Source organism: Mycobacterium sp., from assembly GCF_019247635.1.
Lineage (GTDB): Bacteria > Actinomycetota > Actinomycetes > Mycobacteriales > Mycobacteriaceae > Mycobacterium.
Genome location: NZ_JAFBAR010000070.1, coordinates 1 through 48,169, shown reverse-complemented (window position 1 = coordinate 48,169; position 48,169 = coordinate 1). Strand labels below are relative to the sequence as shown.

Genomic DNA, 48,169 nt, shown 5'->3' with positions numbered 1-48,169 from the left:
ACCTACTGGCCGCGGCGCTCAAGACCTGAGCAGCGCCGACCAGGGCATTTGATGGGCTTCCTAGCGGTCACCGTCTTCGTGGTGGCCTATGCACTGATCGCCAGCGACCGCGTAAACAAGACGAAGGTGGCGCTGGCCGGCGCGGCGATCGTGGTCGCGTTGCCCGTGATCGACTCCGACGACGTGTTCTACTCCCGCGCCACCGGAATCGACTGGGACGTCATCTTTTTGCTGCTGGGCATGATGATCATCGTCAGCGTGCTGCGGCAGACCGGCGTCTTCGAATACACCGCGATCTGGGCCGCCAAGCGTGCCCGCGGCTCCCCGCTGCGCATCATGATCTTGCTGGTGCTCGTCACCGCCTTCGCATCGGCCTTGCTGGACAACGTCACCACGGTGCTGCTGATCGCACCGGTGACGCTGCTGGTGTGCGACCGGCTGGAGATCGGGCCGGGGCCGTTCCTGATCGCCGAGGCGTTCGCATCGAACATCGGCGGCACGGCGACGTTGATCGGCGACCCGCCCAGCATCATCATCGGCAGCCGGGCGGGCCTGTCCTTCAACGACTTTCTGTTCAATCTGACGCCGATCGTGCTCATCATCGTCTTGGTCTTCGTCGCGCTGCTACCGCGCATGTTTCCGGGCGCCTTCGACGTCGATCCCGAGCGGGTCGCCGACGTTATGTCGCTGGAGGAGCGCGAGGCCATCCGCGACCCGCGGCTGTTGATCAAGTGCGGCGTCGTCATGGCGGCGGTGCTTGCGGGGTTCGTCGCTCACTCGGCGATTCACCTGGCACCGTCGTTGGTGGCGCTCGTCGGGTCCGGAATCCTCGTCTTGGTCTCCGGGCTCGAACACTCCGACTACCTCTCCGGCGTCGAATGGGAAACCCTGCTGTTCTTCGTTGGGCTGTTCGTCATGGTGGGAGCGCTGGTGAAGACCGGCGTCGTCAACCAGTTGGCGCACTGGGCGACGACGGCGACCGGTGGGGACGCTCTGTTGACGACGATGCTGATCCTGGGTGTGTCGTTCGTGTTGAGCGGCGTGATCAACAACGTGCCGTATGCGGCGACGATGGCACCCATTGTCGCACAACTGATTCCGTCGGTAGTCGGACACGTGCACCCGCAGGCGTTGTGGTGGGCCCTGGTGCTGGGCACCGACCTCGGCGGTAACCTCACCGCCGTCGGGGCCAGCGCCAACGTCGTCGTCCTCGGAATCGCCCGGCGCGCCGACAGTCCCATCTCGTTTTGGGAGTTCACCCGCAAAGGTGCCGTGCTCACCGTGATCTCCGTGGCGTTATCCGCGATCTACCTCTGGCTGCGCTATTTCGTGTGGGCCTGACCCTAACAGCTAAGTAGCGCAATGCATTCCACGTGATGGGTCAGCGGAAACGCGTCGAAGCCCTTCATGTCCTCGACGGTATACCCATGGCTTCGGTACAAGCCGATATCGCGAGCGAAAGACGCTGCCTCACAACCGATGTGAACCACGCGCGGAACGCCGGCGGCGGCCAGTAGGTCGATAACCTCACGCCCGGCACCCGCCCGCGGCGGATCCAACACCGCCACATCCGCTCTGGAGGCACCGGCGCTTAGGTCGGTCAACGCCCGCCGCACCGAATCGGTGACGACGTCGACCTGCGGCAGGTCGGTCAGCGCGGCCCGCGCGGCGCGCGAGGCCGCGCGGGAGGTGTCGACGGTAAGGACGCGTCCCCGCTCCCCCACCGCCTCGCCGAGTGACGCGGCGAACACGCCCGCGCCGCCGTACAGATCCCAGGCCGTCATGCCCGTACGCGGCTGCGCCCAGTCCAGAATGAGGCTGCTGTAAATTCGCGCCGCGTCGCGGTGCGCCTGCCAGAAGGACGTCACCGGAACCTTCCAGCTGCGCCGGCCCACCCGCTGCACGGACTCATAGTTACCCTCCTCCACCGTGGTAGCTGTGCGCTTGCCCCGGCGCAGAGTGCGCACCACGTGGCGCTCGCCGTCGTCATCGAGAACGACGTGCAGCTGGGCACCGGGCGGCCAGTCCGCCCCCGCGAGCCCGTCCAGCATTCCGGCGGACAGCTGTCCGCAACGCAGATCGGTAATGAGCTCGTCGCTGTGGTAGCGGTGAAAACCCGGCCGGCCGTCGGTCCCGACCGCGAGCCGGACCCGGGTGCGCCAACCCGTGGGACCGATGGTCGATACCTGTTCGGTCTCGCCCGACCAGCGATATCCACCCAGGCGTTCCAGCTGGTTTGACACCACCTGCGCCTTGAGCGCACTGACCGCCTGCGGAGTGACGAAGGCCAAGTCACAGCAACCCGCGCCGTCCACCCCGGCGATCGGGCACAGCGACGCGATTCGGTTGGGCGAGGGTACGAGCACCTCGACAACCTCTGCGTGCCAATAGGTCCCGCGGTCCGCGGTGATTCGAACCCGCACCTGTTCCCCGGGCAACGCGTAGCGGACGAACACCACCCGGCCTTCGTGATGCGCCACACAGCTGCCGCCGTTCGCGGGGGCACCGGTGACCACCGTCAGCTCTCCCCCGACGGATGCGGGGTTCAATCGAAGATTCCCCGGCGAGCGTCGCCCGGAGCCGCGTGCGGTTGCAACGTCTTGACCCTCTCCGACGAAGTCAGTTGCCAGGGTACAGAAGTCACCATAACTCCGGGCATGAACAGCAGTCGGCCCTTGAGCCGCAGCGCGCTCTGGTTGTGCAGCACCTGTTCCCACCAGTGCCCCACCACATACTCCGGGATGAACACCGTCACCACCGTGCGCGTCGACTCCTTGCTGACCCGTTTGACGTAATCCAATACCGGACGGGTGATCTCGCGATACGGCGAAGAGATCACCTTGAGCGGAACGCTGATATCGCTGTCCTGCCACGCCCGCACCAACGCACGGGTTTCCGCGTCGTCCACACTGACCGTGATCGCCTCGAGCACATCGGACCGGGTGGCCCGCGCGTAAGCCAGGGCGCGCAGCGTCGGTAGGTGCAGCTTCGAAACCAGCAGTATGGCGTGATTCCGGCTGGGCAACACGACGTCGTCTTGGGCGGCGGCCTGTTCCGCCAATTCCCGGTTGACGGTGTCGTAGTGCTTGCGGATCAACTTCATGATGAGGAACAGCAAACTCATGGCGAAAAGCGCGATCCATGCACCGGCGAGAAACTTCGTCACCAAAACGACCAGCAGAACCGTCCCGGTGGAAAGGAACCCGACCGTGTTGACCACTCGCGAGCGCATCATCTTGCGTCGTATCGACGGATCGGTCTCGGTACGCAGCAACCGCGTCCAGTGTCGCACCATGCCAATCTGGCTCAGCGTGAACGAAATGAACACGCCGACGATGTACAGCTGGATCAGCGCACTTAGCTCCGCACGGAACGCAATGATCGCGAGCAGAGCCGCCGCCGACAGAAACAGGATTCCGTTGGAGAACGCCAGCCGGTCTCCGCGGGTGTGCAGCTGGCGGGGAAGGTAACTGTGCTGAGCCAGTATCGAGCCGAGTACGGGAAATCCGTTGAAAGCGGTATTGGCCGCCAGGACCAGGATGAGTGCGGTCACCGCCGTGATCAGCAGAAAGCCGATGTGAAAGCTGCCAAACACCGTCTCTGCCAGCTGCGTTACCAACGTCTTCTGGTAGTAGTTCGACGGGGCACCGGATAGTTGGGTCTTGGGATCCTCGACCAGCTGCACCCCGATCTTCTTGGACAGCAAGATAATCCCCATCAACAGGGTCACCGCGATCGCGCCCAGCATCAGCAGTGTCGTCGCCGCGTTGCGCGATTTCGGTTTCTGAAATGCGGGCACCCCGTTACTGATCGCCTCCACACCGGTCAGTGCCGCGCATCCCGAGGAGAACGACCGGGCGACCAGAAAGGCCAGCGCGAATCCGACGATCTTTCCGTGTTCGGAATGCATCTGGAAACCGGCGGATTCGGCCCGTAATGGATTGCCCAGCACGAAGATCCGGACGAGCCCCCAGCCGATCATGCAGGCCACGCCGACGATGAAAGCGTAGGTGGGGATCGCGAAGGCCAAACCGGATTCGCGCACCCCGCGCAGATTCATGGCCATCACCAACACGATCGCGGCGACGCAGAACCACACCTTGTTTTCGGCCACGATCGGGACCGCCGAGCCGATGTTCGACATCGCCGACGCCGTCGAAACCGCAACGGTAAGAACGTAATCCACCATCAATGCGCTGGCCACAACGAGGCCGGCGGTAGCACCGAGATTGGTGGTGACCACTTCATAGTCGCCGCCGCCCGACGGGTAGGCATGCACGTTCTGCCGGTAGCTGGCCACGACCACCAGCATCACCGCGGCCACCGCCAGACCGATCCACGGCGACAACGAGTACGCCGCAAGGCCGCCAACCGAGAGCATCAGAAAGATTTCTTCGGGAGCGTAGGCCACCGAGGACAGCGCGTCTGATGCGAACACCGGCAGGGCGATCCGCTTGGGCAACAGCGTGTGACTCAGCCGATCGCTGCGAAACGGCCGACCGATCAGCAGCCGGCGCGCAGCGGTTGAAAGTTTGGCCACGAGAGCCAAGAGTAAGCCCACCCGGGCTTGGTAGCGTGCCGTAGGCGAGAATGATCCGGACCGAAACCGGCTGGCCAAATGGGTGGCCGACGAGAGGATCGCCAGTGCGGATTGTTGTGATGGGGTGCGGCCGAGTCGGGTCTTCATTGGCCGACGGGTTGTCGCGGATCGGCCACGACGTCGCGGTCATCGATCGCGAAAGCGCGGCCTTCAACCGGCTCAGCCCCGAGTTCGCCGGCGAGCGCGTGCTTGGCCAGGGATTCGACCGAGATGTGCTGCTGAGGGCCGGAATCGAGGAGGCCGACGCGTTCGCCGCCGTGTCATCCGGAGACAACTCCAACATCATCTCCGCGCGGCTCGCCCGGGAAACTTTCGGGGTGAAGCGTGTCGTTGCGCGCATCTACGACGCCAAGCGCGCCGAAGTCTACGAACGGCTCGGCATCCCGACGATCGCCACTGTGCCCTGGACCACCGACCGCCTGCTCAACGCACTGACCCGGGAGAGTGAGACCGCCAAGTGGCGGGATCCGACTGGCACCGTCGCGGTCGCCGAAGTCGTCCTGCACGAGGACTGGGTGGGCCGCAAGGCCACCGAACTGGAGCAGGCCACCGGCGCGCGGGTGGCGTTTCTCATCCGGTTCGGCACCGGGGTGCTGCCCGAACCCAAGACCGTCATTCAGTCCGGTGATCAGGTGTACGTCGCCGCGATATCCGGTCGGGCCGCCGAGGCCGTGGCCATCGCGGCACTGCCCCCGAGTGAGGATCTAGATAAATGAAAAGCGGCGAAAAATGAAGGTAGCTGTGGCCGGGGCCGGCGCGGTGGGCCGTTCGGTCACCCGCGAGCTCGTGGCCAACGGCCACGACATCACGCTCATCGAGCGCAACCCCGACCATGTGGACGTCGACGCCATTCCGGCCGCGCACTGGCGGCTCGGCGACGCCTGCGAGCTGAGCCTGCTCGAGTCGGTGCATCTCGAGGAATTCGACGTCGTCGTCGCCGCTACCGGCGACGACAAAGCCAACGTGGTGCTCAGCCTGTTGGCCAAGACCGAATTCGCGGTGCCGCGGGTGGTGGCCCGAGTGAACGATCCCCGCAACGAGTGGTTGTTCACTGATGCCTGGGGCGTGGACGTCGCGGTGTCGACTCCCCGCATGCTGGCCTCATTGATCGAGGAGGCGGTGGCCGTCGGTGACCTTGTGCGGCTGATGGAGTTCCGCAAGGGCCAGGCCAACCTGGTCGAGATCACCCTGCCCGACGACACCCCGTGGGGCGGCAAACCGGTGCGCAAGCTGCAACTGCCGCGGGATGCCGCATTGGTGACCATCCTGCGCGGACCGCGGGTGATCGTGCCGGAGGCCGACGAGCCGCTGGAAGGCGGCGACGAATTGCTCTTCGTCGCGGGCACCGAGGTCGAGGAGGACCTGAGCAAACTGCTGCTCCCGGCGGCTGATACGCCCGACTAGTCGCCGCCGGCCTCGGCTTCGACCGCTTCTGCTGGGTCTTCGGGGGCTATGGCGCGCTGAGCGGCCTTGATTGCCGCGTATGTCGCCAGGGCCGCCAGCGCGGTCAGCGGCCAACCCATTGCGATGCGTGCCACGCCCAGCCAACCGGTCTTGTCGGCGTCGTAGAGCAGTCGCTGCACGATGAACCGGGCGGCAAATACCAGCGTCCAGCCCAGCGTGGCGATGTCGAAGGCGTGGACGGCACGGGGCACCCGGCGCCAGCCCCGATCACGCCCCGTGGCCCAGCTCCACAGATAGCCCACCGCGGGCCGGCGGATCAGCATCGACAGCGCGAAGGCGATCGCCCACACCAACGACATCCAAATGCCCAGTAGGAAGTAGCCCTTAGACTGCCCCACCAGGTAGGCGATCAACGCACAGACGGCGACCCCGAAAAACCCGGACACCGCCGGTTGCAAGGAGTCGCGCCGAATCAGCCGCCAGAGCAAGACCAAGCCGGCGACACCCAGCGCACACCCGATTGCGGACAGCAGGCCTGCAGCGCTGGAAACCACGACGAACGTCAGGACCGGCAGCGTCGAATAGATGAGCCCGCTCACGCCCCCGGCCTGCGCCAAAAGACGCTCGTGGTTGGTGCGATCAGCGGTCACGGGCACCCGGGCAGTCTAAGCCCAGCCGAAACCCGGCGGGTCAGTCAGCGCTGGATTTCGTAGTGCGGGTTGTAGATAGCCTTGCCACCGCTCTCCAACTGGCCCATCCGGCCGCGCACCCGCAGTGTTCGGCCGGAGTCGATGCCGGGGATCCGGCGTTGGCCCAGCCAAACCAGTGTGACGGTGTCACTGCCGTCGAACAGTTCGGCCCGGACCCCGCTGGCCCCACCCTTGCCGCAGGTTTCGACGCTGCGCAGGGTGCCCACCATCGTGACCTCTTGGCCGCGCTGACAGTCGATGGCTCGCTGCGCGCCGGTACTGGTGACCTCGTCGGACAGCTCCGCGGCGTCACGCTGCTCCGGATCCTCCGTCAACCGACGAGTGAGCCGGCGCAGATAACCTTGGGCCCTCATGGCCACTCCTGACACTTCATATTCGCTATTCGAAGCTCGTCCAGCTATCGGCGCTTCCACCTATGCCAACGGACACCGTAGACCTCTTGGTTCCCCGGCGCCACACGGGCCAAACCCGCAATGTTGGAGCCCCGGCGAGCGCCGGGCACTATCGAGGGATGGCTGTCGACTTGCGCGGTGTCGCAGCCGTTTTGTTGCCCGGAACCGGCTCCGACGACGACTACATCACTCGGGCATTTTCCGGTCCGTTGGGCGCGGTCGGTGCGACCGTTGTGGCTCCGCCGCCGCAACCGGACCGCTTGATCGACGGCTACCTGGCGGCCTTGGACGACGCCGCGCGAGCCGGCCCGATCGCCGTCGGCGGTGTGTCGATCGGTGCCGCGGTGGCCGTCGCCTGGGCGTTGGCCCATCCTGATCTGACCGTCGCCGTCCTGGCCGCGCTGCCCGCCTGGACAGGGGCGCCCGGCTCGGCGCCGGCCGCCGCGGCCGCCCGGTATTCGGCAGCCCAGCTGCGGCGCGAGGGGCTGCAGGCAACGACGTCGCAGATGCAAGCATCCAGTCCACCCTGGTTGGCAGCGGAGCTGACGCGTTCGTGGCGTGCGCAGTGGCCGCAACTACCGGACTCGATGGAGGCAGCGGCGGCATACGTCGCGCCCAGCCGCGCCGACCTATGCCGATTGAGCGCACCGTTGGGCGTGGCCGCCGCCGTCGACGATCCGATACATCCGCTGCGAGTCGCTGTCGAATGGGCCGCCGCGGCGCCGCGGGCGGCGTTGCGGACGGTGACGCTGGATCAATTTGGCGCTGACACCGCCGCGCTCGGTGCCGCCTGCCTGGAGGCTCTCGCTGATCTCTAACCGCGTTGTAGCCGCGTGCTAGCCGCCACTGCTGCGCAGTTGCTGCATCGCCGATCCCCCAGCGCCGCGGCGCGCGGCCTGCTCGCCGGGTTGCTGCTGCGCGTCGGGTTGTTCCGAGGCTTGTTGCGCCTGCGCGGCCGCCGCCTCCCGAAGCTGTTCCACCATGGGCTCGGGCAGCTGCACCGGAAGCGGCGTGCGCACCGGCAGCGGGGTGTCCCCGCGGCGAACTACGGTGTCCGCCAACGCCGTACGCGCCTCTTCGGCCAGCGCGTCGATCGTCTCGTGCGGGCCGTTGACGACGCAGCGGACCATCCACCGGTAGCCGTCGACCCCGATGAAACGCACCGCGCCCGAGGCCGTTCCGATCACTTCCCGGCCCCACGGGCCGTCCTTGATGGAGACGCTGGCGGAGTCCTTGCGAAGCGAGTCGGCAAGCTCGCCGGCCACCTCGCGCCATAGGCCCCCGGTCTTCGGTGCCGCATATGCGGCAATCGTGAAGCGGCCGTTGGCGGTGACGACCCAGACCGCGCTGGGAACCCCGGTCTCGGTCAGCTCGACCTGCACCTGCGCCGCCTCGGGCATCGGAATCAGTACCGAGCCCAGGTCCAGTCGGGCCAGCTCAGCGGCCTTGGGGTCGTCGAAGTCTTCGATGTCGAACGGGCCCTCCAGCTCCTCGGAGTCCTGGGCCTCGACGGTGTCCGGCACTGCGGACTCCGAGCGCTCCTCCGCCGGTTCCGGCGCACTGCTGGAAGCGTTCTCGCCGTCGTCTGTGCCTTTGCGCCTACCGAAAGCCGCCATAAGCGCCGCTCCTCCTCATCGCATCGTCCCCCGCAAGCGGGCGGTGCCCCCACTGCATCGTCGCCGGGGCTGTCATAAACTCGCGTGTCCACCGGAGGACCCGTGGCCACCATCGCCACGGGATGTGTCGGCCAACCCTGCCTCGTCGAACGACGAAACCTCGACCAGCGGGACTAACTCGACCCGCTGCACCAGCAGCTGGGCGATACGGTCGCCGCGATGCACGACGATCGGCGTCTCCGGGTCGAGGTTGATCAGCGCGACCTTGATCTCACCCCGGTAGCCCGCGTCGATGGTGCCCGGACTGTTGACGATCGAAAGTCCCACGCGCGAAGCCAATCCCGAGCGCGGGTGGACCAGCCCGACCATTCCGTGTGGCACGGCGACCGCGATGCCCGTGCGCACCAGGGCACGATGCCCGGGCGACAGCGTGACGTCTTCCGCGCTGTAAAGATCGACACCCGCGTCGCCGTCATGTGCGCGGCTGGGCATGGGGAGCCCGGGGTCGAGACGGACAACGGCCAGACTGATCGACACGGGGCCACAGATTACCCTTGACCGCGTGTCAGGTACGCGCGTCGCGCCGCACAGCGTGCGATATCGCGAGCGACTGTGGGTCCCATGGTGGTGGTGGCCGCTGGCCTTTGGCCTGGCGGCGCTCATCGCGGTCGAAATCAACCTCGGTGTCAAAGCCCTGCCGGATTGGCTGCCGTTCGCAACGTTGTTCACGGTCGCGACCGGTGCACTGTTGTGGCTGGGACGAGTGGAGATTCGGGTGACCGTCGGTGACAAAGGTGACCAAGGCCCCGTTGAAGGCCCCGGTGAACTGGTCGAACTGTGGGCGGCGGATGCGCACTTACCCGTCACCGTGATCGCCCGCTCCGCAGAAGTCCCGCACACCGCCAAGTCCGCGGCGCTGGGGCGCCAACTCGACCCCGCGGCGTTTGTCCTGCATCGGCCATGGATAGGCCCAATGATTCTGCTGGTCCTCGATGATCCCGAGGATCCGACGCCGTATTGGCTGGTGAGTTGCCGTCACCCCGAGCGGGTGCTGTCGGCGCTGACAAGCTGAGTGCAGCGATCAGGCTGCGCAGTCGGTACAGATCATCACGCCGTTCTTCTCGCTGGCCAGCCGGCTGCGGTGCTGTACCAGGAAGCAACTCGAGCAGGTGAACTCGTCAGCTTGTTTCGGGACGACGCGAACGGACAATTCCTCGCCGGACAGGTCGGCCCCGGGCAGTTCGAAAGATTCAGCGGACTCGGATTCGTCCACGTCGACGACGGCCGAAGCCGCCTCGTTGCGCCGTGCCTTGAGCTCCTCTAACGAGTCCTCCGAGACATCGTCGGTCTCGGTGCGTCGTGGAGCGTCGTAGTCGGTGGGCATCGTCGTTTCCCCGTCCTGTCCCCTCGAACCCTCATAACCTCAAGCAACGCTTTGTACCAGCGTCGAACGCATCCACCAAACGATTCGTGCCCGTATCCCCTCCCATTCGGTTGTGATTTACGTCACACCACCACCGCGGCCCCTGCGCCCGGCTTTGAGCAGTGCTTTTCTGGTGCCGCTAAAGTGCCACGTGTGGTCGCACAAATCACCGAGGGCACCGCTTTCGACAAGCACGGTCGGCCCTTTCGGCGCCGCAACCCCCGGCCGGCGATTTTTGTAGTGGTGTTCCTCGTCCTGGTCACGGGCGTGGTGTGGACCATCGCGCTGACGCGGCCGGCCAAGGTGCACGAAGCGGCGGTGTGCAACCCGCCCCCGCAGGCGGCCGGGTCGACATCGCCCCCGCAGCTCGGCGAATCGGTGTCACGGACCGAGATGACCGACGTCGCGCCCGCCAAACTCGCCGACACCAAAGTCCACGTCCTCAACGCCAGCGGGCGCGGTGGTCAAGCCGCTGACGTCGCCGGCGCATTGAAGGACCTGGGCTTCGCGCAGCCGACGGCCGCCAACGACCCGCTCTACGCCGGCACCCGGCTGAACTGCCAGGGCCAGATCCGCTTCGGAACCGCCGGACAATCCACCGCGGCGGCGCTGTGGCTGGTGGCGCCGTGCACCGAGCTCTATCACGACACCCGTGCCGACGACTCCGTCGACCTGGCGCTGGGCACCGACTTCAGTTCGCTGGCACACGACGACGACATCGACGCCGTGCTCGCGAGTCTGAAGCCCGGCGCCACCGAGCCGTCAGATCCAGCGCTGCTGACCAAGATTCACTCCAGCGGCTGCTGACCGCGCGCCCGCTCAGTCCAGGATGGGGTCCAGGCCGTTGAATTGGTCCAGGGCCGCCAGCAGCTGATCGGCAATCCCCGGCGCGGCCGCCACCACCAACCCGGCGCCGGCCTCCGGGCGGTGGTCCGGCGGCAGCACTATGCGCGCCCCCGCTTCGGCGGCGATCAACGCGCCCGCCGCGCAGTCCCAGACCTGCAGCCCGTGTTCGTAGTAGGCGTCCAACCGGCCCGCGGCGACCATGCACAGGTCCAACGCCGCCGAGCCGATGCGGCGCACGTCGCGGACTACCGGCAGCATGTGCGCCAACAGGGTCGCTTGCCTGGCGCGCCGCCGCGTCGAATACCCAAATCCGGTGCCCAGCAACGCCATTGACAGATCCTCGACGCTGGTGCAGCGCAACGGGTGGGTCCCCTTCCCGTCGCGGACATGGGCACCGAGGCCGCTGGCCGCCGAATACACCTGGGCGCCGACGACGTCGGCGACGGCGCCGGCCACCGAGACACCGGCGACCTGGGCCCCCACCGAAATCGCGTAGGCCGGGATTCCGTAGACGAAATTCACCGTGCCATCGATGGGGTCGAGCACCCACGTGACGGTGTCGGTACCGGCGGCGGTGGCTCCCTGGGTGGGCCCGCCGCCCTCCTCCCCCAAAATCGGGTCACCAGGCCGCAATTCGGCCAGCCGGCCACGCAACAGCCGTTCGGTCTCGGTGTCGACAACGGTCACCGGGTCGGTTGGCGTGGTCTTAGCGCGCACGGCACCGCTGTCGACGGGACCGGGGGCGGGGCCAAAAACCTCGGCGCGGCGAGACCGCACAAACGCGGCCGCCTCGATGGCCAATGTCTCGGCCACCGAGCGCAGCAGGGCGGGCTCGTTGTCGGATCGCGTCACGCGCCTATCGCATCACAGGCGGCGATGGACCGCGCTGGCTCCGGTCTCAACCGCGCCCCCCGCGGGCTAAGGTGAGCCTGCATCGCAAGTGTCGTATGTCTCACCAAGGAGCTTCGATGACCAGCACCGACCCCGGCCCCGACAGCACCGGTGCCACGCCGCAGCGTCGCGGGTTCGGCATCGACGTCGGCGGCAGCGGCATCAAGGGTGCCATCGTCGATCTGGACACCGGACAGCTGATCGGCGATCGGATCAAACTGTTGACCCCGCAACCGGCCACCCCGTCGGCAGTTGCCAAGACCATCGCCGAGGTCGTCAACGGCTTCGGCTGGACCGGCCCGCTCGGGGTGACTTACCCAGGCGTGGTGACCCACGGCATCGTCCAGACCGCGGCCAACGTCGACAGGTCCTGGATCGGCACCAACGCACGCGACATCATCAGCGGCGAGCTGAACGGTCAGAGGGTCACGATTCTCAACGACGCGGATGCCGCCGGACTTGCCGAGGAACGCTACGGGGCCGGCAAAGGCAACTCGGGCCTGGTGGTGCTGCTGACCTTCGGTACCGGCATCGGATCCGCCGTCATCCACAACGGGACGTTGATACCTAACACCGAATTCGGCCATCTCGAGGTCGGCGGCAAAGAAGCAGAGCACCGGGCGGCGTCGTCGGTCAGGGACAAGAACGACTGGAGCTTCGAGAAGTGGGCCAAGCAGGTGACAAAGGTGCTGGTCGCGATCGAGAACGCGATCTGGCCGGACCTGTTCATCGCCGGTGGCGGGATCAGTCGCAAAGCCGAAAAATGGGTGCCGCTGTTGGAAAACCGCACGCCGGTGGTGCCCGCCGCGTTGCAGAACACCGCCGGGATCGTCGGCGCGGCGATGGCTTCCACCACCGATGTCACGCACTGAATTTTGCCCGCTCGGCCGGTGCGAGGGCACAGTGAAGTTACAATGGTCGTCGGCGGCCGCCCAACCGATAGCCCGCGAGTATTCACGCTGATATCAACGCCGACATTCGACATAGCAGAAACTTTCGGTTAACCATGCCCAGATCCGCCGGAAGTGAGCCCGACCGAAGGGGTGTATGTGGCAGCGACCAAGACCAGCCCGGCAACTGATGAGCCGGTGAAACGCACCGCCAGCAAACGGGCGCCCGCCAAGGCCGCCAACGGCGCCGCCCCCGCCAAACGAGCCACCAAAACAGCGTCCCGCGCCAAGTCCACCCCCCCAGCCGACGAGGCAGCCGACACCCCGAAGAAGGGCCGCGGCGCAGCCAAGATCGCCGACGCAAAAGCCACGTCATCGCGCGGAGCAAAAGCCAAAGCCGCGCTGGAGGACGCATCGGCGAATCCCGAGACCACGCCAGACACCGTCGACGCCGACGCCATCGCCGAGGACCTGGACATCGAACCGGACCTCGACGTCGAGCCCGGCGAAGAGATCGACATCGACGCCGCCGACCTCAGCCTGCAAGACCTCGAGGACGTCACGCCCGAAGTCGAAGACACCGACCTTGACACGGCCGACACCGAAGACGCCGAGGCCGCGCCCGCAACGGTGGAGATAGCCGCCGCCGCCGAGGAGGACGAGGAAATCGCCGAGCCGTCCGAAAAGGACAAAGCCTCCGGCGATTTCGTCTGGGACGAAGACGAATCCGAGGCATTGCGGCAGGCCCGCAAGGATGCCGAACTGACCGCTTCCGCGGACTCGGTCCGCGCGTATCTCAAGCAGATCGGCAAGGTGGCGCTGCTTAACGCCGAGGAAGAAGTGGAGCTGGCCAAGCGGATCGAAGCCGGTCTCTACGCCACCCAGCTGATGACCGAGCTGACCGAGCGCGGCGACAAACTGCCGGCCGCCCAGCGCCGAGACATGGTGTGGATCTGCCGCGACGGCGACCGCGCGAAAAACCATCTGCTGGAAGCCAACCTGCGACTGGTCGTATCGCTGGCCAAGCGCTACACGGGCCGGGGGATGGCATTCCTCGACCTGATCCAGGAAGGCAACCTGGGCCTGATCCGCGCGGTCGAAAAGTTCGACTACACCAAGGGTTACAAGTTCTCCACGTACGCGACGTGGTGGATCCGCCAGGCCATCACCCGCGCCATGGCCGACCAGGCGCGCACCATCCGCATCCCGGTGCACATGGTCGAGGTGATCAACAAACTGGGCCGCATTCAGCGCGAGCTGCTGCAGGATCTGGGCCGCGAGCCCACTCCTGAGGAACTGGCCAAGGAAATGGACATCACGCCCGAAAAGGTGCTCGAGATCCAGCAATACGCCCGCGAGCCGATCTCGTTGGACCAGACCATCGGCGACGAGGGCGACAGCCAGCTCGGCGACTTCATCGAGGACAGCGAGGCCGTGGTTGCCGTCGACGCGGTGTCGTTCACTTTGCTGCAGGACCAGTTGCAGTCGGTGTTGGAGACGCTCTCGGAACGCGAGGCCGGCGTAGTGCGGCTGCGCTTCGGTCTCACCGATGGCCAGCCGCGGACGCTCGACGAGATCGGCCAGGTCTACGGCGTGACCCGCGAACGCATCCGCCAAATTGAGTCCAAGACGATGTCAAAGTTGCGCCACCCCAGCCGATCTCAGGTCCTGCGCGACTACCTGGACTGAGATCTCGTTTTCGTCCGCGCGGCCGGTCGGCGGACCACTCTGTGCCCGAGAGTGTTGGTGTGACGGCGTTTGGATGCGCGGAATGGGGAGCAATTGGGCGGGCCACTCCTCCCGAACAGACGCTCACCGCCGTGAAAGCACCGTCACCGTTGCTCCCTCGGAATATTGCGACTCGTGTACCTCGACGGCGGCAGGAAGTGCGCCCTTTGACACGTCGAACGCACACGTGAACCGAACCTGGTTGCCGGGAGCGATGTTAATCAGATCGTCGCGGTCGCCGACGTCCACGGCGTCGTCGTACGTCCTGCCCGACAGGTCTTTGAGCTTTTGGTCTTGGCAGTAGACAGACCGCGGGTCGCCGCCGATATTTTTGACCATGATGTCGACCAAAATGAAATCCCCCTGCGCCGTTAGGTATCCGAGGTTGCGTTCGCCGAAAGCGACCTTCGTCACGGTGAACGCGAACGTGCCGACATTGACCGCTTCGTTCAGGGACACCGTCGGTGACAAGCCGCGCACCGAGCGATCGCAGCCGGTGACCGCTATTAACACCAAGAGGGTCGCGACAGCGGCTGAGCGCGTGATTGCCAGCGGTTTGGCCACATAGCACCACTACCACCAGCCGCTACTCAGGTAAAGGAGCTTACCCACCGAAGCTGAATATCGCTGTGGCACAGAAAGATTAGCCGCGCGCCGAGAAGACAGTGCTCCGACCTGACCACATGAGCAGCCGGACGCGCCAGCGCGAGTCAAGGCGGAAATCGGGCGCGGCATCATTCTTGACGCGTTGCCAGCTCCGCCTCTACCAATACTTGCTGCGTCTCAGCTGAATCCGTCGCATTGAGTCGAACTTCGTCTGCACCCGGATGGACGTAAAATTCGAGTTGCATATTGTCAGGATCCCGAAAGACTACTGTCGCCCCGAACCCGATGTCGATGACTCCGCTGTGGGTTACGCCGTGCGCATCCAGGTGCCTCACCCATCGTTCCAGTTCGTCCCGATCCGCCACCCTGAACGCGAGATGATCAAGGCCGACGCGGCGCTCGTCGAACGCACCGTCGGCGGGGGCGTCGTGAGTCATGACCGACACGGTTGCGCCGGTGGGATGAATCAGACTCTTGACGTCCCAGCTCTCGCCGCGAAAATGGTTTACAAGCGTAAAGCCCATAACGTCCTGCCACCATACGGCCGCGCGTTCGCAATCCGAGACTGTTAAGTCAATATGCGAGATTCCCATGTGTTCGGGCATAGCTGCTTTCGTCCTCCCGGAACTACTGTCGCGCATTGCTGGAAGATACGTCTCGGCTGGGTTGACCATACCTATTCCAGGCAGCCGACCGAATCCTCTTTCGCGCGACCAGGTGGACCATCCAAGGGGGGTGTCGTTACGCGGCAGGCCAAGCCGGGCCTAGCGTAACCGCATGTCAACCAGCCGCACCGTTGTCTCGTCGGGATCCGAATTCGAATCGATCGTCGGCTACTCACGGGCCGTGCGCATCGGCCCGCACGTGGCAGTGGCCGGTACGACGGGTACCGGCCACGACGTGGCCGCGCAGACGCGAGATGCTTTGCACCGCATAGAAATTGCGCTCGCGCAAGCCGGCGCGACGCTCGCCGATGTGGTGCGCACCCGCATTTACGTGACGGACATTGCGCGCTGGCGCGAAGTCGGCGACGTGCACGCTGAGGTCTTCGGTGAAATACGCCCGGTCGCCACCATGGTCGAGGTCTCCCGGCTGATCGCACCCGGGCTGCTGGTGGAGATCGAGGCGGATGCCTACGTGGAGTCCTGAATCCCCGCGTCCGGCGCGAACGTGCCGTCACGCGCCGGCCGGTAGTCAGTGACGCGGACCACGGCGCGCACCGGCAGCGGGCCGTACAGATGCGGGAAGAGCATCGTTTCCGGGTCCGTCGGCACACCCGCCTCCCAGCGCAACGGTGAGTCCAGCAGCGTCGGGTCGATGTGCAGCAGCACCAGGTCGGAGCGGCCGTAGAAGAGCCGGTTCGCCGGCAGATGCACCTGCTCGGGCGTCGACAAATGGATGAATCCGACGCTGGGGTCGGGTTGTAGACCGCCACGGGCGCGCGCGTCCGTCCAGTCCTGCGCGCCGCACAAGTGCACCAATGCCAGGGCGGGCGTCATACAGCCACCCTGCCCGACGGGGCGACCGCAAAATCCGTGAGAAACGACACACCCGAGAACGATCGGGGAACAACGCGAAAACCGTGAACGTCTGAGAGAGTTGAACACACGCCAGAAACGGAGACGCCAATGACCGCAACTCTGACCAGTCCCGAGCTGACTAGAGCCGATCGTTGCGACCGTTGCGGCGCTGCTGCCCGTGTCCGTGCCAAGCTGCCTTCCGGTGCCGAGCTTCTCTTCTGCCAACATCACGCCAACGAGCACGAGGCAAAGTTGATCGAACTGGCCGCTGTGCTGGAGGTCAGCGCAAGCTAGATAAGCCGAACTCGCCTCCCGGTAATGTGCTGGTAATGCGAGGTCGTCGGTAATGCTGGACTGGTATGAGCGACCAAGTCGCTAAACCGACCCGCCACCACGTGTGGCGAATCAGTCTGCGGGCCCTATCCAAAAGCTGGGATGACTCGATTTTCTCGGAGTCGGCGCAGGCTGGATTCTGGTCCTGTCTGTCGCTGCCACCACTCCTGTTAGGGATGTTGGGCAGCTTGGCGTACGTGGCCCCGTTGTTCGGTGCGGACACCTTGTCATCGATTGAAAAAAGCGTGATCTCCACGGCACACAGCTTCTTTTCACCCAGCGTGGTCAACGAAATCATCGAGCCGACCATTCGCGACATCGCCAGCAACGCCCGCGGTGAGGTGGTGTCACTGGGCTTTTTGATCTCGTTGTGGGCGGGTTCGTCGGCCATCTCGGCATTTGTCGATTCCGTGGTCGAGGCGCACGACCAGACGCCGTTGCGCCATCCGGTGCGCCAGCGTTTCTTCGCGTTGTTTCTCTACGTGGTGATGCTCGTAGTCGTGGTGGTGGCCGCACCGGTGGCGGTGGTGGGGCCGCGCACGGTGAGCGAACACATCCCGCCCAGCTGGGCCTATGTGCTGCATTACGGCTACTACCCGGCGCTGGTGCTGGGCCTGATGTTGGGGGTGATGGTCCTGTACCGGGTGGCCCTGCCGGTGCCGCTGCCGTCCCATCGGCTGATTCTCGGCGCGATCCTGGCCACCGTGGTGTTCCTGACCGCCACGCTGGGCCTGCGGTTCTATCTGAGGTGGATCACCAGCACGGGCTACACCTATGGCGCGTTGTCGACGCCGATCGCTTTCCTGTTGTTCGCGTTCTTCGGCGGTTTTGCGATCATGATCGGCGCGGAGCTCAACGCCGCCATCCAAGAGGAGTTCCCCGCACCCACGACGCATGCCCACCGGCTCGGGAACTGGTTGAAGTCGCGGCTGCGCCGCGGACCGGCAGCGACGCGTTCCGACTCGCGACAGCCCGAAATCGTGACGGCAGAACCTCCGACGTGAGGGGTGGGTGGATCAGCCCTGCTTGAGCCTGTCGTAGATCTGCTTGCAGTCCGGGCAGACCGGTGACCCCGGCTTGGGCGACCGGGTGACGGGAAAAACCTCGCCGCACAAGGCGACCACGTGACTTCCCATGACCGCGCTCTCGGCGATCTTGTCCTTCTTGACGTAATGGAAGTATTTGGGCGTATCGCTGCCGGTCCCGTCGTCGACGCGTTCTTCGGCATCAGTGCGCTCGACCGTCTGGGTATCCATGCCTGACATTGTGCCTCCTTGCCCGCCTCGGCCGGAACCGTTCGGGTGTGGGCGCAGTCATGCAGGTGTGGGAGAGTGGAGAAATGAAGCGCGGCTCCCAGCTGGGTTTCGACGACGACGGCCGGCCGGTGCTGATCACCGCCGCGGCACCTTCGTATGAGGTGCAGCATCGGGCGCGGGTGCGCAAGTACCTCACACTGATGGCTTTCCGTATTCCGGCGCTGCTCCTGGCCGCAGTCGCGTACGGCGCCTGGCACAACGGTCTGATCTCGCTGCTGATTGTGGCCGCTTCCATTCCGCTGCCATGGATGGCCGTGTTGATCGCCAACGATCGGCCGCCTCGAAGCGCCGACGAGCCCCGCCGTTTCGACAATGCGCGGCGGCGCACGCCGTTGTTCCCGACGGCCGAGCGGCCCGCACTCGAGTCGAGGCGAGACCCCGGACCGCAGCCGGACTGGACCACGGGCCCAGAGGACAGGGCTTAGACCCACCGGAGTTCCGGCTGGCCCACACCCGGCCGCACTTCTTAAGACATTCTCAGGTCATCGGCACATCTCTGCACGTCAGCGGGTGTGAGATCGCAGCGGGCCGGGAACTCTGCGTTTGGGTGTGTCGTTAAACGACATGAAAGAACAAAGCCGCAAGCGGATCGGGGAGGGCGTAATGGCCGAAGCCACCAAGAGGGCCACCACAGGCCGGGTTGACAGCGATCTGGATGCTCAAAGCCCCGCCGCGGATCTGGTGCGCGTATATCTGAATGGCATCGGTAAGACTGCGTTGCTCAACGCCGCCGACGAAGTCGAACTTGCCAAGCGCATCGAGACCGGCCTGTATGCCGAACATCTGCTGGAAACCCGCAAGCGCCTCGGGGAGAACCGCAAGCGCGACCTGGCGGCCGTCGTGCGCGATGGCGAGGCTGCTCGCCGTCACTTGCTGGAAGCCAACCTGCGCCTGGTGGTTTCGCTGGCCAAGCGCTACACGGGTCGCGGGATGCCGCTGCTGGACCTTATCCAGGAAGGCAACCTCGGGCTAATCCGCGCCATGGAGAAGTTCGACTACTCAAAGGGATTCAAGTTCTCCACCTATGCGACTTGGTGGATTCGCCAGGCCATCACCCGCGGTATGGCTGACCAGAGCCGCACCATCCGGTTGCCGGTTCATCTCGTCGAACAGGTCAACAAGCTGGCCCGGATCAAGCGGGAGATGCACCAGAACCTGGGCCGCGAGGCCACCGATGAGGAACTCGCCGCCGAATCCGGCATCCCGGTTGAAAAGATCAACGATCTGCTCGAGCACAGCCGCGACCCGGTAAGCCTCGACATGCCCGTCGGTTCTGAAGAAGAGGCCCCGTTGGGTGACTTCATCGAGGATGCCGAAGCGATGTCCGCGGAAAACGCCGTCATTGCCGAGCTGCTGCACACCGACATCCGAAGCGTGCTGGCCACTCTCGACGAGCGTGAGCACCAGGTGATCCGGCTGCGTTTCGGTCTCGACGACGGCCAGCCGCGCACCCTGGATCAGATCGGTAAGTTGTTCGGCCTGTCGCGCGAGCGCGTTCGCCAGATCGAGCGCGACGTGATGTGCAAGCTGCGCAACGGCGACAGGGCTGACCGGCTGCGTTCGTACGCGAGTTGACACATCAGTTGGGGCCGCCAATTAGAGCCAGGTAGCAGCCAGTATGCCCGCCGCGCTTGCGGCGGGCATACTGCTGCATGGAGCGTTTTGGAGAACCATTCAGCCAGCTGGCCAAGTAGACTCAGCGGCAATGGAAGGTGCTGAATGAACGACCTGGTTGATACCACCGAGATGTACCTGCGGACGATCTACGACCTCGAGGAAGAGGGTGTGACTCCGCTGCGCGCCCGGATCGCCGAGCGCCTTGACCAAAGCGGGCCGACCGTCAGCCAGACCGTATCCCGGATGGAGCGCGACGGACTGCTCCATGTGGCCGGCGACCGCCACCTTGAGCTGACCGATAAGGGCAGGACATTAGCCGTCGCCGTGATGCGCAAGCACCGCCTTGCCGAGCGGCTGCTGGTCGACGTCATCGGATTGCCGTGGGAGGAAGTGCATGCCGAGGCATGCCGGTGGGAGCACGTGATGAGTGAGGACGTCGAGCGCCGGCTGGTGCAGGTGCTCAACAACCCCACCACGTCCCCGTTCGGCAACCCGATCCCAGGCCTGCTGGACCTGGGCGTGGGACCCGAGTCTGGCGCCGACGGCGCGAACCTGGTCAGGTTGACCGAGTTGCCCGCCGGCTCGCCCGTGGCGGTCGTTGTCCGCCAGCTCACCGAGCATGTGCAGGGCGACATCGACCTGATAACCCGGCTCAAGGACGCCGGCGTGGTGCCCAACGCGCGCGTGACTGTCGAGACCAACCCGGCCGGTGGGGTCACGATCGTCATACCCGGTCACGAGAACGTCACGCTGCCACACGAAATGGCGCACGCGGTGAAAGTCGAGAAGGTCTGACGCCTCACGGCTAGCCGGCCCGTCGGCCGAACTGTCGTCGCGGCGGGAGCCGCACGCCGATCCGCTCCGCCAGCCGGTAGCCGGTAAGCGCCAACTTCCGGATCTCCTCGGGCCGCAAACCGGACTGCAGCGCGGTGTCCAGCATGCCCGCCATGCGATGGCCCGGCGCGCAGCGCAGGGCGGCCTCCAGCGACACTCCGGCCAGCGGCCCGTCGCCGCGGGCATACGCACTGAATGCGAGCAACACCAGCGCCTCGACGCGCCACGGCTGGGGCAGGATGCGCGCCAACACCGCCCACAACGACTCGGCCGCTCCGGCGGTTTCGCCCACCGCCAGGGCATAGAGCGTGTCGCGCACCTGCACGTCGCTTAGCGCGCAGCCCAGCTCCACCAGATCCGCGTCGCAAAGCGGTAAGCCCTCGGCCACCCGTGCGGCCGCGGCCATCGCGCGCTCCACGTCGCGCCGACAGCAGCCGGCGGAGTCCGCGCCGTGTGCGATCTCGCGCACGCTCGCCTGACGCGCGAGCGGTGCGGCCAACTCGGCGCTGCGCGCCGCGTCGTCGACGGCGATGACAGCCTGCAGGTCGGCGCGTCGCGGGTACAGCCGACGGCCGTCCAGCACCGCCGCGGCGGCCAATGGGGACGCCGTCGGGTCATCGACCTCACCACCCGCGCCGCAGCCGTCGACACAATGCCAGCGCCCGCCCAGTGCCACCCGGTCCACCACATGCGCTGCGTACAGGGAGATTTCGTGCTGCGCCAGCGCATCGGTGAGCGCTTCACATAGCTGTCGATATTCCTCGCCGCACGACGGGCATTGCGCGCCTTCGGCATCGACGATCACCGCGATCGCCGCATCGGGTTGCGCTGTGGCGGTTATCTCGGCGAGGTGGTCAATGCGGTCGACGAGTTCGTCGGAGAGGTCGACTCGCATCACCGACCCCAGCGAGCCGCCCTCCAACGACACCAGAACCAACGATTTTTCTGGCACGAAACCCAGGACGGCCGGTAGCGCGGCGATCAGTGCGCCGGGACGATTCAACTCAAAGTCAGGTCGATGTTTGGTCATGAGCATCACGCTGACAAGCCGCACCGTCAGTCGGCCCGCGGGCGACCCGGCACGGCCACTCTCCTGTGGACGAAATCGGCACTGTGCGTTCTACTGTCATCTCATGGGGTCGATGCGTCAGTACGACATGGTGGTTATCGGTTCAGGGCCCGGGGGGCAGAAAGCCGCCATCGCTTCGGCCAAGCTCGGCAAGTCCGTCGCGATCATCGAACGCGGGAGAATGCTGGGTGGCGTGTGCGTCAACACGGGCACAATTCCGTCCAAAACGTTGCGCGAGGCGGTGCTTTACCTCACCGGGATGAGTCAGCGCGAGCTGTACGGGGCGAGCTACCGCGTCAAAGACCGGATCACGCCTGCGGATCTGCTGGCCCGGACGCAGCATGTGATCGGCAAGGAAGTCGACGTGGTGCGCAGCCAGTTGATGCGCAACCGGGTCGACCTGCTGATCGGTCACGGCCGGTTCGTCGACGCGCACACGGTCGAGGTCGAAGAGCCCGGCGGCCGCGAAAAGACCACCATCACAGGCGATTACATCGTCATCGCCACCGGCACCAGGCCGGCGCGTCCGTCCGGGGTCGAGTTCGACGAGGAGAGGGTGCTGGACTCCGACGGCATCCTCGACCTCAAGTCACTGCCCGCGTCAATGGTGGTGGTGGGCGCCGGTGTGGTCGGCATCGAGTACGCCTCGATGTTCGCCGCGTTGGGCACCAAGGTGACCGTCGTGGAAAAGCGGAACGACATGCTGGATTTCTGCGACCCCGAGGTCGTCGAGGCGCTGAAGTTTCACCTGCGCGACCTGGCGGTGACCTTCCGGTTCGGTGAGGAGGTGACCGCGGTCGACGTCGGCGCCGCCGGCACCGTCACCACGCTGGCCAGCGGCAAGCAGATTCCCGCCGAAACGGTGATGTACTCCGCCGGGCGGCAGGGTCAGACCGACCGCCTCGACCTCGAGAACGCGGGACTGGAGACCGAGGGCCGCGGGCGGATTTTCGTCGACGACAAGTTCCAGACCAAAGTCCCCCATATCTATGCCGTCGGCGACGTCATCGGTTTCCCCGCACTGGCCGCGACGTCGATGGAACAAGGCCGACTGGCCGCCTACCACGCGTTCGGGGAGGCGTGCGACAGCATCACCGACCTGCAGCCGATCGGCATCTACTCGATACCCGAGGTCTCCTATGTGGGCGCGACCGAGGTGGAGCTGACCAGGGATTCGATCCCCTACGAGGTCGGCGTGGCGCGCTACCGGGAGCTGGCTCGCGGCCAGATCGCCGGCGACTCGTACGGCATGCTCAAACTGTTGGTGTCCACTGACGACCTCAAGCTGCTCGGCGTGCATATCTTCGGCACCAGTGCCACCGAGATGGTCCACATTGGGCAGGCCGTGATGGGGTGCGGCGGCACCGTCGGGTATCTGGTCGATGCGGTGTTCAACTACCCGACGTTCTCTGAGGCCTACAAGGTGGCTGCGCTGGACGTGATGAACAAGGTGCGGGCGCTGCACCAGTTCCGCCGCTGAGCCAGTGACGATTCGGTCCGTGCAACGGACCGATGAGGAATGACGATTCCGTCGGCTAGCAGGTGTCGTCGAAATCGCGCGGCGCCGCGTCGCCTGGACCGCCAGCTTCAGCACGGGCCAGCAGCGCCGCGGTGTGGTCGTCGAACGGCGGCGAATACGACATGCTTTCCGCGCATCCGCCGCCCTCAATGCCGCCGATCACGCCCGTAATGGTTGAACCCATTACCCATGGTGCGCCGCTGGTGCCGCCGACCAGGCCGTCACATGCCAACGAGGGAAACCCCGTCGTGGTGACTCCAGTGCTGGCCTGGCAACCGATCGGCTGCCCGCCTACGCCGGCCGCATACCCCGTCACGGTGACACGGCTTCCCGCAGCCGGGGCCGTGCCCAGCGACAGCGCTGAGCCCGCACGCGCCTCCACCGATCCGCCGTCGGCCCTACTCACCCGGGCGATTGCATAGTCCGCACGCGGCTCCCTATTCGCCAGCCAGCGGCCATCGAAGTACACCTCACCAACCGTCCACATATCGCCCGGCGTGGCATCGCCGGAGAAACCCGGCACAAAGCTTGCCCGGAGAGTTCCGAGCAAGCAGTGCGCAGCGGTCAGCACCAGGTCGCCGTCCTTGGAATGCACCACCGAGGCGGTACAAGAGTGCATCTTGCCGCTGTCCGGGAAGATCGCGCCTACACGGGGATCCGGATTGACCGGCCTGGCTACCGGCCCGTACTCGGGTTGGCTGAGCTGCTCGACGGACCCATGGCTGCCCTGGCTCGGTCCGTGACTGGTCCCGGCATGATCGACCGACCGGCCGCATGACGCCAGCAATAGCGCCAGGCTGGCCAGCGGGCAAACAAGTACCACCCGGGTGCGCATCGATCTCCATCATGCCTGACCACGGGCTGGCAAGCAGGGTTGAACGGAGCCGAATGCGCTGACGTTCCCCGAGCAAATTGCCGGGAGAGACAACCGACGGACGCAGAACCGGTGGACGGTGGTGCGTTTCGGGGACATAGGACGTCTTGCGTTCGTTGTTCAATTACTGGTGTCCGCCCGTTTTAAGTGCCACTGGAAGCGGCACCCTGGAGAGACCCCCGACAGGAGGCAACACCCATGGCCCACGATCAGGACCCCGGCGAGGCGCAGGACTACCAGCCGGGACAACCCGGCATGTACGAGCTTGAGTTCCCGGCGCCCCAGTTGGTCACTTCCGACGGCCGCGGCCCCGTGTTGGTGCACGCATTGGAGGGCTTCTCCGACGCGGGTCATGCCATCAGGCTGGCGGCCGGCCACCTCAAGGCCGCTCTAGACACCGAACTCGTCGCGTCCTTCGCGATCGACGAATTGCTCGACTACCGATCGCGGCGGCCGTTGATGACGTTCAAGACCGATCACTTCACCCACTACGACGATCCAGAGCTAAGCCTGTACGCGCTGCGCGACAGCGTCGGCACCCCGTTTCTGTTGCTGGCCGGAATGGAGCCGGATCTGAAGTGGGAGCGCTTCATCAGCGCGGTCCGGCTGCTGGCCGAGCGCCTCGGTGTGCGGCAAACCATCGGGCTGGGCACTGTACCGATGGCCGTTCCACACACCCGACCGATCACGATGACGGCGCACTCCAACAACGGCGAACTGATCGCCGATTTTCAGCCGTGGATTTCTGAGATCCAGCTCCCTGGCAGCGCGTCGAACCTGCTGGAATACCGGATGGCCCAAAGCGGTCATGAAGTCGTTGGCTTCACCGTGCACGTCCCGCACTATCTGACCCAGACGGACTATCCCGCCGCCGCCCAAGCGCTGCTCGAGCAGGTCGCCAAGACCGGCTCGCTGGACCTGCCACTGGCGGCGCTGGGCGACGCGGCAGCCGAGATTCGGGCCAAGATCGACGAGCAGGTGCAGGCGAGCGTGGAGGTCGCTCAAGTGGTGGCCGCGCTTGAGCGCCAGTACGATGCGTTCATCGACGCGCAGGAGAACAGGTCGTTACTAACGCGCGACGAGGATCTGCCCAGCGGCGAGGAGCTCGGCGCGGAGTTTGAGCGGTTCCTGGCGCAGCAGGCGGAGAAGAAGTTCGACGACGACGATCCGGCTTGAGCCCCCCGGACGGCCCGACAGCGAGGTTGGCGAGATGACCGAGCGAAAGCGCAATCTTCGCCCGGTGCGGGAAGTGACAGCACCTTCGCTGCAGTACCGCACCATCCACGGTTACAAACGGGCGTTCCGGATCGCGGGGTCCGGCCCGGCGATCCTGCTGATCCACGGCATCGGCGACAACTCCACTACCTGGACTGGCGTGCACGCCAAGCTCGCTCAGCGTTTTACGGTCATCGCCCCCGATCTGCTGGGCCATGGCAAGTCCGACAAGCCACGCGCCGACTACTCGGTCGCGGCGTACGCCAACGGAATGCGTGACCTGCTCAGCGTGCTCGACATCGAGCGGGTGACCATCGTCGGCCATTCCCTGGGCGGCGGGGTGGCGATGCAATTCGCCTACCAGTTCCCGCAGTTGGTCGAGCGATTGATTCTGGTCTCGGCCGGCGGCGTGACCAAGGACGTCAACTTCGTGTTGCGATGGGCCTCGTTGCCGATGGGCAGCGAAGCCATGGCATTGCTGCGGTTACCCCTGGTGCTGCCGGCGGTGCAGTTGCTGGGGCAGCTGGTGGGCAAATCAGTCGGCACGACCGGCCTGGGGAATGATTTGGCCAACGTGTTGCGGATTCTGGACGATCTACCCGAGCCGACGGCCTCGGCGGCGTTCAGCCGCACCTTGCGGGCCGTGGTGGACTGGCGTGGGCAGATCGTCACCATGCTGGACCGATGCTATTTGACCGAAGCCATCCCAGTGCAGATCATCTGGGGCACAAGGGATGTGGTGGTACCGGTGCGGCACGCCCGGATGGCGCACGCCGCCATGCCGGGCTCGCAGCTCGAGATCTTCGAGGGTTCCGGGCATTTTCCCTTCCATGACGACCCGGCCCGCTTCATCGACGTGGTGCAGCGTTTCATCGACACCACTGCACCGTCCGAATACGATCAGACCGCGCTTCGCGCATTGCTGCGCAGAGGCGGCGGCGAAGACAGGGTCACCGGTTCGGCCGGCACCCGGGTCGCCGTCTTGGAGGCCATAAGCGCCGACGAACGCAGCGCGACCTGATCGGTGGGCAGGGCCGGGGATCGCCGGCCGGGCGGCTAACGGTGGTGTGACACAACCGAATTGATGCCGCGCAAGTTCAGTGACTTCGGTGCAACACGGCGGCGAGGTGATCCTGCAGTGGCTGCCCCACCCCGGCCATCTGCAGCGAGTAGGACAGCTCGTCGCCATCCATCCGTATCGAACGGCCAAGCGCGGTAACCTCTTTGGCGGTCGGGCTCAGCCCGACCGCCGTGCTGGACAAGTCGACTTCGATGACGTCGGCGGTCACCGAGTATGTACCCACCGCTATTTCGGTGATGCCGTTCGGGTGCGCGAGGACCAGCTCAACGCGACCCGGCTGCGGCACACGCAGATAACCCGTCTCGCCGTGCAACGGCCTCCCGTCGGCTACCGCCCGGCTCTTTTGCACATACGCCAGAAATGGTTTACCGACATGGGAAAACACGACTTCTTCGAAATACTCGAACGGTTGAATCGTCGGGTATTTGCCCTGTCCCCGACCGGCCCAGGTGCCCAGCAGGGGTGCCAGCGCCGCGAGATCGGGATGCAGCTCGGGCGGCATGTCAGCCCGGCGTCGATACTTTGCGATGCGCGCGAAGTGCCTCGATCTCCCGCTCGAAATCATCGGCCGAGGAGAAGGATCGATATACCGACGCGAACCGAAGGTAGGCAACTTCGTCAAGGTCGCGCAGCGGCCCGAGGATGGCCAGGCCGACATCGTGACTCGGAACCTCCGGCGAGCCCGCCGCGCGCACGGTGTCCTCGACTTGCTGGGCCAGCAGATTCAGCGCGTCGTCGTCCACCTGGCGGCCCTGACATGCCCGACGGACACCGCTGATGACTTTCTCACGGCTGAAGGGCTCAGTGACCCCGCTGCGCTTGACCACGGCGAGGACCGCGGTTTCCACCGTGGTGAAGCGCCGGCCACATTCGGGGCATGATCGGCGGCGCCTAATCGCCTGCCCCTCATCGGTTTCCCGCGAATCGATCACTCGGGAATCGGGATGCCGGCAGAACGGGCAGTGCATGGCCGCTCCTTCGCCGCGCTGACATCCAGGTATCGCAAACCACTCCGAGAGTACCTGGGCGCTCCCCCGCAGGGCCAATGCCGTGGCGATCCATCGCCGTTCGAGGCCGCGATTCCCGAGGAGCGTTGGCGTGGAGCTGTTTTCGCAGTCCACTGCGATGCCGTCAGCCGACCGGCGCAATCAGGGTCTGGCCCACAGCCAACGTCGGCGACTGCAAGGAGTTGAGTTCGCGGATGCGCTCGGCCTCCTGGCGAATTGGTACGCCGGGGGCCACCCGGGCCGCCAAGTCCTGCAGGGATTCCCCTGCCTCGACGCGTACCAGCGAAAGTTTGGTGGGCACGACGGGAGTCGAATTGGCGTCGCTGTTGATGACCTCCCCGAGGTGGGCGACCATGCCCAGCCACAGTGTGATTACGCCAGCTGCCAGCGCCAGCCCCACCGTGGTCGCCAGCCTGATGGGGCGGGTGCGGTGCGGGGCCGTCGACATCGCGACGCCCGTGCCGTGGTAGCGCGGTGGCGCGCCCGCCGGCCTTGGCGGGCCCGGCCTTCTGGTCCGCTCCAGCGTGCGGTAACCCGGCCTGCCGTAGCCGGGAGTGCTGATCGGCCGGCGGAAATTCGCTGGACGCGGCGGGACTGACTGGATAACTGTCATTTTGGGGATCCTCCGGTCGACTACTTCTCGCTCGTGTGTTCGACTATAATCGCTCGTGTGTTCGATAAGCGAACATTTGAGCGAAGCGTGTCGGACGAGCAAAACGCTAGACCACACCACCGACAAGTGCTGCCGGTCGCTACCACTGCCATGGAGCGCGGATACCCGATTGACTAAAGAGTTACACCTTTGTTATTCGCCTGGTTTGGGCCGGCACCCCGGACTGCGCGACACGCCGGTCGAACACATGTTTGATTCTCGGGCGCGGTGCGGCTACATTCAGTGCCATGAGTGACAGCAACGACACTTCAGCCGCGAGTGGGACGGACGGCCCGCATGCCCTGGATCCGGCGTTAACAGAGCGCCAGCGCACCATCCTGAATGTCATCCGCGCTTCGGTCACCAGCCGCGGATACCCGCCGAGTATCCGCGAAATCGGCGACGCGGTCGGCCTGACGTCGACCTCCTCGGTGGCCCACCAGCTACGCACGCTGGAACGCAAGGGCTACCTGCGCCGGGACCCGAACCGGCCACGAGCGGTCGACGTCCGAGGCGCCGACGAGGTGGTGGCGCCCCGCACCGATGTGCCCGGCTCAGACGCGTTGCCCGAACCCACGTTTGTCCCGGTCCTGGGACGTATCGCGGCCGGTGGCCCGATCCTCGCCGAAGAAGCGGTCGAAGATGTGTTCCCACTCCCCCGTGAATTGGTCGGCGAGGGAACGCTGTTCCTGCTCAAGGTCGTCGGCGACTCGATGGTCGAGGCGGCCATCTGCGACGGCGACTGGGTGGTGGTGCGCCAACAAAACGTCGCCGACAACGGGGACATCGTCGCGGCGATGATCGACGGCGAGGCCACCGTCAAGACGTTCAAACGTGCCGGCGGTCAGGTGTGGCTGATGCCCCACAACCCGGCGTTCGACCCCATCCCGGGCAACGACGCAACGGTGCTTGGCAAGGTCGTCACGGTGATCCGCAAGATTTAGGCCGGCTGCCCCTGGCCGAGTTCTAGTCGGCCTTGATGAACCCGTTGGCTTGGGCGACTTCCTCGCTGGCGAACCAGATCTCAGCGATCGTGTCGTGGTAGAGCGGGGTGTCCGGGGCGTAGAACAACCCCGAGCGGGCGCTGGCTTTGATCGGATATCCGTCGGGCGCCTGGTAGGGGTCCTCCAGCGGCAGGTGCAACGTGGGGCGTGCGGCCGGGTTCGGCCGCGTTGGGATCGGCGCGGACCTGGCCTCCTGGATCTGCCGGGCATCCTCCCAGGCGCCTTCCCAGGCGTCTTCGGAACTTTCCACCGCAGCGTGGCGCCCGGTAATCGCATCGGCGACGGGCGCAGGCACATCCGCAAAGTCCGGAGCCTCAGCTTGGGGGAATTCGACGTCGGGAATGTCCGTTTCCGGGCCAGCGACCTCCGGCACGACGATCTCCGGCGCCACGACCTCGGGTAGGTAGCTGTCGGGACCATCCGGCGGCTCCGGAGTCTCCGCCTCGCCTGCGTACCCCGCTATCGCGTTCGACGCGATAGGCGTGGTGTCCACCGCGTCGGGATCCTGGTCGTCGAACCCCAGATCCTCGAAACCCTCGTCGACATCGCCGTCGTACTCCTCACCCGCGTGGACAGTGTCGGCCACCCCGGTCGCCGCCCCGGCTCCGCGCGGCCAGCTGACCCGGTGCCCAGCGTCCATGTGTTCCGCCGCGTGCGGGTTGCCGAGCGCCAAGTGCTCGAACTCTCGATCGTCGTCGTTGTGGCTCCAGTGCCCGTCGACCGCGGCGTCGTAGCCGGCGAGGTCGTCGTCGAGGTCACGGTCCGGCAGGTATGTCAGCCCCTCCCGATCAGCACGGCGACGCCGACGCCACCCGAACGCCACCACCATCAGCAGAACCGCCAGCACTAGTAACGGCACGGCGGCCAACAGGTACCACCAGTGCCACGCGAACTTCTTCGGATGCGCCGGCATCGTCGAGGTGCTGGGCTGGTTCTGGCCCGGGACCTGCAGACCCGACAACAGCGGTGCCAGGTTTGCCGGCTCGGTGCTGAAGACGTTCTTCGCCCGGTCCCACGTGATCTTGCCGCCAGTGAACCGCTGTGAGACCACGTCGCCGTCGATCGTCTGGTCGGCGACGGGGGCGCCAAGTTTGCCGGAGGGCCCGCGGAGCTTGTCCCACGCGGCCTTCATCGCTCCGCGGACGACGAACGCGCCGTGGTCCGACGTCCAGAAAATCACCGGCTTGTCGGCGCCGGAGAACGTGCTGATCCGACTGGCGTTGCCAAACCCGCCGTCAGTCTCGTTGGACGTGGGAAAGCCCAGGTCGCTGCTGACCGGTCCGCCGAGCGCCTCGTACTTGGTCAAGATGTCGCTCTCGACGGCGTTGGCCCCGGTGGCCGGGCTGAAGAACACTTTGCCGCCGACGAAGTTCTGGGCAACCCCGTCGCCGCCGATGGGGTACTCGCCACCCTGTTTACCGCCCAGCGGACCGGTGGCGCCGCCCGCGCCCCGCCAGGCCATATTGATCGCCGCGGTGGGATCGATCACCACCTGCAAGCCGGTCAGTTGATCGGCTAGTCCGGGCGGGACGGTGGTGAATTGTTTGGTTTGCCGGTTCCAGGACACCTGGCCGCCGCTGAACTTCTGCGAGGTGACTTCGCCGTCGTAGCTTTCATCCGCGACCGGGACACCCAACACGCCACCCGAGCTGCCCAGCCTGTCCCAGGCGGTGTTGATCGCGCCGCGCACCACATATGCGCCGTGTTCGGGCGTCCAGTAGATCACCGGCTTGTCGCTGGCGGAGAAGGTACTCACCCGGCTGTCGGGTCCGGCGAGCCCGGGAATTTCGTTGATGGTGGGAAACCCCAGGTCGCTACCGCCCGGGCCACCCAACGACTCGTACTTGTCCAGGATGGGGCCGTAGATCGATTTGGCGCCGGTGTCAGGGGTGTAGAACATCTTGCCGTTGGCAAAGTCCAGGGCGAACCCGTCGCCGACGGCATAGACGTCGCCCTTTCGGGCGCCGAGCGTGGAGGTGTCGCCTCCCGCCTTCTCCCAGGCGGCCATGATGGCGGCCTCGGCGTCGCCTATCGGAGATGCCGCCGCTACGGGTGCCAGCAACAGCGTGGCCGCCACTGTGGTCGCCAAACTGACCAGTGCACGACCGACCAGTTTGCCCACTTGACCTCTCTGCCCGCTCACCAAGCCTCCCAGCCCACGGATATGCCCCGATTTGAGGCCATGCCCGCACCCTGCCGCGCCCGCCGAATACCTGGTGCTACTTCTACCAGTCGGGCCGCTCCCCCAGTGCGGTCCGTATTATCGCCGGGCTCGCATTACTTTGCTCCAGCGAACGGCAAATGCGAAGTCGAATGACGAAGATTACGGAAACGGATACACAGCTGATGTCGAAATGATGCGGGGTCGCGCCCGTATCGCAAGCGGCTAGCCGCTGCATGAAGCCGGCTCGCGGAGCTGTTATACCGGCCCAAGCCCAGGGCAGCCTAGACGCCCAGGCCGCGGCCGATGATCTCCTTCATGATCTCGGTGGTGCCGCCGTAGATCGTCTGCACCCGGGCATCGAGATAGGCACGGGCCACCGGATATTCGCGCATGTAGCCGTAGCCGCCGTGCAGCTGCAGGCAACGGTCGATCAGGTGCACCTGCTTCTCGGTGGAATACCACTTGGCCATGGCGGCCTGTTCGGCCGTCAGCTTTCCCTCCAGATGCAACGCGACGAACTGGTCGACCATTATGCGCACCACGGTGGCCTCAGTGGCGAGTTCGGCCAGCACGAACCGGCTGTTCTGGAAACTGCCGATCGGCTTGCCAAATGCCTTGCGCTCCTTGGTGTATTGCAGCGTCTGGTCCAGCACGGCCTCCATGGCCGCGGCGGCCATGATCGCGATTTCGATCCGTTCCTGCGGCAGGTTCCGCATCAGGTAGACGAATCCCATCCCCTCTTCGCCGAGCAGGTTTTCGGCCGGCACCTGCACATCGGTGAACGACAGCTCGGCGGTGTCCTGCGCGTCCAGCCCGATCTTTTCCAAGTGGCGGCCGCGTTCGAAACCCTCCATACCCCGCTCGACAACGAGCAGCGAAAAGCCCTGCGCGCCTTTGTCCGGATCCGTCTGGGCGACAACGATCACCAGGTCCGAGTTGATCCCGTTGGTGATGAACGTCTTTGACCCGTTGAGCACGTAGTGATCGCCATGCCTGACCGCGCGGGTCTTGATGCCCTGCAAGTCGCTGCCGGTTCCCGGCTCGGTCATCGCAATCGCGGTGATCAGTTCCCCGGTACAGAATTTGGGCAACCAGCGTTGCTTCTGCTCCTCGGTGCTCAGCGACAGCAAGTAGGGCGCCACGACGTCGTTGTGCAAGCCGAAACCGATCCCGCTGTAGCGTCCGGCGGTGGTTTCCTCGGTGATGATGGTGTTGTAGCGGAAGTCGGCATTGCCCCCGCCGCCGTATTCCTCGGGCACCGCCATCCCGAGAAAGCCCTGTTTTCCGGCCTCCAGCCATACCCCGCGGTCGACGAGCTTCGCCTTTTCCCATTCGTCGTGGTACGGCGCGACATGGCGGTCCAGGAAACCCCGGTAGGACTCGCGGAACAATTCATGCTCGGGCTCGAAAAGCGTGCGCTGATACTTGATGGCACTGCCCATGGCGTACGACCTCCGGCGATCTGGCAACAGAAAACTCTGTAGCCAAGATATACCAACCGGGCGGTTGGTCGGCAGGTGGCTCACGAGCCTAGTGGGCGGCGAACCCTCGCAGGCTGGCGGCCAATGCCACCGGCACGCGGGCCTTGATCCGGGTGCCCTCGGCCGTGTGCTCGGCATGTTGCACCCGTCCGTCGGCGTGCACCCGCGAGACCAGGTCGCCGCGCTCGTACGGGATCACGACGTCCACCGCGGTATCGGTGGGCGCCGAAAGCTCGGCCATCCGCCTCCGCAACGCGTCGATCCCGTCGCCGCTGCGCGCCGAGACGAATACCGCGCCGGGCAGTGCGTGCCGCAACTTGGCCAGTGCCAGATCGCCCGCCACGTCCGTCTTGTTGACTACCAACAACTCTGGGGTCCGGTCGGCGCCCTCACCGGCCGTGTAGTCGTCGAACACCTCGGAGATCACCTGGCGCACGGCATCGATCTGGGCCAGCGGATTGACGTCGGAACCGTCGACTACGTGCACCAACAGGTCGGCGTCGACGACCTCCTCCAACGTGGAGCGGAACGCCTCGACCAGCTGGGTGGGCAGGTGGCGGACGAAGCCGACGGTGTCGGTTAGCACGTACGGTCGGCTGTCCTCGAACTCCGCGCGGCGGGTGGTCGGTTCCAGGGTGGCGAACAGTGCGTCCTGCACCAGCACCCCCGCCCCCGTCAGCGCATTGAGCAGGCTGGATTTGCCGGCGTTGGTGTAGCCGACGATCGCGACCGACGGCATATCGCTGGCCAGCCTGCGGCTGCGCTGGGTGTCACGGGCCCGCTTCATGTCTTTGATCTCGCGGCGCAGTTTGGCCATCCGCTCGCGGATGCGACGCCGATCGGTCTCGATCTTGGTCTCACCGGGCCCACGCAGACCCACGCCTCCGCCGCTACCGCCGGCACGGCCACCGGCCTGCCGCGACATCGATTCACCCCAGCCGCGCAGCCGCGGCAGCATGTATTGCATCTGCGCCAGCGTCACCTGCGCCTTGCCCTCCCTGCTGGTGGCGTGCTGGGCGAAGATGTCGAGGATCAGCGCGGTGCGGTCGACGACCTTGACCTGCACGGCCTTCTCCAGCGCCGTCAGCTGGGCCGGGGACAGCTCACCGTCGCAGATGACGGTGTCCGCGCCGGTCGCCACCACCACTTGGCGCAGCTCGGCCGCCTTGCCCGACCCGATGTAGGTCGAGGGGTCGGGGCGATCGCGGCGTTGGATGAGTCCCTCGAGTACCTGCGAGCCCGCGGTTTCGGCCAGGGCGGCCAGTTCGGCCATGCTGGCCTGGTTGTCGGCCGCGCTGCCCTCAGTCCACACGCCCACCAGCACCACCCGTTCCAGCCGCAGCTGGCGGTACTCGACCTCGGAGATGTCGGCAAGCTCGGTGGACAACCCGACGACCCGGCGCAGCGCCGAGCGGTCTTCGAGGGCCAGTTCGCCGAGGCTGGGTTCATAAGAGCCCGATTTCGACGAATCTGCCACCTCATTATTGGGCGGATCTGTCATCTCTGGCGAATCTGGATATGTCATAGGCAATTTCCGATGGTGGCACGTCCAGCTTGACGACGCACCCGAATATGTCAGGCCAGCGTGTTCCACCACGGGTCGGCAATTTCACCGCGGGCAACCAGGACCGACGGGCCGCGTAGAAAGCTGGTGGCATCGGTGACGGTCACTGTGACGTCGCCACCCGGCACGCGCACCGTGAGGCTGCCGGTTTCGGCGCCGGTGTGCGCCAACGCGGCGACCGCGGCCGCCACCGTTCCCGTGCCACACGAGCGGGTCTCCCCCACCCCGCGTTCGTGCACCCGCATGCGGACGACGCCTCCGTCGGGTGGCGTGAGGATCTCGACGTTCACACCCTCCGGAAACTGCGCGGGATCGAAGCTCACCGGCGCCGAGACATCCAGGGCCGCAAGCACCTCGGGGGTCAGCTGTGGGTCGACGCAGGCCAGGTGCGGGTTGCCGACGTCGACCGCGAGCCCGGCAAAGCGCCTGCCGCCGACAATCGCATCGCCACTGCCGAGCCGATTGGCCTTGCCCATGTCGACGGTGACATCGGCGTGAGTCTGGTCCACGTGATGCAGGACGACCGGTCGGGGGCCGGCCAGTGATCCGACGACGAACACATCGCGCTGCTCCAAGCCGCTGGCGCGCAGGTAGTGCGCGAACACCCGGACGCCGTTGCCGCACATCTGCGCGATCGACCCGTCGGCATTGCGGTAGTCCATGTACCAGTCGGCGGCGTCGACGCCATCGGGGACGCGCTCGAGCACGCCCGCGGTCACGGCGGCACCGGCGGTGGTCACCCGCAACACCCCGTCGGCGCCCAGACCGCGACGCCGGTCGCACACAGCGGCCACCCGGGCCGGGCTCAGCGTCAGCCGGGCATCAGTGTCGGGCAGCAGCACGAAGTCGTTTTCGGTGCCATGGCCCTTGGCGAAGATCACCTGCGCCACACCTCCGATCCCGGCCTGAAACTACCCGAGCCGGCACCATCGTCGCCGGCGCGGATCACCAGATCAGGTTACGTGCCGCCAGGCCTTGATCGCGTCGTCCACGACATGGTCCCGCGCGGCGTCCAACCACTGCACCCGGTGGTCGCGGCGGAACCAGGATCGCTGCCGTCGCACATAGCGACGGGTGCCCACGAACGTCTGCTCGTGGGCATCTCGCAATCGGTCCGCGCCCCCACCGGCGTCCAGCGCCGCGATCACCTGGGCATAGCCTAGCGCGCGGGCCGCGGTGACCCCGTCGCGCAGGCCGTCGTCGAGCAGGGCGCGCACCTCGTCGACCAGGCCGGCGTCGAACATCGACGCGGTGCGGCGGGCCAGTCTTTGATCGAGAAGCGTTGTCTCGCAGTCTAATCCGACGATAACGGTATCCCACCGCGCGGTGCCGATGCGCGGCGCGGACGCCGCGAACGGCAGGCCGGTCAGTTCGACCACCTCGAGCGCCCGAACCGTGCGCCGGGCGTCGGTGGGCAGGATGGCCGCGGCCGCGGCCGGGTCGCGACGGGCGAGCTCGGCGTGCAACTGGCCCACCCCGACTTCGGCCAGGCGTTGTTCCCATCGCGCGCGCACGGTCGGATCGGTCGCCGGGAAGGACCAGTCGTCGAGCAGGGACTGGATATAGAGCATCGAACCGCCCACCACGATCGGCACCGCTCCGCGGGCCGCGATCGCTTCGATGTCGGCCGCGGCGGTCTGCTGATAGCGGGCGACGGTGGCCGTTTCGGTGACATGTAGGACGTCGATCTGGTGGTGGGGGATGTCGCGGCGCTGTTCGACGGGCAACTTGGCGGTCCCGATGTCCATGCCGCGATAAAGCTGCATCGCGTCGGCATTGACTATTTCGGCTGCAAGCGACACGGTCCTGAGCCGCTCGGCGACGTCGAGCGCCAGCTGGGACTTGCCGGTGCCCGTCGGCCCGATGATCGCCAGCGGTCTCACAGTTGCCAGACGCCGGCGAAGTACCCGACACCGTACGGTGCGCCACGGTAGAGCTCTTTGGCCCAACGCGGGCCGGGTTCGGTCAGGCCGGCCATGACCTGAAATGCCACCCGGCCAACGATCAGAGGGGACAGCCCACGCAATCCGGACACGTCGCCGCAGGCCAGGGCCTCGTCGAGGGCCTGTTGCGCATCGGCGGCACCCGGGTCGAACGCGCCGGGGGCCTTCGGCGTCAGGGTGTTCGCGCCGTCGGCAACGATCAGCACACCGACAGGCTCCGACGCCGCCTCGATCTCGGCGCGCAGCCGCCTGCCTTGGGCCAGCGCGACCTCGACGACGTGATCGCGGCGCAGGACACGAACATGTGCGCTGGCCTCGGGCCGGGCCTGGCCCCGCACCCAGGCGGCCATCAGCGCGCACAGGGGCAATTCGGCCGAGCTGTCGGCCTGGGGTGACAGCCGAACCGGCACGTCGACACCGAAGCCGGCGAAAGTGCCGGCGGCATTCTGCTTTACCGTCTGGTCCGCATCACCTGTTCCGACGGCGATCCAGCGCGACGGTAGCAGCGCGGCGGCCGCGATCGTCGCCGCCCGCAGGTCGGCCACCTCAGCGGCCGCGGCCCCCGCAAGTTCGGGAACGAGCACCGGCGCGGATGGCACGATCGCGATGGCGCTCAACACGCCATCAAACTAGCGTCTGGGACTTCTGGCCAGGCCGGCTGGCCCGCTCGTCGAGTCCTGTCGGCGCGACCGCCGCCGGCGCGGGGCCGCCAGTGCTTGGGCATCGATGATAGGAATGCGGCCGCTCTCGATCGCCTCTTCGGTCACGTTCTCGGCCTCGCCGCGCGCCAGGGCAAAGGTCGCGACGATCACCACCACCACCCCCGCTGCCACCACGAAGAGCCCCGGTCTGGTGGTGTCAAACGTCTCGCCGAGCACGACGATGCCGAGCACGGAACCGATCAGCGGCTTGGCGACGACCGACGTCGGCAAGGAGGCGTTCAGCGAACCCGCGCGATAGGACGACTGCTGGAAGATCATTCCGGCCAGCGCGGCGGCTATCCAGAAGTAGAACTCCGGGGCGAGCAGCAATGGGACGACGCCGCCGCGGACCACTTCGACAACCGCTTTGGTCAGCACCGCGAACAGCGCCAGCGAAGAACCGGCGACCACGGCCAGCAGCACCGCAGCCACCGAGCCCGTCCAGTACCGCGCACCCAGCACACAGAACACCAGCAGGGGCCCCATAATCAGGCCCACCACGAGCCAGGTTTCCAGTGAGCCCCGTGACGCGCCGCTATCCGGGTCACCCACGGCGACGACCACCGCCAGCGCGGCGGCCAGCAAGACCGCCCAGGCCCACTCTCGCCGCGTCACCCGGACCTTGGTGAGGTAGGTGTAAATCGGCAGCGCGAACAGCAGCGCGGTCACCTGCAACGCCGTCACCAGCATCACCGACCCGAGCGCCAGGGCCGCGGCCTGCAGAACGTAGTTGGCAATCGCTCCTCCGGCACCCAGCCACCACTTGGCGTCGCGCAGCGACAACCGGAACAGCTCGAGGTGGCCCACTTCTCGGTCGGTGATCTCTTGGGCAGATCGCTGGCGCACGACATTGCCAATGGCGGAGGCGAAGGCGGCGAGCAGGGCAAGGACGACCGCGACGTCGACTTTCGTCATCAGCGACCTTCCCTCCCCCACATCGGCCCCGGGAGCCATTATTCAGTACGAGCTATCCGCCACCCGTTTTGCTGATATTTCCGCCGCGTTTATGCGTGCGCGGCAAGACATTCTCCACACCTACCGGCCCCGCGCGGCCTTGCGATGGCTTTGCGACAACTATGCCTCCCCGAATGCCCCCGACGCGACCAGAGCACGAGAGTTCAAGCCCGGCGTGGGCGCGTGGGTGCCGGTCGCCGCGTCTGCGGCCGTCATCGTCGCGATCTCGCCGCGTGCCAGCGCAGTCGTGGCGACAACCACGACCACCACCGAAACGATCAGCGTGATCAGCTCTGGGCCGCCGGCGCCGAGCGTCTCACCCAGCACCGTGACACCCAGCAACGAAGCCACGAATGGCTCGGCGACCGTCATTGTGGGCAGCGATGCGCTCAGCGAGCTGGCCCGAAACGAGGACTGCTGGAACACCGTCCCAAGCGCCGCGACCAGCAACCAGGCGTACAGCTCCGGCGTGCGCAGTAGCGTCGCCGGTCCGTCGTCAACGACGTCGACGATGGCCTTGGTCAGCACCGCGAACAGCGCCCACGCCGTCGCGGACACGACGGCCAGTAGGACCGCGGCGACCGTGCCCGACCAGATCCGCGCGCCCAGCACACAGAGCACCATGGCAGGGCCGACCGCCACGGCTACCACGGCCCAGCTCTGTAGCGACGCCCGCGAGTAGCCCGCCGCCGGTTCACCGACGATGACGAAAACTGCCACGGCGGCGGCCAGCAATATCGCCCATCCCCACTCCCGGCGGCTCCATCCGTGCTTGGTCAGCCACGCATAAACGGGCAGCGCGAACAGCAATGCCGTCACCTGAAGCGCCTGTACCAGCACCACCGACCCCAGGCCCAGCGCCACCGCCTGCAGCGCCGCGCTGGCCACGGCCGCCATACCGCCGACCCACCAGCGGGCGTCGCGCAGCGACATGCGAAGCAGCTCGAGGTGGCCAACCTCGTCATCGGTGATCTCCTGAGCGGAGCGCTGACGGACCACGTCTCCGACACCCGATATCAGGGCGGCGATAAGCGCGAGCAACGCCGCGATATCCACCTTGGCGATGATGACCTCCCTGACCTGCCCCACCGTCTAAGGCCGCGAATACACCGACGTTCGGCGCAACGGTACCGGCCTGCGCATACGGCCGTAGGGCCCGAAAGAGGGTGCAACCGATTTGTTATCGCCCTAACCGCGACCCTGTTACTACGACTCCGCGAGCCGACGACCCGGTTCCCGTCCGCCGGGAAAACACTGGTAATCGGCGATCTAGGCAACGCTCGCAGAATTAGTTCAGCTGACCGGGCGCCAAGCTGCTTCAATACTGTTGGTACCGGCTGGGAGGGCCGGCGCCAGCCGCAAGGCCGCAGACGCCCTCCCGACCGTACGGGTGCCGCTACGCGCGGCAGATGCGCGGGACGTCCCGCGCGGAATTGCAAAGGGTAGGTGACGAGCTCATGACGGCCGACGAGACCCGCACCAATGATTCAGCCAGCTCGGCTCCGGCGCCCGTCCCAGGGCCCGTCCCCGCCCCGCGGCCCGGGCCACGTCCGGGTCCACGGCCGACGCCGGGACCCGCCGTCCACCCGGGGTTGGCCGGGCCGCCGCGCAGCGATCCGCACAAGTTCGGGCGCGTGGACGACGACGGCACCGTGTGGCTGATCAGCTCCGCCGGTGAGCGCGTCGTCGGCTCATGGCAGGCCGGCGACACCGAGGCCGCGTTTGCCCATTTCGGCCGCCGCTTCGACGACCTGAGCACCGAGATCACGCTGATGGAGGAGCGGCTAGCGTCGGGATCCGGCGACGCGCGCAAGATCAAGGCCAACGCCGCGGCGCTCGCCGAAACGTTGGCCAGCGCGTCGGTGCTGGGCGACATCGACGCACTGGCCAATCGGTTGACGACGCTGCGCGAGCACGCCGAAGCTACCGTCGCCGCGGAGCGATCCCGGCGCGACGAGCATCGAGCCGCCCAGACCGCCCGCAAAGAGGCGCTGGCGGCAGAGGCCGAGGACCTGGCCACCAACTCGACGCAATGGAAAGTGGCCGGGGACCGGATGCGCGCCATCCTCGAGGAGTGGAAGACGATCGGCGGCCTGGACCGCAAGGTTGACGACGCGTTGTGGAAGCGGTATTCGGCCGCCCGTGAAGCCTTCAATCGGCGGCGCGGATCCCACTTCGCGGAACTGGATCGTGAGCGGTCGGATGTCCGACAGTCGAAGGAACGGTTGTGCGAGCGGGCCGAAGAGCTGTCCGACTCGACGGACTGGACCGCCACCAGCGCCGAGTTCCGAAAGCTGTTCACGGAGTGGAAGGCGGCCGGGCGAGCCAGCAGGGAAGTCGACGATGCCTTGTGGCGCCGCTTCAAGGCCGCCCAGGACTCGTTCTTCACAGCCCGTAATGCCGCGACGGCGGAAAAAGACGCAGAATTTCGCGCTAACGCCGCTGCCAAAGAGGCGCTGCTGGCCGAGGCGGAACGGCTTGATACCAGCAACCAGGACGCCGCGAGGGCAGCGCTGCGCACCATCGTTGAAAAGTGGGATGCGATCGGCAAGGTTCCCCGGGAACGGTCCGCCGAGCTGGAGCGACGGCTGCGGGCGGTCGAGAAGAAGGTGCGCGACGCCGGCGAATCGGACTGGGCTGACCCACAGGCGCAGGCCCGGGCCGAGCAGTTCCGCACCCGGGCCGAGCAGTTCGAGCAACAGGCCGCCAAGGCGGCCGCGGCCGGCAAGACCAAAGAGGCCGAAGAGGCAAGAGCCAACGCCGAACAGTGGCGCCAGTGGGCCGAGGCCGCCGCGGACGCGCTGACCCGCAGGTCCTAATCCGAAGTTGTGTCCCCGTCGGAGTCGGCGGGCTCGCCCAGGTCGTCCAGCAGTGTCCTGGACTGATGCTGGGCAACTACGCGACGGCGCTGCTCCTCGGCCGCGAGCTGCACGATGGTGCGTGACCACACCACGCGCGCCCAGTGAAATGTCAACAGGATCACGGTGATCCACGCGATAACAAGGCCGACGCCGGGGCCGGGGTGGCCGGCGGCGACGGTCTGGCGCGACCACACGGCCAGCATTCCAGCCCCACACGCTAGCGAGGATCCCGCCAACGCCACCCATGCCAACGCCCAGCGCCGGGTCAACAGCGCCAACATCGAGAAACCGACACCAAACACCAGCGCCAGCCAGGCGAACACCCGCGACGGCAGGGCAACAGCGGCCGCCCCGGCGCCATGCGTGCCGAACAGCACATCCCATCCCCGCACAGTGCCGGTATGCGGCAGGATAAACGATCCCAGCAGCACAAAAACCAGGATCGCGACCACGAAACCCCTTACGCCAGGATCGATCTCGCGCGCGACGCGGCGCTCAGCCGCCTCTATTTCGGCGCGCAGGGCATCGAAATCCTGGCTCATCACGCACATCCGTTTGCCGTGTTGACGGTCTGTCTGATCCCGGGCATGCCCAGACCGACACCGCGTGGGCGCTGAACAGCATCACCGGCACGCGTGCGGCGGTGGGTCACGACGCCCCCGTCCGCGATGAGATGGTGTGGGGCCGCCTCGGTGATCACCGTGGTGATGACGTCGCCGGGCCTGATCTGATGGTCGGTCGCTTGCTCAACGGAAAAGTGCACCAGCCGGCCGTCGCGGGCCCGCCCGGTCATGCGCGAGGTTCGCGAGTCTTTGCGCCCCTCGCCGGTGGCGACCAGCAATTCGACGCTCTGCCCGATCAAGGCCACGTTGCCGGCCAGCGAGATCTGCTCCTGCAGCTCGACGAGTCGGCTATAACGTTCTTGCACAACGTCTTTGGGCAACTGCCCGTCGAGTTCGGCAGCCGGCGTTCCGGGCCGCTTGGAGTACTGGAAGGTGAACGCGGCCGCGAACCGGGCCCGCCGCACCACGTCGAGGGTCGCCGCGAAGTCCTGTTCGGTCTCACCCGGAAATCCCACGATCAGGTCGGTGGTGATGGCGGCGTGCGGCATGGCTGACCGAACGCGTTCGATGATGCCGAGGTAGCGCTCCGCGCGGTAGGAGCGCCGCATCGCGCGCAGTACGCGGTCCGATCCGGACTGCAGCGGCATATGCAGGGCGGGACAGACATTCGGCGTCTGCGCCATCGCCTCGATCACGTCGTCGGTGAACTCGGCGGGATGCGGCGAGGTGAACCGCACCCGCTCCAGCCCGTCGATACGACCGCACGCCCGTAGCAATTCGGCGAAGGCGCCGCGGTGTCGTGGCAGCGACGGGTCGGCAAAGGAGACGCCGTAGGCGTTGACGTTTTGCCCCAGCAGGGTGACTTCGAGCACGCCGTCGTCCACGAGCGACCGCACCTCGGCGAGGATGTCGGCCGGCGGGCGGTCGACTTCTCTGCCCCGCAGCGACGGGACAATGCAGAATGTGCAGCTGTTGTTGCACCCTACGGAGATGGAAACCCAAGCGGCATAAGCTGATTCGCGGGCGCTCGGCAGCGACGACGGGAACTGCTGCAGCGCCTCGGCGATTTCCACTTGAGCGGCCTTGTTGTGCCGGGCCCGGTCGAGCAGCGTCGGCAGCGACCCGATGTTGTGCGTGCCGAAGACGACGTCGACCCATGGCGCCTTGCGCAGCACGGTGTCCCGGTCCTTCTGGGCCAGGCAGCCGCCGACCGCGATCTGCATGTCCGGGTTGGCGCGTTTGCGCGGGACCAGGTGGCTGAGGTTGCCGTACAGCTTGTTGTCGGCGTTCTCCCGCACGGCGCAGGTGTTGAACACCACCACGTCGGCGTCGTGGCCATCGGCCGCCCGCCGATAGCCGGCCGCCTCCAGCAGGCCCGCCAGTCGCTCGGAGTCGTGGACGTTCATCTGACAGCCGTACGTGCGGACCTGATAGGTGCGCGCCGCGGCAGCCGCAGCCGCGCCTACGGCGTCGCGGGCCACCATCGAAGTCACGGGGCCATGGTACGGCGGTTGGTCCTGCCGAGGACCCGGGCCAGGCTGAGTCGCCGTCAGCAATGGCGCTGACCAGGCCTTACGTGCGGCGGCGGTCCAGCTCGAGATCCAACTGCTCGCTCACCACGTCGTAGGCCACGCTCGGGTCGTAACCCCGGCGCGCCAGCATCGCCACTAGCCGACGGGCGACTCGGGCCGGATCGCCGTCAAGGTTCTCGCGTCTGAGCCTGGTCTTTACCAACTGCTCGGCCCGCGCCCGCTCGGCGCCAGCGTCCATGCCGGCCAATACCTTCGTGATGACGTCGTTGTCGACACCCTTGGTGTGCAGCTCGGCGGCCAAGGCACGCCTGCCTTTCCCGGCGCTGGATCGGCGCGCTTCGACCCACTGTTCGGCGAACGCGTCGTCGTCAACCAATCCGACGCCGGCGAGCCGATCGAGTACCCGGTTGCTGACGTCGTCGGGGTAGCCCCGCTTTGCCAGCTGCCCGGACAGCTCGGCCCTCGTCCGAGCCTTCGCGGTGAGCAGGCGCAGGCACAACGCCCGTGCCTGCTCCTCGCGTTTAGAAATCGACGGGGGCGGGCAGGACGTCGTCATCGGTCAAAACCGCGCCAATGCCAAGCTTTTCCTTGATCTTCTTCTCGATCTCGTTGGCCACGTCGGCGTTCTCCAGCAGGAAGTTGCGGGCGTTCTCCTTGCCCTGGCCGAGCTGCTCGCCCTCGTAGGTGAACCAGGCGCCGGACTTGCGGATGAAGCCCTGATCCACGCCCATGTCGATCAGCGAGCCTTCCTTGCTGATGCCCCTGCCGTAGAGGATGTCGAACTCAGCCTGTTTGAAGGGGGAGGCCACTTTGTTCTTGACGACCTTGACCCGGGTGCGGTTGCCGACCGCATTGGTGCCGTCCTTGAGTGTCTCGATCCGGCGCACGTCCATGCGAACCGACGCGTAGAACTTCAAAGCCTTTCCGCCCGTGGTCGTTTCGGGCGAATTGTGCACCATCACCCCGTCGACGAAATAGTTGTGATTGCCCTCGACCTCGATGTCGTACCGATTCATGGAGCGAGTGTGCGGCTTGACATGCACATCCAGCACACGGGCCGGCACCAACCGCTGCGTCGGCGCAACGAACTCGGGCGTCACCGCGCATTGACCGCGGAACCGGGGCAGCAACTTGTACTCCATGGATGGCGCCATGTAGGGCGCCACGAGCGCCTGGAACTTGGCCGATGCCGTCGTCGAGAACACCAGCACCGCCTTGCCGGCCGAACCAGCGGAGCGCAAGCGTACATCCAATCCGTGGTTGTCGCGCAGGTAGTCGCGCAACCGGACCCGCGTCCCTTCGCTCATGGTCTCGACACAGATCGAGATTTGGCCGCCACCTCCGGCAGTGCGCTGCTGTAACCCCTTGGAGCGCAGGCTGAATGAGCCACCATCCATGTACCAGATGGCCAGGGCCAGCGGGGTTAGCACCTTGAGGTACTCCTCGGAGAAGAACTTCTTGCCATCCCCCAGGTACACCGCACGCCGCAACTCGGCGAGCTCCGCCAGCGGGGTGAAGTCGACAAAGCTGGCGCCCTTGGAGTTTTCCCGCACGGAGTGCCGGATGTTACCCATCAGCGCGGTCTTCCATTGCAGGTAATCAAGCTGCTTGGCGCCGTGGCCCAATCGGAATCGGACGCCGTTGCGATCGCGCAGATGGGGCGACAGATTCCCGTCGCCCATCAGCGAGCCCATCACCACCTGGAATTGCTGATCGCTGAGCAGATGCGGTTCGCTGGCCAGCACCCGGTCTCCGGTATGGAGGTCACCGGCCTCAGTCCAGCCGCCGGGGGTACGGATCAGGTGATTGGGCGTGGCTGCGAACTGCGATTTGCCGTTGCCGCCGGACTTTTCGACGGTGAACTGCAGGAACTGCTCGGCGGGGCCATTGTTGAACCAGTTCACCACCTTGCGGGGCACAATCTGGTCGGCCACCGGGTCGTAGGAAAGAACCTCCACGTCCATCTTGTCGTTGACGATCTTGCCGATCTTCTCGCTGCTGCCGTCGGCAAGGGATACCCGGGTAGCGTAATTCATGCATCCGAACATCACTCCGATTTTTTCGCGGAGCTGGTTGATGAAGATCGCCGTGGTACCCGAGTTATTCAGCGCCCCAGTCATTTTCCGTAGCGCCTGGCTCATCAGCCGGGCCTGCAGGCCGACGTGGCTGTCCCCCATCTCGCCTTCGAGTTCCGCGCGCGGCACCAACGCGGCCACCGAGTCGATGACCAGGATGTCCAGCGCGCCGGAGCGGATCAGCATGTCGGCGATCTCAAGTGCCTGCTCGCCGGTATCGGGCTGGCTGACCAACAGCGAGTCGGTGTCGACACCCAGCTTCTTGGCGTACTCGGGGTCCAAGGCGTGCTCGGCGTCGATGAATGCGGCGACGCCGCCGGCGGCCTGGGCGTTGGCCACCGCGTGCAGCGCGACGGTGGTCTTACCGGAGGATTCCGGGCCGTAGATCTCCACGACCCGGCCGCGCGGCAGGCCGCCGATGCCCAGGGCCACGTCCAGCGCGATGGACCCGGTGGGAATGGCCGAGATCGGTTGACGCGTCTCATCACCGAGACGCATCACCGAGCCCTTCCCGTAACTCTTCTCGATCTGGGCCATCGCCAGTTCGAGAGCCTTCTCGCGATCGGGGGCTTGCGCCATGGTGCCTCTCCTGTTAGTCGGTGTTCGATTGACCGGTGTCGGTCGGTTGGCCCAGACATTAGGCGTCGGGTCCGACAAGTCGGTTCCTTCGATGATCACCACAGTAGCCGAACACCTGTTCGACTCAAGGCAGACACGCCGCGTGTGGCAATATCGGCTACGAAAGAGCGTCGACGGGCACTTCAGCAGCAGAGGAAACCGGTGCGATTCCGGTGCGGTCCCGCCACTGTGATCGGGCATGTCCCGAGAGCCAGATACTCACCGTCGGCGCTTCCTCAACTCACACTGGGGCGGATCTCCCCGGGGAGGGTGGTCGTGCAACCATGGACATCTCCACCGAGCTGGCCGAAATCTCTTCGTATAAAGGGTTTTTCGCCCTGACCATAGGCGGCGACGCGACCGGCTGGCATCCGGTGACGCAGTCCTACGCCGATGGATTCACCGATTTGATCGAGGCCACCATCCAGCGCTACCACACGACGGACTTGAGGATCGGCGCCTCGCTGGTCCATCTGGGCCACGCCACCCGGCTGTGGTCCCCTGTACTCGCGTGCGCACTGGCCTACGGCGTCATCCCAGATCTGGAAGACCTGCAGCGCGCCGACGACGGGGCACAGCTGCGAATGCCCGAACCCGTCGGCAGGGCCATCTCACTTTCGGCGGACTTGTTGTACCGCATCGTCGTGCAACAACACATGGAACCGCTCGCGACAGGCCTGCGGGTCAATCTCGCACCCTCACTACTGGCGGGCAACATCGCGTCCGCGCTCGTCGGAGCATCCCGGGCATTGCTTTCGGCACGACCCGACCTGCGCGGCCCCATCTTCGACGTCACCAATTCCCTGCTGGATACCGGCGTGTTGACCGGATCCGGCGTCGTCACCGGTTCACATCTGGGCTTCAGACGGCACAGCTGCTGCCTCTTCTACCGCGTCCCCGGCCGATCCGTGTGCGGCGACTGCGTATTTCACCGAAGTCCCCGCGCTCCCCGACGCTGACGCCCCGAAGGATCACCACTGATCGCGAGGCACGTCGAAGTCGACGCACAGCGCGCGCCAGACGTCGCGGGGTTCGACACCCTCCTCGATCGCCTGGGCCGCGGTACGGCCGTCGAGCCCGGTAAGCACATGGTCGACCAGCACCGATGCGCCGTAGGCCGCACCGAATCGCAGGACCACCCGGTCGTTAAATTCCGTCAACCGCACGCCAGCCAACATACCTAGCCTTGCGTCCCTGCAAACGCTTCGTGGCACACCCGTACCGGATCAGCGACCTCCGCGATACTGGACGCGGCCCGCTGGGCGGCGTCGCGGTATCCCGGCACCGAAAGAACTTCATTAGCCGCGCCCACCAGCGCGTCCGCGGTCAACGGGCGGATCAGCTTCCCACTGCCCTGACGCACCACCCGATTGGCCATCTCCCACTGATCCCCACCCCCGGGTACCACGACCAGCGGGACACCGGCCAGCAGCGTCTTGGCCACCATGCCGTGACCGCCGCCGCAGATCACCAGGTCGGCATGCGTCAACAGCTCGGACTGTCGTCCCAGCCCCACCACTGCCCAGGGCGGAACCGCCAGGTCGTCTCCACTCAGACGCGACACCACCAACCGCGAGCCCGAGGGCAGCGTGTCTCCCGGTAGCAGGCATTCCAGCGCGAGCTCGGCTAATCCGACGGTTCCGGTCAACGCGGTCGAGGGCGCGACCACCACCACCGGGCCCGAACCCGGCGGGACGTCCAGCACCCGATCCGTGGGCTCGAAATGCAGGGGGCCCACCACAACGGCCTCGGCCGGCCAGTCCGGGCGCGACACTTCCAGCGCAGGCAGCGTGGCGATGAGCCGCCGCATCGGGCCGGGGTCGCGGCTGGGCAACCCGATCTGGATCCGGGCCTCGGCGCGCTGCCGCAGACCCGCACGCCACGACCGGGCAGTCAGCGCGCGCATCATGGCGTCACGCAGCCGGCCCCGAATACCGGTGCCCGGCGCCAGGCCGCTGCCTATCGGCGGCAGCCCTTTCGACGGCAGGTACAGCGGGTGCGGGTTGAGTTCGATCCACGGGATACCCAGCAGCTCGGCGGCCATGCCGCCGCCCGCGGTGATGACGTCGGAGACCACCAGATCGGGCGCAAGATCGCGCAGCGTCGGCACGTTGAGGGTGGCCATCCGCGCGGCGCGCCGGTGGATCCTGGCGCCGGCATCCAGGTCCTCGTCGATCGCCGCGAGCCCGTCCAACTCGACCGCGTCAACACCAGCGGCCCGGGCGGCTTCCAGCCATTCCGGCCCGGTGAACAGGGTGGGCGCATCCCCGGCTGCCACAAAGCGTTGACAGAGCGCGATCGCGGGAAACGAGTGGCCGGGATCCGGCCCGGCGACCACAGCGACGCGCACCCGCCACAGCCTGCCACAGCCGACTGATCCGACTGCCCGCCTCCTCACCCCGCAACACGGGCTGCATCGTCACCGGGTCGTCACCGGGCCCGATCTAATGGCCCGCCTCCTCACCCCGCTACACGGGCTGCATCGTCACCGGGCCCGATCTAATGGCCCGCCTCCTCCTCACCCCGCTACACGGGCTGCATCGTCACCGGGCCCGATCTAATGGCC

Annotated in this window: 51 protein-coding genes and 1 riboswitch; of the genes, 20 read left to right on the top strand and 31 right to left on the bottom strand. The window is 66.3% G+C overall.

The window, feature by feature from the left end:
* Positions 1 to 51 precede the first annotated feature (51 nt).
* Positions 52 to 1,341: an ArsB/NhaD family transporter gene (locus JO236_RS10350; RefSeq protein WP_293329403.1), complete on the top strand. Its 1,290-nt coding sequence runs from the start codon at positions 52 to 54 to the stop codon at positions 1,339 to 1,341.
* 2 nt (positions 1,342 to 1,343) lie between these two features.
* Here the strand turns inward: JO236_RS10350 and JO236_RS10345 are convergent, their stop codons facing one another.
* Together JO236_RS10345 and JO236_RS10340 are read right to left on the bottom strand one after the other, a co-directional pair.
* Entirely contained in the window at positions 1,344 to 2,549 is a 1,206-nt protein-coding gene (locus JO236_RS10345) for a class I SAM-dependent RNA methyltransferase (RefSeq protein ID WP_293329395.1), read from the bottom strand.
* Positions 2,546 to 4,540, bottom strand: a complete 1,995-nt coding sequence (locus tag JO236_RS10340; RefSeq protein ID WP_293329394.1) for an APC family permease — start codon at positions 4,538 to 4,540, stop codon at positions 2,546 to 2,548. The genes JO236_RS10345 and JO236_RS10340 overlap by 4 nt, the downstream gene beginning before the upstream one ends.
* Positions 4,541 to 4,644: 104 nt before the next feature.
* Between JO236_RS10340 and JO236_RS10335 the strand changes: the two genes are divergently transcribed.
* Both JO236_RS10335 and JO236_RS10330 read left to right on the top strand, forming a co-directional pair.
* Complete coding sequence (locus JO236_RS10335) at positions 4,645 to 5,316, top strand: potassium channel family protein (RefSeq protein WP_293329393.1); 672 nt, start codon at positions 4,645 to 4,647, stop codon at positions 5,314 to 5,316.
* 13 nt (positions 5,317 to 5,329) lie between these two features.
* Positions 5,330 to 6,004, top strand: coding sequence for a potassium channel family protein (locus JO236_RS10330; RefSeq protein ID WP_293329392.1), 675 nt, complete (start codon positions 5,330 to 5,332; stop codon positions 6,002 to 6,004).
* On the opposite strand, the gene JO236_RS10325 is transcribed toward JO236_RS10330, so the two are convergent.
* Both JO236_RS10325 and JO236_RS10320 read right to left on the bottom strand, forming a co-directional pair.
* Positions 6,001 to 6,654: a DUF3159 domain-containing protein gene (locus JO236_RS10325; protein ID WP_293329402.1), complete on the bottom strand. Its 654-nt coding sequence runs from the start codon at positions 6,652 to 6,654 to the stop codon at positions 6,001 to 6,003. The two genes, JO236_RS10330 and JO236_RS10325, sit on opposite strands and share 4 nt — an antisense overlap.
* A 44-nt stretch (positions 6,655 to 6,698) precedes the next feature.
* Positions 6,699 to 7,067 (bottom strand): OB-fold nucleic acid binding domain-containing protein, encoded by a 369-nt coding sequence (locus JO236_RS10320; RefSeq protein ID WP_293329391.1) that lies wholly within the window; start codon positions 7,065 to 7,067, stop codon positions 6,699 to 6,701.
* A gap of 158 nt (positions 7,068 to 7,225) precedes the next feature.
* Between JO236_RS10320 and JO236_RS10315 the strand changes: the two genes are divergently transcribed.
* The gene (locus JO236_RS10315; RefSeq protein WP_293329390.1) at positions 7,226 to 7,924 is read left to right on the top strand and encodes an alpha/beta hydrolase; all 699 of its coding nucleotides are present in this window, start codon (positions 7,226 to 7,228) and stop codon (positions 7,922 to 7,924) included.
* A gap of 18 nt (positions 7,925 to 7,942) precedes the next feature.
* Here the strand turns inward: JO236_RS10315 and JO236_RS10310 are convergent, their stop codons facing one another.
* Both JO236_RS10310 and dut read right to left on the bottom strand, forming a co-directional pair.
* Positions 7,943 to 8,722 (bottom strand): DUF3710 domain-containing protein, encoded by a 780-nt coding sequence (locus JO236_RS10310; protein WP_293329389.1) that lies wholly within the window; start codon positions 8,720 to 8,722, stop codon positions 7,943 to 7,945.
* A gap of 72 nt (positions 8,723 to 8,794) precedes the next feature.
* Complete coding sequence (dut, locus tag JO236_RS10305; protein WP_293329388.1) at positions 8,795 to 9,259, bottom strand: dUTP diphosphatase; 465 nt, start codon at positions 9,257 to 9,259, stop codon at positions 8,795 to 8,797.
* A 25-nt stretch (positions 9,260 to 9,284) separates the two neighbouring features.
* Here dut and JO236_RS10300 point away from each other — a divergent pair, with 25 nt between their 5' ends.
* Entirely contained in the window at positions 9,285 to 9,794 is a 510-nt protein-coding gene (locus JO236_RS10300; RefSeq protein WP_293329387.1) for a DUF3093 domain-containing protein, read from the top strand.
* 9 nt (positions 9,795 to 9,803) lie between these two features.
* Here JO236_RS10300 and JO236_RS10295 read toward each other — a convergent pair whose 3' ends face one another.
* On the bottom strand, positions 9,804 to 10,106 hold the full coding sequence (locus tag JO236_RS10295; protein WP_003899437.1) for a DUF4193 domain-containing protein: 303 nt from the start codon (positions 10,104 to 10,106) through the stop codon (positions 9,804 to 9,806).
* A gap of 192 nt (positions 10,107 to 10,298) precedes the next feature.
* On the opposite strand from JO236_RS10295, the gene cei reads away from it, so the two are divergent.
* Positions 10,299 to 10,952, top strand: coding sequence for an envelope integrity protein Cei (cei, locus tag JO236_RS10290; protein ID WP_293328218.1), 654 nt, complete (start codon positions 10,299 to 10,301; stop codon positions 10,950 to 10,952).
* Positions 10,953 to 10,964: 12 nt separating this feature from the next.
* On the opposite strand, the gene JO236_RS10285 is transcribed toward cei, so the two are convergent.
* Complete coding sequence (locus tag JO236_RS10285) at positions 10,965 to 11,843, bottom strand: inositol monophosphatase family protein (protein ID WP_293328216.1); 879 nt, start codon at positions 11,841 to 11,843, stop codon at positions 10,965 to 10,967.
* 116 nt (positions 11,844 to 11,959) lie between these two features.
* Here JO236_RS10285 and ppgK point away from each other — a divergent pair, with 116 nt between their 5' ends.
* Together ppgK and JO236_RS10275 are read left to right on the top strand one after the other, a co-directional pair.
* Positions 11,960 to 12,754 carry a polyphosphate--glucose phosphotransferase gene (gene ppgK / locus JO236_RS10280; protein WP_293328214.1) on the top strand — a complete coding sequence of 265 codons (795 nt, stop codon included), beginning with the start codon at positions 11,960 to 11,962 and terminating at the stop codon, positions 12,752 to 12,754.
* Positions 12,755 to 12,931: 177 nt separating this feature from the next.
* The gene (locus JO236_RS10275; RefSeq protein ID WP_293328212.1) at positions 12,932 to 14,461 is read left to right on the top strand and encodes an RNA polymerase sigma factor; all 1,530 of its coding nucleotides are present in this window, start codon (positions 12,932 to 12,934) and stop codon (positions 14,459 to 14,461) included.
* Between the two features lie 123 nt (positions 14,462 to 14,584).
* Here the strand turns inward: JO236_RS10275 and JO236_RS10270 are convergent, their stop codons facing one another.
* Both JO236_RS10270 and JO236_RS10265 read right to left on the bottom strand, forming a co-directional pair.
* Positions 14,585 to 14,980, bottom strand: coding sequence for a DUF4352 domain-containing protein (locus JO236_RS10270; protein WP_293328210.1), 396 nt, complete (start codon positions 14,978 to 14,980; stop codon positions 14,585 to 14,587).
* Positions 14,981 to 15,234: 254 nt separating this feature from the next.
* Complete coding sequence (locus JO236_RS10265; protein ID WP_293328208.1) at positions 15,235 to 15,747, bottom strand: VOC family protein; 513 nt, start codon at positions 15,745 to 15,747, stop codon at positions 15,235 to 15,237.
* A 136-nt stretch (positions 15,748 to 15,883) separates the two neighbouring features.
* Between JO236_RS10265 and JO236_RS10260 the strand changes: the two genes are divergently transcribed.
* On the top strand, positions 15,884 to 16,255 hold the full coding sequence (locus JO236_RS10260) for a RidA family protein (protein ID WP_293328206.1): 372 nt from the start codon (positions 15,884 to 15,886) through the stop codon (positions 16,253 to 16,255).
* Here the strand turns inward: JO236_RS10260 and JO236_RS10255 are convergent.
* Positions 16,240 to 16,605 (bottom strand): DUF952 domain-containing protein, encoded by a 366-nt coding sequence (locus JO236_RS10255; RefSeq protein ID WP_293328204.1) that lies wholly within the window; start codon positions 16,603 to 16,605, stop codon positions 16,240 to 16,242. The genes JO236_RS10260 and JO236_RS10255 overlap by 16 nt on opposite strands.
* Before the next feature lie 129 nt (positions 16,606 to 16,734).
* On the opposite strand from JO236_RS10255, the gene JO236_RS10250 reads away from it, so the two are divergent.
* Positions 16,735 to 16,920: a hypothetical protein gene (locus JO236_RS10250; RefSeq protein ID WP_293328202.1), complete on the top strand. Its 186-nt coding sequence runs from the start codon at positions 16,735 to 16,737 to the stop codon at positions 16,918 to 16,920.
* A gap of 65 nt (positions 16,921 to 16,985) precedes the next feature.
* Positions 16,986 to 17,963, top strand: a complete 978-nt coding sequence (locus JO236_RS10245) for a YihY/virulence factor BrkB family protein (RefSeq protein WP_293328200.1) — start codon at positions 16,986 to 16,988, stop codon at positions 17,961 to 17,963.
* 12 nt (positions 17,964 to 17,975) lie between these two features.
* Here JO236_RS10245 and JO236_RS10240 read toward each other — a convergent pair whose 3' ends face one another.
* Positions 17,976 to 18,215 (bottom strand): DUF3039 domain-containing protein, encoded by a 240-nt coding sequence (locus tag JO236_RS10240; protein WP_293329401.1) that lies wholly within the window; start codon positions 18,213 to 18,215, stop codon positions 17,976 to 17,978.
* Positions 18,216 to 18,280: 65 nt separating this feature from the next.
* On the opposite strand from JO236_RS10240, the gene JO236_RS10235 reads away from it, so the two are divergent.
* The 3 genes from JO236_RS10235 (at position 18,281) to ideR (ending at position 20,687) form a co-directional block, all read left to right on the top strand.
* Positions 18,281 to 18,700 (top strand): DUF3099 domain-containing protein, encoded by a 420-nt coding sequence (locus JO236_RS10235; protein WP_293329400.1) that lies wholly within the window; start codon positions 18,281 to 18,283, stop codon positions 18,698 to 18,700.
* A 178-nt stretch (positions 18,701 to 18,878) separates the two neighbouring features.
* Complete coding sequence (sigB, locus tag JO236_RS10230; protein WP_293328198.1) at positions 18,879 to 19,850, top strand: sigma-70 family RNA polymerase sigma factor SigB; 972 nt, start codon at positions 18,879 to 18,881, stop codon at positions 19,848 to 19,850.
* Positions 19,851 to 19,994: 144 nt separating this feature from the next.
* Entirely contained in the window at positions 19,995 to 20,687 is a 693-nt protein-coding gene (gene ideR / locus JO236_RS10225; RefSeq protein WP_293328196.1) for an iron-dependent transcriptional regulator IdeR, read from the top strand.
* A gap of 10 nt (positions 20,688 to 20,697) precedes the next feature.
* Here the strand turns inward: ideR and JO236_RS10220 are convergent, their stop codons facing one another.
* A complete protein-coding gene (locus tag JO236_RS10220) occupies positions 20,698 to 21,756 on the bottom strand; it encodes a DUF4192 domain-containing protein (protein ID WP_293328194.1) in 1,059 nt (352 codons plus the stop codon).
* Positions 21,757 to 21,868: 112 nt separating this feature from the next.
* Between JO236_RS10220 and sthA the strand changes: the two genes are divergently transcribed.
* Entirely contained in the window at positions 21,869 to 23,275 is a 1,407-nt protein-coding gene (sthA, locus tag JO236_RS10215) for a Si-specific NAD(P)(+) transhydrogenase (RefSeq protein WP_293329399.1), read from the top strand.
* A gap of 55 nt (positions 23,276 to 23,330) precedes the next feature.
* Here the strand turns inward: sthA and JO236_RS10210 are convergent, their stop codons facing one another.
* Positions 23,331 to 24,149: a trypsin-like serine peptidase gene (locus tag JO236_RS10210; protein WP_293328192.1), complete on the bottom strand. Its 819-nt coding sequence runs from the start codon at positions 24,147 to 24,149 to the stop codon at positions 23,331 to 23,333.
* Positions 24,150 to 24,386: 237 nt separating this feature from the next.
* On the opposite strand from JO236_RS10210, the gene JO236_RS10205 reads away from it, so the two are divergent.
* On the top strand, positions 24,387 to 25,364 hold the full coding sequence (locus JO236_RS10205; protein WP_293328190.1) for a proteasome assembly chaperone family protein: 978 nt from the start codon (positions 24,387 to 24,389) through the stop codon (positions 25,362 to 25,364).
* Positions 25,365 to 25,398: 34 nt separating this feature from the next.
* Positions 25,399 to 26,424: an alpha/beta fold hydrolase gene (locus JO236_RS10200; protein WP_293328188.1), complete on the top strand. Its 1,026-nt coding sequence runs from the start codon at positions 25,399 to 25,401 to the stop codon at positions 26,422 to 26,424.
* Positions 26,425 to 26,500: 76 nt separating this feature from the next.
* On the opposite strand, the gene JO236_RS10195 is transcribed toward JO236_RS10200, so the two are convergent.
* The 3 genes from JO236_RS10195 to JO236_RS10185 all read right to left on the bottom strand — a co-directional run bounded on the left by JO236_RS10195 (position 26,501) and on the right by JO236_RS10185 (position 28,104).
* Positions 26,501 to 26,986, bottom strand: coding sequence for a peroxynitrite isomerase (locus JO236_RS10195; protein ID WP_293328186.1), 486 nt, complete (start codon positions 26,984 to 26,986; stop codon positions 26,501 to 26,503).
* 1 nt (position 26,987) lies between these two features.
* Positions 26,988 to 27,452 (bottom strand): transcriptional regulator NrdR, encoded by a 465-nt coding sequence (gene nrdR / locus JO236_RS10190; RefSeq protein WP_293328184.1) that lies wholly within the window; start codon positions 27,450 to 27,452, stop codon positions 26,988 to 26,990.
* Between the two features lie 163 nt (positions 27,453 to 27,615).
* Positions 27,616 to 28,104 carry a LysM peptidoglycan-binding domain-containing protein gene (locus JO236_RS10185; protein WP_293328182.1) on the bottom strand — a complete coding sequence of 163 codons (489 nt, stop codon included), beginning with the start codon at positions 28,102 to 28,104 and terminating at the stop codon, positions 27,616 to 27,618.
* Between the two features lie 287 nt (positions 28,105 to 28,391).
* Between JO236_RS10185 and lexA the strand changes: the two genes are divergently transcribed.
* Positions 28,392 to 29,087 (top strand): transcriptional repressor LexA, encoded by a 696-nt coding sequence (lexA, locus tag JO236_RS10180; protein WP_293328180.1) that lies wholly within the window; start codon positions 28,392 to 28,394, stop codon positions 29,085 to 29,087.
* Positions 29,088 to 29,109: 22 nt separating this feature from the next.
* Here the strand turns inward: lexA and JO236_RS10175 are convergent, their stop codons facing one another.
* The 8 genes from JO236_RS10175 to JO236_RS10140 all read right to left on the bottom strand — a co-directional run bounded on the left by JO236_RS10175 (position 29,110) and on the right by JO236_RS10140 (position 39,019).
* Positions 29,110 to 31,290 carry a hypothetical protein gene (locus JO236_RS10175; RefSeq protein ID WP_293328178.1) on the bottom strand — a complete coding sequence of 727 codons (2,181 nt, stop codon included), beginning with the start codon at positions 31,288 to 31,290 and terminating at the stop codon, positions 29,110 to 29,112.
* A 302-nt stretch (positions 31,291 to 31,592) separates the two neighbouring features.
* On the bottom strand, positions 31,593 to 32,753 hold the full coding sequence (locus JO236_RS10170; RefSeq protein WP_293328176.1) for an acyl-CoA dehydrogenase family protein: 1,161 nt from the start codon (positions 32,751 to 32,753) through the stop codon (positions 31,593 to 31,595).
* Positions 32,754 to 32,841: 88 nt separating this feature from the next.
* Entirely contained in the window at positions 32,842 to 34,293 is a 1,452-nt protein-coding gene (hflX, locus tag JO236_RS10165; RefSeq protein WP_293328174.1) for a GTPase HflX, read from the bottom strand.
* Positions 34,294 to 34,367: 74 nt separating this feature from the next.
* The gene (gene dapF, locus JO236_RS10160; protein ID WP_293329398.1) at positions 34,368 to 35,237 is read right to left on the bottom strand and encodes a diaminopimelate epimerase; all 870 of its coding nucleotides are present in this window, start codon (positions 35,235 to 35,237) and stop codon (positions 34,368 to 34,370) included.
* Between the two features lie 72 nt (positions 35,238 to 35,309).
* Positions 35,310 to 36,239 (bottom strand): tRNA (adenosine(37)-N6)-dimethylallyltransferase MiaA, encoded by a 930-nt coding sequence (gene miaA / locus JO236_RS10155; RefSeq protein ID WP_293328172.1) that lies wholly within the window; start codon positions 36,237 to 36,239, stop codon positions 35,310 to 35,312.
* Positions 36,236 to 36,919 carry a hypothetical protein gene (locus tag JO236_RS10150; protein ID WP_293328170.1) on the bottom strand — a complete coding sequence of 228 codons (684 nt, stop codon included), beginning with the start codon at positions 36,917 to 36,919 and terminating at the stop codon, positions 36,236 to 36,238. Before JO236_RS10150 ends, miaA begins: the two co-directional genes overlap by 4 nt.
* 9 nt (positions 36,920 to 36,928) lie before the next feature.
* The gene (locus JO236_RS10145; protein WP_293328168.1) at positions 36,929 to 37,915 is read right to left on the bottom strand and encodes a DMT family transporter; all 987 of its coding nucleotides are present in this window, start codon (positions 37,913 to 37,915) and stop codon (positions 36,929 to 36,931) included.
* Positions 37,916 to 38,074: 159 nt separating this feature from the next.
* On the bottom strand, positions 38,075 to 39,019 hold the full coding sequence (locus JO236_RS10140; protein WP_293329397.1) for a DMT family transporter: 945 nt from the start codon (positions 39,017 to 39,019) through the stop codon (positions 38,075 to 38,077).
* A 392-nt stretch (positions 39,020 to 39,411) separates the two neighbouring features.
* Between JO236_RS10140 and JO236_RS10135 the strand changes: the two genes are divergently transcribed.
* Positions 39,412 to 40,773: a DUF349 domain-containing protein gene (locus JO236_RS10135; protein ID WP_293328166.1), complete on the top strand. Its 1,362-nt coding sequence runs from the start codon at positions 39,412 to 39,414 to the stop codon at positions 40,771 to 40,773.
* Here JO236_RS10135 and JO236_RS10130 read toward each other — a convergent pair.
* From JO236_RS10130 to recA, 4 genes are all read right to left on the bottom strand, one after another.
* Entirely contained in the window at positions 40,770 to 41,366 is a 597-nt protein-coding gene (locus JO236_RS10130) for a hypothetical protein (protein WP_416362207.1), read from the bottom strand. The genes JO236_RS10135 and JO236_RS10130 overlap by 4 nt on opposite strands.
* Positions 41,357 to 42,862, bottom strand: coding sequence for a tRNA (N6-isopentenyl adenosine(37)-C2)-methylthiotransferase MiaB (miaB, locus tag JO236_RS10125; RefSeq protein ID WP_293329396.1), 1,506 nt, complete (start codon positions 42,860 to 42,862; stop codon positions 41,357 to 41,359). Before miaB ends, JO236_RS10130 begins: the two co-directional genes overlap by 10 nt.
* Before the next feature lie 88 nt (positions 42,863 to 42,950).
* Positions 42,951 to 43,466, bottom strand: a complete 516-nt coding sequence (gene recX, locus JO236_RS10120; protein ID WP_293328162.1) for a recombination regulator RecX — start codon at positions 43,464 to 43,466, stop codon at positions 42,951 to 42,953.
* Entirely contained in the window at positions 43,432 to 45,564 is a 2,133-nt protein-coding gene (gene recA, locus JO236_RS10115) for an intein-containing recombinase RecA (protein ID WP_293328160.1), read from the bottom strand. The genes recX and recA overlap by 35 nt, the downstream gene beginning before the upstream one ends.
* A 157-nt stretch (positions 45,565 to 45,721) precedes the next feature.
* Positions 45,722 to 45,845, top strand: a riboswitch (cobalamin riboswitch).
* 42 nt (positions 45,846 to 45,887) lie between these two features.
* On the opposite strand from recA, the gene JO236_RS10110 reads away from it, so the two are divergent.
* Entirely contained in the window at positions 45,888 to 46,562 is a 675-nt protein-coding gene (locus JO236_RS10110) for a (2Fe-2S)-binding protein (RefSeq protein WP_293328158.1), read from the top strand.
* Between the two features lie 12 nt (positions 46,563 to 46,574).
* Here JO236_RS10110 and JO236_RS10105 read toward each other — a convergent pair whose 3' ends face one another.
* Both JO236_RS10105 and JO236_RS10100 read right to left on the bottom strand, forming a co-directional pair.
* The gene (locus JO236_RS10105) at positions 46,575 to 46,769 is read right to left on the bottom strand and encodes a DUF3046 domain-containing protein (protein WP_416362206.1); all 195 of its coding nucleotides are present in this window, start codon (positions 46,767 to 46,769) and stop codon (positions 46,575 to 46,577) included.
* Between the two features lie 14 nt (positions 46,770 to 46,783).
* Positions 46,784 to 47,953: a glycosyltransferase gene (locus tag JO236_RS10100; protein WP_293328154.1), complete on the bottom strand. Its 1,170-nt coding sequence runs from the start codon at positions 47,951 to 47,953 to the stop codon at positions 46,784 to 46,786.
* Positions 47,954 to 48,169 lie beyond the last annotated feature (216 nt).

Bases quoted from the DNA above. Each gene is read 5' to 3' on its own strand.
- JO236_RS10315 (WP_293329390.1), top strand. From the start codon at position 7,226: ATGGCTGTCGACTTGCGCGGTGTCGCAGCCGTTTTGTTGCCCGGAACC.
- JO236_RS10320 (WP_293329391.1), bottom strand. From the start codon at position 7,067: ATGAGGGCCCAAGGTTATCTGCGCCGGCTCACTCGTCGGTTGACGGAG.
- JO236_RS10110 (WP_293328158.1), top strand. From the start codon at position 45,888: ATGGACATCTCCACCGAGCTGGCCGAAATCTCTTCGTATAAAGGGTTT.
- JO236_RS10250 (WP_293328202.1), top strand. From the start codon at position 16,735: ATGACCGCAACTCTGACCAGTCCCGAGCTGACTAGAGCCGATCGTTGC.
- ppgK (WP_293328214.1), top strand. From the start codon at position 11,960: ATGACCAGCACCGACCCCGGCCCCGACAGCACCGGTGCCACGCCGCAG.
- JO236_RS10240 (WP_293329401.1), bottom strand. From the start codon at position 18,215: ATGGATACCCAGACGGTCGAGCGCACTGATGCCGAAGAACGCGTCGAC.
- JO236_RS10245 (WP_293328200.1), top strand. From the start codon at position 16,986: ATGAGCGACCAAGTCGCTAAACCGACCCGCCACCACGTGTGGCGAATC.
- miaB (WP_293329396.1), bottom strand. From the start codon at position 42,862: ATGGTGGCCCGCGACGCCGTAGGCGCGGCTGCGGCTGCCGCGGCGCGC.
- JO236_RS10130 (WP_416362207.1), bottom strand. From the start codon at position 41,366: ATGTGCGTGATGAGCCAGGATTTCGATGCCCTGCGCGCCGAAATAGAG.
- JO236_RS10210 (WP_293328192.1), bottom strand. From the start codon at position 24,149: ATGCGCACCCGGGTGGTACTTGTTTGCCCGCTGGCCAGCCTGGCGCTA.
- recX (WP_293328162.1), bottom strand. From the start codon at position 43,466: ATGACGACGTCCTGCCCGCCCCCGTCGATTTCTAAACGCGAGGAGCAG.
- sigB (WP_293328198.1), top strand. From the start codon at position 18,879: ATGGCCGAAGCCACCAAGAGGGCCACCACAGGCCGGGTTGACAGCGAT.
- JO236_RS10295 (WP_003899437.1), bottom strand. From the start codon at position 10,106: ATGCCCACCGACTACGACGCTCCACGACGCACCGAGACCGACGATGTC.
- nrdR (WP_293328184.1), bottom strand. From the start codon at position 27,452: ATGCACTGCCCGTTCTGCCGGCATCCCGATTCCCGAGTGATCGATTCG.
- lexA (WP_293328180.1), top strand. From the start codon at position 28,392: ATGAGTGACAGCAACGACACTTCAGCCGCGAGTGGGACGGACGGCCCG.
- JO236_RS10220 (WP_293328194.1), bottom strand. From the start codon at position 21,756: ATGACCAAACATCGACCTGACTTTGAGTTGAATCGTCCCGGCGCACTG.
- recA (WP_293328160.1), bottom strand. From the start codon at position 45,564: ATGGCGCAAGCCCCCGATCGCGAGAAGGCTCTCGAACTGGCGATGGCC.
- JO236_RS10200 (WP_293328188.1), top strand. From the start codon at position 25,399: ATGACCGAGCGAAAGCGCAATCTTCGCCCGGTGCGGGAAGTGACAGCA.
- JO236_RS10185 (WP_293328182.1), bottom strand. From the start codon at position 28,104: ATGACAGTTATCCAGTCAGTCCCGCCGCGTCCAGCGAATTTCCGCCGG.
- JO236_RS10135 (WP_293328166.1), top strand. From the start codon at position 39,412: ATGACGGCCGACGAGACCCGCACCAATGATTCAGCCAGCTCGGCTCCG.
- JO236_RS10170 (WP_293328176.1), bottom strand. From the start codon at position 32,753: ATGGGCAGTGCCATCAAGTATCAGCGCACGCTTTTCGAGCCCGAGCAT.
- JO236_RS10265 (WP_293328208.1), bottom strand. From the start codon at position 15,747: ATGCGCGACAGTAGTTCCGGGAGGACGAAAGCAGCTATGCCCGAACAC.
- JO236_RS10145 (WP_293328168.1), bottom strand. From the start codon at position 37,915: ATGACGAAAGTCGACGTCGCGGTCGTCCTTGCCCTGCTCGCCGCCTTC.
- JO236_RS10330 (WP_293329392.1), top strand. From the start codon at position 5,330: ATGAAGGTAGCTGTGGCCGGGGCCGGCGCGGTGGGCCGTTCGGTCACC.
- sthA (WP_293329399.1), top strand. From the start codon at position 21,869: ATGCGTCAGTACGACATGGTGGTTATCGGTTCAGGGCCCGGGGGGCAG.
- JO236_RS10255 (WP_293328204.1), bottom strand. From the start codon at position 16,605: ATGACGCCCGCCCTGGCATTGGTGCACTTGTGCGGCGCGCAGGACTGG.
- JO236_RS10310 (WP_293329389.1), bottom strand. From the start codon at position 8,722: ATGGCGGCTTTCGGTAGGCGCAAAGGCACAGACGACGGCGAGAACGCT.
- JO236_RS10350 (WP_293329403.1), top strand. From the start codon at position 52: ATGGGCTTCCTAGCGGTCACCGTCTTCGTGGTGGCCTATGCACTGATC.
- JO236_RS10205 (WP_293328190.1), top strand. From the start codon at position 24,387: ATGGCCCACGATCAGGACCCCGGCGAGGCGCAGGACTACCAGCCGGGA.
- hflX (WP_293328174.1), bottom strand. From the start codon at position 34,293: ATGACAGATCCGCCCAATAATGAGGTGGCAGATTCGTCGAAATCGGGC.
- JO236_RS10195 (WP_293328186.1), bottom strand. From the start codon at position 26,986: ATGCCGCCCGAGCTGCATCCCGATCTCGCGGCGCTGGCACCCCTGCTG.
- JO236_RS10260 (WP_293328206.1), top strand. From the start codon at position 15,884: ATGTCAACCAGCCGCACCGTTGTCTCGTCGGGATCCGAATTCGAATCG.
- ideR (WP_293328196.1), top strand. From the start codon at position 19,995: ATGAACGACCTGGTTGATACCACCGAGATGTACCTGCGGACGATCTAC.